This is a genomic window from Streptomyces ovatisporus (assembly GCF_042653885.1).
Taxonomy (GTDB): domain Bacteria; phylum Actinomycetota; class Actinomycetes; order Streptomycetales; family Streptomycetaceae; genus Streptomyces; species Streptomyces ovatisporus.
Window position 1 is genome coordinate 237,932 of sequence record NZ_JBHSFH010000010.1, and the last position, 56,113, is coordinate 294,044.

A 56,113-nucleotide genomic window follows, 5' to 3' on the forward strand; every position below is an offset into this window, starting at 1 on the left:
GTGCGGCGGTAGTTGAAGCCGACCATCGTCAACTGGCCGCGTGCGCGGGCCACCTGGGCTGCCGCCGCCATCGTCTCCGCCTCGGCGACGGAGTTGGCGAGCGGCTTCTCGCACAGGACGTGCTTGCCCGCCTCCAGGGCGGCGACGGCGATCTCGGCGTGGCTCTCGCCGGGGGTGCAGATGTCGACCAGGTGGATGTCGTCGCGGGCGACCAGCTTTCTCCAGTCGGTCTCGGCGGCGGCCCAGCCCAGCCGCCCCGCCGCCGTCCGTACGGCTTCCGCGTCCCGGCCGCACACCGCCCTCATGGCCGGGGCGAGCGGCAGGTCGAAGACCCGTCCGACGGTGCGCCAGCCCTGCGAGTGCGCGGCCCCCATGAAGGCGTAGCCGACCATTCCCACACCGAGCGGTGGCGCCGACCCGGGCTGTTCGGGGCGTCCGGGCGCGGGGGCGGGCACGGTCTCGTCGGACATGGGACTCCTCCCTGTCGGGATGTGCGGTGTGGGGAGCGGGGCTGCCTGGCGTGGTGCGCGGCGGCGCGCGGCAGCGCCTACTTGAAGCCGGTCGGGAGGTATTCGTCGACGTTCTCCTTGGTGACCACGGCCGAGTAGAGAGTGATGGAGGCGGGGATCTCGAACTCGGCGAGGCCGCCGACGCCCTTGCCCTGGCCGAGCGCGCGGGCGAGGTCGATCGCGGAGGCGGCCATCGTCGGCGGGTAGAGGACGGTCGCCTTGATGACGCCGTCGTCCGCCTTGATTGCGTCCATGACGCGGCGTGAGCCGGCGCCGCCCACCATCAGGAACTCGTCCCGTCCGGCCTGCTCGATGGCGCGTTCCGCGCCCACGCCCTGGTCGTCGTCGTGGTTCCACAGGGCGTCGAACTTCGGCTCGGCGCGCAGCAGTTGAGCCATCTTGGACTGGCCGGACTCGACGGTGAACTCAGCGGCCTGGCGGGCGACCTTCTCGATGTTGGGGTAGTTCTTGAGCGCGTCGTCGAAGCCCTTCGTACGCTCCCGGGTCAGCTCCAGGTTGTCGATGCCGGCGAGTTCGACGACCTTGGCGTTCTTCTTGTCCTTCAGCTTCTCGCCGATGTAGCGCCCGGCGTTGAGGCCCATGCCGTAGTTGTCGCCGCCGACCCAGCAGCGGTATGCCTGCTGGGAGTCGAAGACGCGGTCGAGGTTGACCACGGGGATGCCCGCGCGCATGGCCTTCAGGCCGACCTGGGTCAGCGCCTTGCCGTCGGAGGGGAGGATGACGAGGACGTCGACCTTCTTGTTGATCAGCGTCTCGATCTGGCCGATCTGCTGGGCGTTGTCGTTGGAGCCCTCGGTGGCCTCCAGCGTGACGTCCTTGTACTTCTTCGCCCGGGCCTTCGCCTGTTCGTTGATGGCGTTCAGCCAGCCGTGGTCGGCCTGGGGCCCGGCGAAGCCGATGGTGACCTTCTTGCCGGGCTTGTCGTCGGCGACGTCGGCCTGGCCCTGGGCGTCCGCCTCGTCGTTGCTCTTGTTGCTGGTGCAGCCCGCGCCGAACAGGGCGGCGCCGGCGGCTGCCGTGCCGAACAGCATGTTCCTGCGCGAGGTGCGTGAAGTGGGCGCCGGGGCAGGCGAGTCGGCGTTGGAGGAGGAGTTTTCACGGCGGGGTGTGTGCCGGCTGTCGGACATCTCGGTCATTGCGTCTTCCGACCCTTCTGGACCAGGACTGCGGCGACGATGATCGCCCCCTTGGCGATCTGCTGGACGTCGCTCTGGAGGTTGTTGAGAGCGAACAGGTTGGTGATCGTGGTGAAGACGAGGACTCCCAGCACGGAACCGGTGATGGTGCCCCGGCCGCCGCTGAGCAGGGTGCCGCCGATGATCGCGGCGGCGATGGCGTCGAGCTCGTAGAGGTTGCCGTTGGTGTTCTGACCGGACCCGGTGAGGACGATCAGCATGAAGGCGGCGATGCCGCAGCACAGTCCGGACAGCAGGTACAGCAGCAGCCGCTGCCGCTGCACCGCGATGCCCGCCAGCCGGGATGCCTCGGCGTTGCCGCCGACGGCCACGGTGCGGCGTCCGAACGTCGTGCGTCCCAGCACGAGCCAGCCGAGCACCGCCACGGCGGCGAACACCAGCACCAGCGGCGGGACGCCCAGCACGTAGCTGTCGGAGACCCCCAGGTCGAGGACGGAGTCCACCGTGACGACCTGCGTCTTGCCGTCGCTGATCAGCAGGGCGAGGCCGCGTGCCGAGGCGAGCATGGCGAGCGTGGCGATGAAGGGGACCATGGGGCCGTACGCGATGAGCACGCCGTTGACGAGTCCGCAGCCGAGCCCCACGCACAGCGCGCACAGCAGTACGCCGCCGAGGCCGTACTCCTGCGTGGCCACCGTCGTCGCCCACACCGAGGCGAGCGCGACGATCGCGCCGACCGACAGGTCGATGCCGCCGCCGATGATGACGAAGGTGACGCCGACGGTCACCACGCCGATGACGGAGGACTGGGTGAGGATCAGCTGGAGGTTGTCGCCGGTGAGGAACTGCTCCGGCCTGGTGACCGCGCCGACGACCACCAGCGCGGCGAGCACCCCCAGCAGGGACAGATGACGCAGTCCCATCCGCGGGGCGCTGATCCTCCGCCGCGCCGGTTGCGGCGGGGTCGGCGGCGGCGCGGACTCCTTGACCGCGTCGGAACCGGGTGAGCTCAGCACGACGGGCTCCCTTCCATGACGAGGTCGAGCACCCGGTGCTCGTCGAGCTCCCGGGCGGGTGCGGTGTGCACGACGCGGCCCTCCCGCAGGACCAGCACCCGGTCGGCGAGACCGAGGACTTCGGGCACTTCGCTGGAGACGAGGAGGATCGCGACGCCGGAGTCCGCGAGCCGGCGGATGACGGAGTACAGCTCTGCCCGTGCTCCGACGTCGACGCCGCGCGTCGGCTCGTCCAGCAGGAGCACCTTGCAGTCGCGCAGCAGCCAGCGGGCGAGGACGACTTTCTGCTGGTTGCCGCCGGAGAGCGTGCGCACAGGCCGGTCGGGGTCGTCGGGGTGGAGGGCGAGGTCGCGGGTGCGGGCGCGGGCGGCGGCCCGTTCGGCCCCGCGGTCGAGCCAGCCGCCGCGGGAGAAGCGGGGCAGCGCGGAGACGGAGACGTTGCGGGTGACGGATTCCAGCATCAACAGCGCCTGGGACTTGCGCTCTTCGGGTGCGAGACCGATGCCGGCGCGTACGGCGGCGGTGACGTTCCCGGGTCGCAGCGGCTTCCCCTCGACCAGGATGCGCCCCGCGGTCGGGCGGCGGGCCCCGGAGAGAGTCTCCAGGATCTCCGACCGGCCGGAGCCCACGAGTCCGGCGAGGCCGACGATCTCGCCGCGGCGGAGTTCGAGGTCCAGGGACGCGAACTCCCCCTTCCGCGCGAGTCCTTCGGCGCAGAGAACGGGCGGCGGCGGTGCCGCGTGCAGCACGCGGTCCTCCAACGGCTCGGTGGAGACCGGGCGTTCGGGGAAGGCGTACTGCACGTCCCGGCCCGTCATCAGCGCGACCAGGTCCTGGGTCGCAGTCGTACGCGCCGGGAGACCGCCGGCGGCGACCCTGCCGTCCTTGAGGACGGACACGCGGTCGCCGATGCGGCGGATCTCCTCCAGCCGGTGCGAGATGTAGACGACGGCGACACCGTCCGCTGTGAGGCCCTCGACGATGCGGAAGAGGTTGCCGACCTCGTCGGGGTCGAGCGCGGCCGAGGGTTCGTCCATGACGATGAGGCGCACGTCGTGGGAGAGGGCCCGCGCCATGGAGACGATCTGCTGGCCGGCGGCCGGGAGGGCGCCGACGGCGACGTCCGGGTCGATCTCGGGGTGGCCGAGCCGCCGCAGCAGTACGGCGGCCCTGCTGCGGGCGTCGCGGGCGCGGATGAAGCCGCGGACGGCGACCTCGTTGCCGAGGAAGATGTTCTCGGTGACCGACAGGTGCTCCACCAGGTCGAGTTCCTGGTAGATGGTGGCGACGCCCAGCCGCATGGCCGCGACGGGGGTGTCCAGCCGCACCGGACGGGCCCGCCAGCGGATCTCGCCCTCGTCGGGCTGGTGCGCGCCGGCGAGGACCTTGATGAGGGTCGACTTGCCCGCGCCGTTCTGCCCCAGCAGGCAGTGCACTTCACCGGCCTCGACGTCCAGGTCGACACCGTCCAGCGCCCGTACGCCGGGGAAGGTCTTGGTGATGCGGACCATGCTGAGCAGAGGGGACGGGCGGTCCGGTGACGAGGGTGGTTCCGCGGGAGCGGGGCGGACGGGTGGAGCCATGGAGGGCCTCCGTGCGTGCGGGCAGGCGGACCGAGCGGCGGTACGGCGGTTGCTGTGCGGCGGTACGGCGGTTGCTGTGCGGCGGTTCCGAGCGGGCAGTGCCTGGGCGGTGCTTCTTGACCGTGCTTCGTGGCCGTGCTTCTTGACCGGGGGTCGCGGACGAGAGCGAGGGTGCGGGACGGTGCGACGCGCTGTGCTACGGGGCCGGGCACGCCGGGTGCCACGGCCGGAGCCGGGGTGGGGACGGCCGGGCGGAGGTGTCCCGGCCGGGTCGTGTCAGGCCGGGGAGAAGAGGTGGTCGCTGATGAGGCGGGCGGCTCCCGTCACGCCGGCGGCGGGACCCAACTCGCCCAGGACGATGGGGAGGTTGCCGGTCGCGAGGGGCAGCGACTGGCGGTAGACCTGGGTGCGGATGCTGGCGAGCAGAGTGTGGCCGAGGCCCGTCACACCGCCGCCGATCACCACGAGTCCGGGGTTGAAGAAGCTGACGAGCCCCGCGATGACCTGGCCGACGCGGGTGCCGCCGTCGCGGATGAGGTCGAGTGAGGTGCCGTCGCCGGCTGATGCGGCGGCGGCGACGTCCTCGGCCGTCAGCCGTCCGGCGCTCTCCAGACGGGCGGCCAGTTCGGCCGAGAGACCGTCGCGGGCGGCGGTCTCGGCGTCCCGTGCGAGCGCGGACCCGCCGAAGTAGGCCTCCAGACAGCCGCGGTTGCCGCAGGGACACGGACGTCCCTCCGGCTCCACCTGGATGTGCCCGATGTCGCCCGCGCTGCCGGTCGTGCCCCTGTGCACCTCGCCGCCGGCGACGATGCCGCAGCCGATGCCGGTACCGATCTTCACGCAGAAGAAGTCCCGTACGGAGCGGGCGACTCCGGCCTGCATCTCCCCCATCGCGATGAGGTTCACGTCGTTGTCGACCATGACGGGGCAGCCGAGTTCCTGGCTGAGCGCCTCCCGTACGGGGAAGCCGTCCCAGCCGGGCATGATCGGCGGCGCGACCGGGACGCCCTCGGGGAAGCGCACGGGCCCGGGTACGCCGATGCCGGCGCCGTCGAAGCCCTCGGCGACACCCGAGTCGCGGAGCTTGGCGACCATGGCGAGCACCTGGTCGAAGACGGCGACGGGCCCTTCCCGTACGTCCATGGGCTGATTGAGGTGGCCGAGGATCTCCAACTCGGGGTTGGTGACGGCCACATCGATGGAGGTGGCTCCGATGTCGACGCCCAGGAAGCGGAGTTGAGGCGTGAGCCGCACGTTGTGCGAGCGGCGGCCACCGCGTGACGCGGCGAGTCCGTCGGCCACGACGAGGCCGGTCTCCAGCAGCCGGTCGATCTCGACGGCGAGCTTGGAACGGGAGAGGTCGACCTGATCGCCGAGTTCCGCGCGGGAGTTGGGGCCGCCGTCCCGCAACAGCCGGAGCAGTCGCGCCTGGTGGGCGTTCGCGGGCCTCGCCGTCATACGTCTCACCGCGGACCTCCCTCCCCTGACCGACGTCCGGCGGCATCGGCCTGGACGCGAGCTGGCTGCTCCCCCGGGGCCGCGAAGCCGCGGACACTGTCCGGGATTGACTGGGAACGTACCAGCGCTCTGCGCAACGGGGAAGAAGTTCTGCAGGAATCGCTTCGACTTTTCCCATGTAGAGGACAAAGGTCCGTGCGGGGCCTCGCCCGCGTACGGCACGCCTCGCCCCTTCACTGCACCGGCCGCGCACCGCCGTTCACCCGTCGGGCTTCTCCCGGGCCCGCGGTCCGGCGCGTACGTGCATGCGTTCGCCCTGGCGGCCGAAGAGGCTGAGGATCTCGACGGGCCCCGCCCCCGCGCTGCCGAACCAGTGCGGCAGCCGCGTGTCGAACTCGGCGGCCTCCCCGGGGCCCATGACGAGGTCCTTGCCGGCCAGAACGAGACGCAGACGCCCGGCGAGCACGTAGAACCACTCGTACCCCTCGTGCGTGCACGGATCCGGGCTCGTCCTGTCGGCGGGGACGATCAGCTTGTACGGCTGGAGCGGCCCCGGCTGCCTGGTCAGCGGAATCACGGTGCTGCCGTGCACGCGCGTCGGCTTCAGACGGATGCGGGGGTCACCCACTTCGGGCGCACCCACCAGTTCGTCCAGGGGGACCTGATGGGCCTGGGCGATGGGCAGCAGCAGCTCCAGGCCGGGACGGCGCTGCCCGGCTTCCAGGCGGGAGAGCGTGCTCCTGGAGATTCCCGTGGCCTCGGCGAGCGCGGCCAGCGTCATGCCCCGCCCGGTGCGCAGCCGCTTGAGGCGGGGGCCGACCTCGGTGAGGGCCTTGGCCACGGCAGATGACTGGTCCACGCGCTCATTCCACTGCGCCGCCCCGAAAACAGCAACAGTGATTGCCGCTTTCGCATCACCACCCGCAGCCCGACTCCGGCTGCGCCCGCATCCTCGCGGCCGGGCTGCCGGAGCCCGGGCCGCCGGGCGGATCAGCCGGGGTCGCGGTGGTGGTACGAGTTGCGCGTGTGCTCCGTGTGCTTCCGCATGACCGCCGTCGCCCGCACCTCGTCACTGTCGGCGATGGCGGCGATCAGCTCGCGGTGCTCGATCCACGACTGCGCACCGCGCTGCCGCGCCACGGGCGTGTAGTACCAGCGCACGCGGCGGTCGACCTGACTGGCCAGTTCGGCGAGGACGGGGTTGCCCGCGAGCTTCATCACCCGCGCGTGGAAGGCGGCGTTCGCCTCCACGACCGCATCGACCTCGTCACGGCCGACGGCCGCCTCACCGCGGCGGCACAGCTCCTCCAGCTCCGCGACGCCCTGGGCGTCGGCGTTGACGGCGGCGAGCCGGGCGGCCTCGGCCTCCAGCAAGGTACGTACGGTCAGCAGCTGATCGGCCTCGTCCTCGGTGGGCTCGTGCACGAAAGCACCCTGGGCGGGACGCAGATCGACCCAGCCGTCGGTGTTCAGCCGCTGCAGCGCCTCCCGCACGGGCTGACGCGAGACGCCGAGATGCTGGGCGAGCTCGCTCTCGACGAGGTGCTGGCCGGGCCTGAGCGCACGCGTGGTGATGAGCTGCAGCAACGCCTCGTAGACCCGCTCCCGGAGCGGGCCGGGCCGCTCCAGCTTGGGCATCGCGCCTTCCGGCAGTCCTGCGGACAGCATTCCGCGACTCCTGACCTTCGACCAGTCCTGGGCTATTGAATACAGTCTACGGAGTGCATTGTCCTCGGCGGAATCAGTGCCGGCTTCTCCCACTGTGTGACGCGTCACACACAGAACCCCAACAAGCCCCGCACACCTGGCAGATGATCGCGCGAGGCCCTGCACCACGGGCGTCACCCACCGGATCGCACGCCACGGGCGGGAGATTCTCCCACGCAGGGACGTCCGCGTCGTCCGGGACGGTGACCTCGGTGCACGCGGTGCACGCGGTGCGCCCGGGACCGTCCGGCCGGACCGGGCGCCGCCCGGCAGGCTGTTCACGTCACGGCCTGCGGATATTGCCGCGCGGAACCGCCGTTCGCCGTGCCACTCTCCCCTCATGGACCCCGACTGGATGCTCGACGAACTCGCCCACGCCGGCCCGGAGCACCTGGACCCGGCCTTCGTCGCGGGGTTCGACCGCAAGCAGGGGCACCCCGACCCGGGACCGGACATCGACCTGCTGCGAGCACACGGGCTGGCCGGGGACTCCGTGGTCGTCGACATCGGCGCCGGCACAGGGCAGTTCGCCGTACCGGCGGCCCGGCACTTCGGACGCGTCGTCGCCGTGGAGGTCTCGCCGGCCATGGGTGACGTCCTGCGCGAGCGCGCCGCGAGCGGAGGACTGACGTCCCTGGAATGCGCGCGGGGCGGCTTCCTCAGCTACGAGCACACCGGCGCACCCGCGGACGCGGTCTTCACCCGGCACGCGCTGCACCAACTCCCGGACTTCTGGAAGGTCGTCGCGCTGCGGCGCATCGCCGGGATGCTCAGGCCGGGCGGCGTGCTGCGACTGCACGACCTGGTCTACGACTGCACCCCGGCGGAGACCGGAACCGTCCTGGAGAGGTGGCTTTCCGGCGCGGCGCACGACCCCGCCGTCGCCTACACCCGCGCGGACCTCGCCGAGCACGTGCGCACCGAACACAGCACCTTCCGCTGGCTGTTGGAGCCGATGCTCACCGCCGCGGGTTTCGAGATCTCCGACTCGGCCTTCCGCGCCTCGGTCCACGCCTCCTACACCTGCGTACGACTGTAGGCCGGTTCCGCGGGACCCGCCCCGCCCGGCGACCGCGGCGCACACCCCGCCGCAGCGGACACCGGCATCCCCGGAACGCACGCCGTACACGCAATGTGAGCGATGCGAGAAATACAACGAATGGCACACTCCGTGCCTCTCCGGCGGCACCCTGCTCACCAGAACTCCGCGCAACTCCCGCATCACCGCCCCACCCCGGCGCATACAGTCGACAAAATCTGCCGTGCCTATGGTCATCAGCCCTTCGCCTGCCTACAGTTCCGGCCCATGACGCCCGGGTTTCTTGATCGCTCCCACACCGTCGCCCCTCCCGGCTGGAGCCGCTGGCTGATTCCCCCGGCCGCGCTCTCGGTACATCTCTCCATCGGGCAGGCCTACGCGTGGAGCGTCTTCAAACCGCCGCTGGAGTCGTCCCTGGGACTGTCCGGAACAGCGAGCGCACTCCCGTTCCAGCTGGGCATCGTCATGCTCGGGCTGTCGGCCGCCTTCGGCGGGACGCTCGTCGAGCGCAACGGTCCGCGGTGGGCGATGTCGGTCTCGCTGCTGTGCTTCTCCTCCGGGTTCCTGCTCGCCGCACTCGGCGCCGCCCTCGAGCAGTACTGGCTGGTCGTCTTCGGCTACGGATTCGTCGGCGGCATCGGACTGGGGATCGGCTACATCTCCCCCGTGTCCACGCTGATCAAGTGGTTCCCGGACCGCCCCGGCATGGCGACCGGTATCGCGATCATGGGCTTCGGCGGGGGCGCGCTCATCGCCTCGCCGTGGTCCGCGCAGATGCTGGAGAGCTTCGGCTCCGACAGCGGCGGCATCGCCACGGCGTTCCTCGTCCACGGGGTGGTCTACGCGGCGTTCATGACCCTGGGCGTGCTGCTGGTGCGCGTGCCCGCGGAGGGCTGGCAGCCCCCCGGCAGCCGGACGCCGCAGGAGAAGCAGGCCGAACGGAGTCTGGTGACCACCGCGGACGTCTCGGCCCGCAACGCCGTGCGCACACCGCAGTTCTGGTGCCTGTGGGTGGTGCTGTGCATGAACGTGACGGCGGGCATCGGCATCCTGGAGAAGGCCGCGCCGATGATCGGCGACTTCTTCGCCGACACCGCCACTCCCGTCACGGCCTCCGCCGCCGCCGGCTTCGTGGCGCTGCTCTCGCTGGCCAACATGTGCGGACGCTTCCTGTGGTCCGCGACCTCCGACCTCATCGGGCGCAAGAACATGTACCGCGTCTACCTGGGCGTCGGGGCGCTGATGTATCTGGCCATCGTGCAGCTCGGCGACTCCTCCAAGCCGCTCTTCATCACCTGCGCGCTGGTCATCCTCTCCTTCTACGGCGGAGGCTTCGCGACCGTACCGGCCTATCTGAAGGACCTGTTCGGCACGTACGAGGTGGGCGCCATCCACGGGCGCCTGCTCACGGCCTGGTCGACGGCGGGCGTACTCGGCCCGCTCATCGTCAACTGGGTCGCCGACTCCCAGGAGAGCGCGGGACGTTCGGGACCGGGCCTCTACGGCCTCTCCCTCACCATCATGATCGGGCTGCTGGCCGTCGGCTTCGCCGCCAACGAACTGGTACGCCCCGTGAACCCCAAGTACCACGAGCCGCGGGCCGCGTCCGGCCACGGGACCGGCGCAGCAGAGAAGGAGGGCGACCGGCGATGACGACCGGCGGCAGCAGCACATCCGAAGGCGGCGCCCCGGCGGGCACCCCCGCCGCCGGGGCCGGCAGCAGGCGGGTGCCGCTCAGCGTCCTGGCGTGGCTGTGGGTCGGCCTGCCGATGACATACGGACTCTACGAACTGATCCAGAAGGCCGCCCAGCTCTTCACCGGCTGACGGCCTGCCCACCCGGATCCGGCAACCGGACAATCCGGACCGAACGGAGCGGGATCAACTGACGCACACCTCTTGCCCGCCCGGAAGCGCGAATGTATACAATATTCTGTCGACCATCCAAGTTCCATCCCACGCTCGGTCCCCTCAACCGATCGGAGAGCGGATATGAAAGTCGCAGTGGTCGGTGCCGGAGCAATCGGCGCCTACGTCGGAGCAGCGCTGCACCGCGGCGGTGCGGACGTCCATCTCATCGCCCGTGGTGCCCACTTGGCCGCCATGCAGGAGAACGGCGTACAAGTCCTCAGCCCGCGCGGTGACTTCACGGCCCGGGTGCACGCCACCGACGACCCGGCCTCCATCGGGCCGGTCGATTACGTCTTCCTGGGGCTGAAGGCCAACTCCTACGCGGCGTGCGGGCCGCTGGTGCATCCGCTGCTCGGCGGGGACACGGCCGTCGTCGCCGCGCAGAACGGCATCCCCTGGTGGTACTTCCACGGTCTGGCGGGCCCGTACGAGGGCCGCCGCATCGAGAGCGTCGATCCCGGCGGATCGGTCAGCGAAGTGCTTCCGCCCGAACGCGCCGTCGGATGCGTCGTCTACGCCGCGACGCAGTTGCAGGGCCCCGGCGTCGTACAGCACCTGGAAGGCACCCGCTTCTCCATAGGCGAGCCGGACACCACCGACTCCTCACGGTGCGAGGCCTTCAGCGAGGCCATGCAGGCGGGCGGCCTCAAGTGCCCCGTCGAGGCGGACATCCGCAACGACATCTGGATCAAGCTGCTCGGCAACATCGCCTTCAACCCGCTCAGCGCGCTCTCCCGCGCGACCATGGCGCAGATCTGCCGCCACCAGGACACCAGGGCGCTGGTCGCGACGATGATGCGCGAGACCCTCGCGGTGGCCGAGGCCGTCGGCTGCCGCCCCGACATCTCCGTCGAACGACGGCTGGCCGGCGCCGAACGCGTCGGGGACCACAAGACCTCCACCCTCCAGGACCTGGAGAGCGGCAAGCCCATGGAGCTGGACGTGCTCCTGGCCGCCGTGGTCGAACTCGCCGCGCTGACCCGGACACCCGTGCCGAAGCTCTGCGCCATCCACGCCGTCACCGACTTGCTGGCACAAACCGTAAGGAGCGCAGCATGAGGCAACGCGACCGCGGGAAACCGCCGTCGACGCAGTACACGCGCCTGACCCACCCCCTCGTACGGGACGGGAAGGGCGGCCCCCTCCGCAGGGCGAGCTGGGAGGAGGCGCTGGAGAGGGCGACGGACGGCTTCCGCCGGATCCGGGACGAGCACGGTCCGGACGCCTTCGGGATGTTCTCCTGCGCGCGGGCGACGAACGAGATGAACTACGTCGCGCAGAAGTTCACCCGCGTCATCATGGGCACCCACAACGTCGACTCGTGCAACCGCACCTGTCACGCGCCCAGCGTCGCCGGTCTCTCCGCCGCCCTGGGCTCCGGCGGCGGGACGTCCTCCTACGAGGAGGTCGAGACGACCGACCTGATCGTCATGTGGGGCTCCAACGCCCGCTTCGCGCACCCCATCTTCTTCCAGCACGTGCTGCGCGGCATCCGCAACGGCGCCCGCATGTACGCCGTCGACCCGCGCCGCACGTCGACCGCCGAGTGGGCGGAGAGCTGGCTCGGACTCAACGTCGGTACGGACATCCCGCTGGCGCACGCGATCGGACGCGAGATCATCCACGCCGGGCTCGTGAACCAGGCGTTCGTCGAGCGGGCGACCAGCGGCTTCGAGGAGTACAAGGCGGAGGTGGAGCCCTGGACGCTCAGCCTGGCCGAGCAGGTCACGGGCGTGCCCGCGGACGCGATCCGCGACCTCGCACACGCCTACGCCACCGCCGAACGCGCCCAGTTGTGCTGGACCTTGGGCATCACCGAGCACCACAACGGGACCGACAACGTACGCGCCCTGATCAACCTGTCGCTGCTGACGGGCCACGTCGGCCGCTACGGATCCGGGCTGCAGCCGCTGCGCGGGCAGAACAACGTGCAGGGCGGCGGCGACATGGGGGCCATCCCCAACAAGCTGCCCGGCTTCCAGGACGTACTGGACCCGGAGACCCGGGCGAAGTTCGAAGCGGCGTGGGAGACGACTCTCGAACCCCGCCACGGACGCAACCTGACCCAGATGTTCGAGGCGATGGAGTCCGGTGAACTGCGCGCCGTCTACTGCATCGGCGAGAACCCGGCGCAGTCCGAGGCCGACAGCGGGCAGGCGGTGGAGCGCATGCAGGCGCTCGAACACCTCGTGGTGCAGGACATCTTCCTGACGAAGACCGCCGAACTCGCCGACGTGGTACTGCCCGCGACGGCGGCCTGGTGCGAGACGGACGGCACCACGACGAACAGCGAACGCCGCGTGCAGCGCGTACGCAAGGCCGTCTCACCGCCCGGTGAGGCCCGCGAGGACATCGACATCATCTGCGACATCGCCGCAAGGCTGGGCCACGACTGGAAGTTCGCGGACTCCCAGGCCGTGTGGGACGAGCTGCGCGCCGTCTCCCCCGACCACTACGGCATGACGTACGAGCGGCTCGCCGAGCACCAGGGCATCCAGTGGCCCTGCCCCAGCACCGAGCGGCTCGAACCGACCTATCTGCACGGCAGGTTGTGGGAGTCGGACCCCGAACGGCGGGGCAAACCGGCCGCGTTCGGCATCGTCAAGCACGACCCGCCGGTCGACCTCACCGACGAGGACTACCCGCTGCGGCTGACGACCGGCCGACGGCTGGACTCGTACAACACCGGTGTGCAGAGCGGGAGTTTCGCCTCTCCGCTGCGGCGCGGCGAGTACGTGGAGCTGTGCCCCGAGGACGCCGAGCACTACGGCGTCGTCACCGAGGAGGAGGTGAGGGTCACCTCGCGGCGCGGATCGGTGATCGCCCCCGTGTGGGTCGATCCGGCGCTCCGCCCCGGGCTGGCCTTCATGACGATGCACTTCCCCGACGAGGTGGACACCAACCAGCTGACCATCGAGGCCAACTGTCCCATCGCCGGGACCGCCGAGTTCAAGGCGTCAGCGATACGGATCGAGAAGCTGCCCGTCGCGGCAGCCGTGAGGAGCTGAGGGCTGCGATGGATCTGCGCTTCGGTGACAGCAAGCCGACGGACGAGGAGAAGGCCGCCGTCGACGACCTGCTCGGGCCGCCCGCGAGTGCCTGGGAGGGCGCGGACGACCGCAGTACCGGCGACCTTCGCTGGGCTCTGGGCGGGCGGGACGCGCGGGAGCGCCGCGACCTGCTGTTGCCGGGGCTGCACGCGGTCAACGACAGGGTGGGCTGGATCAGCGAGGGAGCCTTGAGCTACCTCTGCCGGAGGCTGACGGTCCCCCCTGCGGAGGCCTACGGGGTGGCGACGTTCTACTCGATGTTCTCGATGCGTCCCCGGCCGGCCACGGTCGTGCACGTCTGTACGGACATCGCGTGCGCGGCGGCACCCGGTGCGGACGCCTACAAGGCGGACGTCGAACGCCGCCTCGGTCCGCCGGGTCAGGCACGCGACGGCGTGGTCTGGGAGCCGAGCCCGTGCCTCGGGCTGTGCGAGCGCGCTCCGGCGGCGCTGGCGATACGGGCCGGGCAGGGCTGCCCGTCGGCGGCGGGACCGGGGGCGGGCGCGGCGAAGGGCGCGGCGGCAGCCGCGGCGAACGGCTCCGTGAGCGGCTCGCCGCACGGCTCTGTGCACGGCTCCCCCGGCGTGCCGCAGGAGAGCGCGTACGCCACTGCCGTCGTCGCCCCCGCCACCGCGGAGAGCGTCGAAGCGGCGGCCCGGGCTCCGCAGACGGCACCCGCGGAGCCCGGCGCGGGACTGGCCGTACCGCAGGCGGGAGACCCGTCGCTGAAACTGCTCTCCCGCATCGGTGTCGTCGACCCCGAATCCCTCGACGACTACCGCGCACACGGCGGGTACCGCGCACTGCGGCGCGCCTTCGCCATCGGCCCGGCCGCGGTGCTGCGCGAGGTCACCGATTCGGGGCTGGTGGGGCGGGGCGGTGCCGCCTTCCCGACGGGCCGCAAGTGGCAGGCCACCGCGGCCCAGCCCGACCAGCCGCACTACGTGGTCTGCAACGCGGACGAGAGCGAGCCGGGCACCTTCAAGGACCGGGTGCTGATGGAAGGCGACCCGTACGCCCTGATCGAGGCCATGACCATCGCGGGCCTCGCGACCGGCGCGCACCAGGGTTATCTCTATCTGCGTGGTGAATACCCGCGTGCGCTGCGGGTGTTGACGAACGCCATCCAGCAGGCGCGGGCCCGCGGGCTGCTCGGTCCCGATGTGCTGGGCCAGGGCTACGCCTTCGACATCGAGATCCGGCGCGGCGCCGGCGCGTACATCTGCGGCGAGGAGACGGCTCTCTTCAACTCGCTGGAGGGCAACCGCGGCGAGCCGCGTTCGAAGCCGCCCTTCCCCGTGGAGAAGGGGCTGTTCGGGAAGCCGACGGCCGCGAACAACGTCGAGACGCTGGTGAACGTGCTGACCGTCCTGGAGCTGGGCGCCGAGGCGTACGCCGCCATCGGCACCGGCAAGTCCACGGGACCCAAGCTGTTCTGCGTCTCGGGCAGCGTGGAGCGTCCCGGCATCTACGAACTGCCCTTCGGCGCCACGCTCGGCGACCTGCTCGGCCTCGCGGGAGCCTCCGGCGACCTGCGGGCGGTCCTGCTCGGCGGTGCCGCCGGCGGCTTCGTCCGGGGGGACGAGCTGGACATCCCGCTCACCTTCGAGGGCACCAGAGAGGCCGGCACGACCCTCGGTTCCGGTGTGGTCCTCGCCCTGGATTCGACGGTGCCGCTGCCGCGGATCCTGCTGCGCATCGCGGAGTTCTTCCGCGACGAGTCCTGCGGCCAGTGCGTGCCCTGCCGCATCGGCACCGTACGGCAGGAGGAGGCCCTCGGGCGTCTCGCCGAACGGGCCGGCGGGCCGGGCGCGGCCACCGACATCGCGCTGCTCCGCGAGGTGGGAGAGGCGATGCGCGACGCCTCGATCTGCGGTCTCGGCCAGACCGCGTGGAACGCCGTGGAGTCCGCCATCGACCGACTGGGAGCCTACGCATGACCGCCGTACCGCTGAATCCCCCGCGCCGCCTCGTGGAGTTCACCCTCGACGGCGAGCCCGCCCGGGTCCCCGAGGGCTCCACGATCCTCGACGCCTGCGACGCCGCGGGCAAGGACGTCCCCACGCTCTGTTACGGCGACACGCTCACGCCGAAGAACGCCTGCCGCGTCTGCGTGGTCGAGGTGGAGGGCGCCCGTACGCTCGCACCGGCCTGCTCGCGCAAGGCCGAGCCCGGCATGAACGTGCGCACCGACACCGAACGCGCCCGGCACAGCCGCAAGATCGTCCTCGAACTGCTCGCCTCCGCGACCGACCTGTCCACGACGCCGCGCGTGGCGGAGTGGATCAAGGAGTACGAGGCGAAGCCCGACCGGTTCGGCGAGGACGCCGCCACGCTCAACGACGGGCCGAAGGTCGACAACGACCTGTACGTCCGCGACCTGGACAAATGCATCCTCTGCTACAAGTGCGTCGACGCGTGCGGCGAGCAGTGGCAGAACACCTTCGCCATCTCGGTCGCGGGCCGGGGCTTCGACGCCCGCATCTCCGTCGAGCACGACGGGCCCCTCACCGAGTCCGCCTGCGTCTACTGCGGCAACTGCATCGAGGTGTGCCCGACCGGTGCGCTCAGCTTCAAGTCGGAGTTCGACATGCGGAAGGCCGGCACCTGGGACGAGGAGCGCCAGACGGAGACGACGACGGTGTGCGCGTACTGCGGTGTGGGCTGCAACCTCACCCTCCACGTGCAGGACAATGAAATCGTCAAGGTCACCTCACCGCACGACAATCCGGTGACGCACGGCAATCTCTGCATCAAGGGCCGTTTCGGCTATCAGCACGTCAACAGCGGGAACACCCGCTGACCGACCGCTGACCGGCCGGTTCCGGTCCCGCTGCACGCGGGAACGCCGGACCGGCCGGACCGGCCACTGAGGACTCACCGACGGGACTGATCGAATGGGACGGGTCACAGAGCGACGGCGTGTGCTGCGCATCCGCGACGGTGCGGTCAGCACGCGCCCCGACACCCTCGTCGCCGAGGAGCCGATGGAGATCCGGCTGAACGGCAAGCCGCTCGCCGTCACGATGCGGACGCCGGGGGACGACTTCGCGCTGGCCGCGGGCTTCCTCGTCAGCGAGGGCGTGCTCGGCGCCGCGGAGGAGCTTGCGAACATCGTCTACTGCGCCGGCGCCAAGGAGGACGGCACCAACACCTACAACGTCGTCGACGTCCGTCTCGCGCCCGGCGTCCCCGTCCCCGACATCGCCCTGGAACGCAACGTGTACACCACGTCCTCGTGCGGCCTGTGCGGCAAGGCCAGCCTCGACGCGGTCCGCACGACCGCCCGCTGGGCCGTCGAGGACCCCGCGGACGCGCCCGTCCGTCTCGAACCGTCCGTGCTCTCCCGCCTCCCCGACCGGCTGCGGGCGGCCCAGCGGGTGTTCGAGCGGACCGGGGGTCTGCACGCGGCGGCGCTCTTCACGGCGGAGGGCGAACTGCTGGACGTCCGGGAGGACGTGGGGAGGCACAACGCCGTCGACAAGCTCGTCGGACGTGCGCTGCAGCAGGGCACGCTGCCGCTGCGGGAGTCGGTACTGATGGTCTCCGGACGTGCTTCGTTCGAACTCGCGCAGAAGGCGGTGATGGCCGGGATCCCGGTGCTGGCCGCCGTCTCCGCACCGTCCTCGCTGGCGGTGGACCTGGCCGCGGAGAGCGGGCTGACGCTCGTCGGCTTCCTCCGTGGCACTTCGATGAACGTGTACGCAGGTGAGCACCGGCTTGCTCTGCGCACAACAGCCGGCTGGGCCTGACGGTCTCGCCTGCTGCACGGGAACAGGGCTCGGCCGGCGGGAGGCGCCCCCTGCGTCGGCCGGGCCCTGCCCCCTGTGCACGCCGTCCACCGGGTGCACAGGATCCGCAGGTGCGCACCCTCGCCCGCACGCCCCCGCCGGTTTCGTCCGGCTCACGGGTGCGGCCGGAGCCGCTCCGCGAACGCCCGCGCGCCGGGACGCCGTCCGGCCCGGCCGCCGGTCAGTCGAGGCAGAACTCGTTGCCCTCGGGGTCGGTCATGACGATGTGACCGGAGCCGAGCGGGGGAGCGGGCTCGTGGCGCTCGAGCCGGGTGGCGCCGAGGGAGACGAGCCGCTCGGCCTCCGACTCGAGGGCCGCCATCCGGGCCTCGTCCTCCACCCCGGGAGCGGCCCGCACATCGAGATGCATGCGGTTCTTGGCCTGCTTGCCCTCCGGCACCCGCTGGAAGAACACGCGCGGCCCGGAGCCCTCCGGGTCGAGCACCGCCGAGGCGTCGTTGCGGTTCTCGGGCGGGACGCCCATCGCGTCGAGGGCCTGCTCCCACGACTCGAAGCCCTCGGGCGGGTCCTGCAGCCGGTAGCCGAGGGCCTCGGCCCAGAACGCGGCCAGCGCGGCCGGGTCGGCGCAGTCGATGGTGATCTGTACGTCGCGGGCCATCTCAGCTCGCCTCCTGCCGGGTCGGTCGGTGGGTGGGGGTGCGGCCGTGGGTGTGGGCGTAGAGGTCGCGGAGCAGGCACACCTCCGCAAGGTGGTGGATCAGCTCGCGGTTGATGTGCAGCACCAGGGCTGCGAGCGGATGCTCGCCGTACGGTCCCTCGGCCTCCCCGCACTCGCGGGCGAGACCGGCTTCGCCGAGGGACTCGGCCCCGGCCAGCCAGGTGGCGTACTCCGCGTCGAGCTGGGCCAGCGCCGCTTCGGCGGTGTCGGCGTACTCGAACGACTGGTAGTCGGTGGGCGCACGGCCGAAGTGCGCGGCGTTGCGCACCGCGAGGACGCCGACGATGACGTGCCCGAGTCGCCAGGCGATCGTCGTGAACGGCGGCGGGTCGGGCTCCGGCATCGCGAAGTCGATGGTCATCGCGCCGGAACCGGCCTGCACGGGCGCCGTACCGGTGCCGCGCGGTCGTACGCTCCAGCAGTCGGGGGCCGGCTCCCAGAAGTACTCGCCGTCGGTGAGTCCGTCGAGGCGGGGGCGCAGGTGGTGGGTCCAGTGCCAGGTGATCTGCTCGCGGAGCAGGGGGTTCCATTTCTGGTCGGTCATGGGCTCAGCCTTCCGCACATTGCGGACAGGATCGTTCCTCGATCCGCCGGCCGGTAAGCGTGTGACCGTCGGGTGACGCCCGGCGCTCCCTCACTTCCCCGGACTGCCCGGTGCTACGGACGACCGCAGGGCCGAACGCCCGCAGCTCCGGACGACCGCACGGCCGAACGGCCGAACGGCCGCAGCGCCGTTCGACCGCACGGCCGAACAGGGCCCTACTTGCTGTACGTGAGCGACGGGCTCTCGCCGACGGTCTGCCCGGCCCCGCCCGGGGCCCGCACGTCCCGGGCCCCGGCGGCCCAGCGCCGGGAGATGAACGCGCAGACGATCAGCTGCATCTGGTGGAAGAGCATCAGCGGCAGCACCGCCGGCGCGGCGTGCGCCCCGAAGAGGACGCTCGCCATGGGCAGCCCGGCGGCCAGCGACTTGTTGGAGCCCGCGAAGACGGTCACCACGCGGTCCTCGCGGGCGAACCCCAGCTTCCCGGCCCCGTACCAGGTCAGCACCAGCATCAGCGCCAGAAGTACGGCCTCCACGCCGACGAGGGCGGTCATCCGCCACGGCGTGATCCGGCCCCAGATTCCCTCGACGACGCCCTGGCTGAAGGCCGTGTAGACGACCAGCAGCACCGATCCGCGGTCGACGGCGCCGAGGATCCGCCGGTGGCGCGTGAGGAAGCCGCCGATCCAGCGGCGCAGCAGCTGCCCCGCCAGGAACGGCGCGAGCAGCTGGCAGAGGATGCCCACCAGCGCGTCGGCGCCGATCGCGGCGTGACCGCCGATCAGCCAGGCCGCCAGCAGCGGCGTCGCGGCCATCCCGATGAGGCTGGAGTACGTCCCGGCGCAGATGGCGGCGGGCACGTTGCCGCGTGAGACGGAGGTGAAGGCGATGGAGGACTGGACGGTGGAGGGCACCAGGCACAGGAAGAGCAGCCCCGCCTGGAGCTCGGGCGTCAGGACGTGCGGCACGAGCCCGCGCGTCGCCAGCCCGAGCAGCGGGAAGGCGGCGAACGTGCAGAACACCACCGTCAGATGAAGCCGCCAGTGACGTACGCCCTCCAGCGCCTGCCGGGAGGAGAGCCGGGCACCGTAGAGGAAGAAGATGAGTCCGACGGCGGCCTTGGTGCCCCACCCGAAACCGGCGGCGACGCCGCCGCTCGCCGGCCACAGGACGGCGAGGAGCACGGTGCCGAGAAGCAGTGCGATGTACGGGTCGGCCAGTCGTGCCAGGCGGTGCAATGAACTCCCTCTGTACGTACGGCTGCGGCGTACGGACCTCCTTCGCCGTACGGGCCGTCTGCACCGACGCGACGTGGTGCACCGGCAGAATTGTATCGGCGTGGTGAGAGCCTCCGGAGCACGGAACGGGCCGCACGGGCCGGCCGGTGCGGTGTGATGCGTCACGGCGCGGACGATCGCCCTGTGGTGGGGTGCGGCATACTCGGGTGCCGGAACGCACAGCTCGGCGGAGGGTGTTTCGTCCGGTGCCGGGTGGTTTCGCGGCTTGGCGTACGCCACCGTACTGAGCGGCCGGTTTACTCGGGGAGGTTCAGTGCAGAAAAGTCGTGCGGGGTGCAACAACCTCACGACGAGCTCCCGAAATGCCCGCAAATGCCCGGGCTGTTGAAATCAGTACCCCTCCCCACCAGCCGTTTCATCGGATACGGTCGCTCGCGCTGTGCCATACAGCTGTGCACTGCACGTCGAGGAGCAGAACCATTGCGCGAGTTCACCGTCCCGGCTGTGGCGCCCACGCCCCAAGTTGGGGGGCTGGCTGACGCCGTTTTCGACTACGCCACCGAGGACCCCGACCGGGTTGCTCTGTGCCGTAAGGATTCAGCAGGCGAGTGGCAGGACGTGACCGCCGCCGAATTCCGCGATCAGGTACTGGCCATGGCCAAGGGGCTGCTGGCCGAGGGCATCCGCTTCGGGGACCGCGTCGCCGTCATGTCCCGCACGCGCTACGAGTGGACCCTCCTCGACTTCGCCCTGTGGGCCGTCGGAGCCCACGTCGTGCCCGTCTACCCCACCTCCTCCGCCGAGCAGGTCTGCTGGATGCTGCACGACGCGGAGGTGGCCGCGGCCATCGTCGAGCACGAGGACCACGCCATGACGGTCGGCTCCGTCATCGACCGGCTGCCGCGGCTGAAGAGGCTGTGGCAGCTCGACGCGCAGGCGGAGAAGGAACTCATGGCCGCCGGCACCCACCTGGACGACGACATCGTCCACCGCCACCGGCTCGCCGTCACACCGGACTCGACGGCCACGATCATCTACACGTCCGGCACGACGGGACGCCCCAAGGGGTGTGTCCTCACCCACGCCAACTTCCTCGCAGACTCCGACGCCCTGATGAGCCGCTACCAGGAAGTCTTCAGCTCCAAGCCCGGCGAACCGCCCTCCCTGCTGCTCTTCCTGCCGCTCGCCCACGTCTTCGGACGGATGGTGCAGCTGGTGTGCATCCGCGCGAAGGTCAAGCTGGCCCACCAGCCCGTCATGGCGGCGGAGGCGCTGCTCCCGGACCTGGAGTCCTTCAAGCCGACGTTCATGCTCGCCGTGCCGCACCTCTTCGAGAAGATCTTCCAGGCGTCGCGCCGCAAGGCCGAACTCGAAGGCAAGATCGGCCCCTTCGAGAAGGCGGTGGACGTGGCGGTCCGCTACGCGGAGGCGGTCGAGCACAAGGCGTTCCGCACGGGCCCCGGCCCGAGCCCGGCCCTGCGGGTGAAGCACCAGGTCTTCGACACGCTCGTCTACAGCAAGCTCCGCGAAGCCTTGGGCGGCCGGTGCCATGCGGCGATGTCGGGCGGCTCGGCGATGGAACGGCGCCTCGGGCTGTTCTTCGACGGCATCGGCATGCGCATCTACGAGGGTTACGGCCTGACGGAGACCAGCGCCGGAGCCTGCGTCAACCCGCCTGGCCGGACCAAGTTCGGCACCGTGGGCCAGCCCCTGCCCGGCACGACGGTGCACATCGCCGACGACGGGGAGATCTGGCTCCGCGGCGGCCAGGTCTTCCAGGGCTACCTCAACAACCCCAAGGGCACCGACGAAGCCCTGCACGACGGCTGGCTCGCGACGGGCGACCTCGGCTCGCTCGACGAGGACGGCTATCTGACCATCACCGGGCGCAAGAAGGAGATCCTGGTCACCTCCAACGGCAAGAGCGTCTCCCCCGGCGTGCTGGAGGAGCGCGTGCGCGCTCACCCGCTGGTCGCCCAGTGCATCGTGGTCGGCAACGACCGCCCGTACGTCTCGGCTCTCGTCACCCTCGACCCGGATGCCGTCACGCACTGGCTGGCGATGCGGGAGAAGCCGGAGATGCGGGCCCAGGAACTCGTGCGCGACCCGGATCTGGAGACCGAGGTCCGGCGTGCCGTCGTGGCCGCCAACACCCAGGTCTCCCAGGCCGAGTCGATCCGGACCTTCCGGATACTGGCCGCGCAGTTCACCGAGGAACACGGCTTCGTCACACCGTCGCTGAAGCTGAAGCGGAAGGCGATCGAGACGGCCTACGCCGTCGAGATCGAAGCGCTCTACCAGCACTGACCGCAGGTGAGGCGGGGCGAGCCGGTCGCCCTCGGAATGTCCCGCCGCGGATGACCGTTGACCAGGTGGAATGCGCACCGTCTATCCGAACGTGAGGACCGAACGCTCGTGAGCAACGTTCCCGCCATCACCCTCAACAACGGCAGCGTCATGCCGCAGCTCGGCTTCGGCGTCTGGCAGGTGCCCGACGACGAGGCGGCGCGTGCCGTGGGCACCGCGCTCGAAGCGGGTTACCGCAGCATCGACACGGCGGCCGTCTACGAGAACGAGCGCGGCACGGGTCAGGGCATCGCCGCCTCCGGTGTGCCCCGCGAGGACCTCTTCGTCACGACCAAGCTGTGGAACTCCGAGCAGGGCCACGACTCCGCCCTGCGGGCCTTCGACGCCTCGCTGGAGCGCCTCGGCCTGGACTACGTCGATCTGTACCTCATCCACTGGCCCATGCCGGACACCGGCAAGTACGTGGAGACCTGGAAGGCCTTCGAGAAGATCCACGCCGAGGGCAGGGCGAAGGCCGTCGGCGTCTCGAACTTCCACCCGCCGCACCTGCAGCGGCTGCTGGACGAGACGGGCACCGTGCCGGCCCTCAACCAGATCGAGCTCCACCCGCATCTTCAGCAGAGCGGCCCCCGCGCCTTCCACGCGGACCACGGCATCGCGACCGAGGCGTGGTCGCCGCTGGGCCAGGGCAAGGAGCTGCTGCAGGAGCCGGAGCTGAAGGCCCTCGCCGAGAAGCACGGCAAGACGTCCGCGCAGGTCGTGCTCCGCTGGCACCTCCAGGTGGGCAACGTGGTGATCCCGAAGTCCGTCACCCCCGCCCGTATCAGGGAGAACATCGACGTCTTCGACTTCGAGCTGGACGCCGGCGACCTGGACACCGTCGCCGGCCTCGACTCCGGCACCCGGCTGGGCCCCGACCCGGACTCGATGCACTTCACCGGCTGACCGTCCGGGGGGAGTTCAGCGCCGCGCAGGCGCGGCCTGCGGTCGTGCGACGGCGGACGCCGCTGCCCGGGACCACCGGGCAGCGGCGTCCGCCGTGGGGCACAGCGGCACGAACGAGCCCACCGGCGTGCGCCGCTCTCGTCCCGTCAGGTGAGGACGGAGGCACACCGTGCACGAGACCGTGCACCTCACGGCCCGGTCCCGCCCCTGACGCGACAGGCCGCGTCGTGGTCCCCCGGCCGGCGGCCGGCACGTGCGCCCATCTGGTCCACCCACCGGTGGTGCCGCTCGCAGAGCGGCCGGACGCTGAAGCATGGGCCGGTCACGCCCGTGCACCAGCGAACGAGGAGAGCGCATGCCCCGTAAGGTCCCTGTCCTCGCCGCCACGGCCATGGCCGTCGGCGCCCTCGCCATCGGCTCCCTGCCCGCCGTCGCGGAGCCCTCTCCCCCCGGGCAGGCCCCCGTCGGCGGTGCGGATCCCGCACCCGAGGTGGCTCCCGGGATGCTCAAGAGCATCAGCCGCGACCTGGGCATCACCACGTCCCAGGCCAGGACCCGGCTCGTCAACGAGCGGCGCGCGGCGGCCGTCGAGAGGTCCCTCCGCAAGAAGCTGGGGCCCCGCTACGGAGGCGCCTGGGTCACCGGATCGACCTCGAAGCTGACCGTGGCCACCACCGACCGGCGCGACACTCGCGTGATCACCGCCGCCGGTGCCACCGCCAAAGTGGTCGAACACAGCTTCGCCGAACTTGAGACGGCCAAGGAGGCTCTGGACCGTACGGCTCTGAAGCGGGCGCCTCGCGGTGCGTCCGTCTGGGCGGTGGACGTGCAGTCCAACAGCGTGCTCGTACGGGCGGGTCAGCCCGCTGCGGCGAAGGACTTCCTCACAAGGAGCGGTGCCACGCCGGGACTTGTCCGGGTGACGCAGTCAGCGGAGCGCCCCCGTCTCTACGCGGACGACCTGCGCGGCGGGGACGCGTACTACGCCAACGGTTCCACGCGCTGCTCGATCGGTTTCTCCGTCACCAAGGGCAGCAAGGAGGGCTTCCTGACGGCCGGGCACTGCGGCAGGGCGGGTGCGAAGACGACCGGTCACAACCGGGCGTCACAGGGCACCGTGCGGGCCCGCTCCTTCCCGGGCGACGACTACGGCTGGGTCGAGGCGAACAGCGGCTGGCGGGCGACGCCGTACGTGAAGGGGACGGGCGGCGCGAACGTGACGGTCTCCGGGTCGCAGCGGATGCCGGCGGGTTCGTCGGTCTGCCGCTCCGGATCGACCAGCGGGTGGCGCTGCGGCACGATCGAACAGCACGAAGCGACCATCACCTACGAGGAGGGCACGGTCGAGGGACTGACACGGAGCACCGTGTGCGCCGAACCCGGCGACTCCGGCGGGCCGTTCATCTCCAGCGACCAGGCGCAGGGGACCACGTCCGGCGGCTCGGGCGACTGCTCCGTCGGAGGCACCACCTACTACCAGCCGGTGAGCGAACCGCTGTCGGAGTACGGCCTGACCCTGAGGACCGACTGACAGCGCCGGGGAGGGGGCCCGGCGGCCGGCTGCGAACCCCGGCCGCCGGGCCCCGGCCGGTCGCGGCGGTGTCAGCTCGCGCCGTGTCCGGACGCGATCTCCTCGATGCGGCGGGCGAGTTGGACGTCCTTGTCCGTGACCTTTCCGCCGACGCTGTGGGTGTTCACCGTCACCGACAGCTTGCTGTAGCCCAGCGACATCTCCGAGTGGTGGTTCAACTCCTCCTGGATGGCGGCCACATGGACGACCATCGCGGCGGCGGGGAGATGCTTGGCGAAGGAGTACGTACGGCTGATGCTCTCGCCGTCCGTCGTCCAGCCGGTCAGGCCGGCCAGTGCTTCCTCGGTCTGCTGCCGGCTCAGAGCTTCGGGGGCCATGAGGTGGTTCTCGCTTCCTCTCGAGGTCTCCCACAAGCGTAGGATCCGGCAGCCCGGCACGCCCGGCGGGCGGCCGACGAGGCCGACTCGCGCCGTAGGCTTGGCCCATGACGAGCGCCGAGAGGGGTCCGGCCGCCGGAGACGCGCGGAACGGCGGCCACGCCGGAGGCGAACGGGGCGGCGGCGAACAGGGTGCCGGAGGCGAACGGGGCGGCGGACGCAGCGCGGTGGGCCCGATGCTGCGCGGCTGGCGGCAGCGCGCGGGACTCAGCCAGCTCGAACTCGCCCTGCGGGCCGGCTCCTCGTCCCGCCACATCAGCTTCATCGAGACCGGCCGCTCCGTGCCCGGCCGCGGCATGGTGCTGCGGCTGGCCGAGCAGCTGGACGTGCCCGTGAGGGAGCGCAACTCCCTGCTCGTGGCGGCCGGTTACGCGCCCCACTTCCCGCGGACGCCGACGGACTCCCCCGCTCTGGAGTCCCTCCGCGCCGACCTGGAGCGGACGGTCTCGGCCTACGAGCCGTACCCGGCGCTCGCCGTGGACGGTACGTACGACGTGATCGCGGCCAACCGAGGCATCGCCATGCTGCTGGAGGGCGTCTCCGTCGACCTGCTCGCTCCGCCCCTCAACGCCATGCGCATCACCCTGCATCCACGGGGTCTGGCACCGCGCATCCGGAACTTCCGCGAATGGCGCGGTCATCTGCTGCGGCAGATGGAACGGCAGTTGGCGCTGCTCCGGTCCGAGGAGCTGCGCACGCTGTACGAGGAGGTCACGGCTTTCCCGCTGCCGCCGGGCGGTGAGGAGAGCGCCGGCGGCGACAGCCCGTTCGCACTGCCGCTCGTCATCGAACACGAGGGGCACAGGCTCTCGTTCCTCTCGACGATCACCACCTTCAACACACCGGTGGACGTGACCGTCTCGGAACTCGCGGTGGAGGCGTTCCTGCCCGCCGGTCCGGAGACGGCCAGGAACCTGCGGCTGCTCGTGCCGTAGCCGCACCCCGTACCCCGCACCCGTACCCCACGGCAGGGGTCCGGAGTGCCGGCACGCGGCTCGGACCCGACGGCCGCGCAGCTCCGAGGAGTTGACGGCCCAGTGCATCACGCAGGAGACGGGCCCCGGGCCGGAGTGCGCCGGTCCGGGACCCGTCCCCTCACCGTGCCGTGCACCGCTCCCCGGGTCGATTACCTCCCCGGTAAGCGCGGCCGGCGGAGGCGCAGCCGACGGGCGGCGACACCGGCGGCGGCCCGGTGCGGCCCAGGGGCGGTGGAGAAGATTCGCCGCACACCCGTTGACACCTCGTACGGCCATCCGATTAAGTGCAGGCATTGCGCGGGAGTTAAAGCGGTTTAAACGCAACATAACGCCCGACACTGCGCACTTCGTCACCGCTCTGCGCGGTGCGCCGCGTGCGCACCCCCGCCGACGCACGCCGACCCGGCGTCGGCGCGCCCACCACCGACGTACAGACAGGCCCGTTCCATGGCAGCAAGAGACCGGCGTCCCACCATCGCGGACGTGGCGAAGCTCGCCGGCGTCTCCCCGAGCGCCGTCTCCTTCGCGCTGAACGGCCGCCCCGGTCTGGCCGAGGACACCAAGACGCGCATCCTCGCCGCCGCCGCCGAACTCGACTGGCGCCCCAGCCGCCCCGCCCAGGCCCTCTCCCACGGAAAGGCCGGGGCGTTCGGTCTCGTCCTGACGCGGGAGACCGACGCCATCGGCGCCGACCCGTTCTTCCCCGCCTTCATCGCCGGCGTCGAATCGGTGCTCTCGCCCAGGGGCGACTCGCTCGTGCTGCACGTGACCGGCCCCGGCAACGAGGCGGCGGCGTACGAGCGGCTGGCGGCCGACCGCCGCGTCGACGGCGTCCTGCTCACCGACATGCGGGTCGAGGACCCCCGTCCCGCCCTCACCGGACGGCTCCGCCTGCCCGCCGTGGTGGTGGGCGATCCGGAATGCGCGCAGGGGCTGTGCGCGGTCGGTCTGGACGACCGTCCTGCCTTCACCCACGCCGTCGGGCGCCTGGTGGAGCTGGGGCACCGGCGCATCGCCCACGTGGCCGGGCCGCAGGAGTTCAGGCACTCGCGCCGGCGGCAGGAGTCGTGGGAAGCGGCCGTTCGCGCGGCGGGGCTGACCCCCGGACCCGTGCTGCCGGGCGGGTTCACCGCCGACGGCGGCGCGGCGGCGACCCGCGAGCTGCTGGCGCTCGGCGACGAGCGGCCCACCGCCATCGTCTACGCCAACGACCTGTCCGCGACCGCCGGTCTGGCCGTCGCCCACCAACTGGGCCTGGCCGTACCGGAGGACCTCTCCGTCGTCGGCTACGACGACACCCCCCTCGCCGCCTACACGCATCCCCCTCTGGCCTCCGCGCGGGCGGACGCCCTCAGTTGGGGCGCGGCCGCAGCGCGTGCTCTGGACGAAGTCGTCTCCGCGGGCCGTGCGGACGACGTCGAACTCGCCCCGGCGGAGCTGCTGCCGCGCGCTTCGATGGGCCCCGCACCGGCTGGAGGAGCACCGGCCGGAGCTTCGCTTCCCCGCCCCGCTTCCGCCGGGGACCGCACGACTCCGGGTGCGCGCACCGCAGCCGGACCGACAGTACGGAGTGAGCCTTGCTGAGGAAGACGGCAGCGGCGCTGCTCGCACTCGCGCTGACGGGCGCGAGCGCCGGCTGTGCCCGTACGGCACCCGACAGCGCCACGGCGGCGTCCTCCCGGGGCCCGATCACCGTGTGGCTGTCGAACAACGCCCAAGAGGTGGCCTGGGGCGAGAAGATGGTCGCCGAGTGGAACGAGGCGCATCCGGGACAGCGCATCAAGGCCCAGCAGATTCCGGCCGGGAAGACCTCCGAGGAGGCGCTCAGCGCTTCGATCGTCGCGGGCAACAGCGCGTGTCTGGTCTTCAACACCTCGCCCGCGTCGGTGCCGCAGTTCCAGAAGCAGGCCGGTCTCGTCCCGCTCGACGACTTCCCGGACGGCGAGCGCTACGTCACCTCGCGTACGGGCGAACGGGCCGGCCAGTACCGCTCCGAGGACGGCAGGCTCTACCAACTGCCGTGGAAGAGCAACCCGGTGATGATCCTCTACAACAAGAAGCTGTTCAGGAAGGCGGGGCTCGATCCGGAGCACCCGAAGCTGTCGACGTACGACGACTTCCTGGACAGCTCCCGCAGGATCGTCCGCAGCGGCGCGGCGAAGGCGGCCATCTGGCCCGCGCCCAGCAGCGAGTTCTTCCAGTCCTGGTACGACTTCTACGCGTCCTTCATCGCGGAGAGCGGCGGGAAGCAGCTCGTGAAGGACGGCAAGCCCCAGTTCGACAGCCCCGCGGGCCGCAGGGTGGTGGAGTTCTGGCGGAGCGTCTACCGCGAGAAGCTCGCGCCCCAGGAGCTCTTCCCCGGCGACGCCATGGCTTCGGGCAAGGCCGCGATGACCATCGCCGGGCCGTGGGCGGTGGCGGCGTACAAGGACAGCATCGACTGGGGTGTCGTTCCCGTGCCCACCTCGCAGGGCCGTTCGCTCGACGAGACCAGCACCTTCTCCGACGAGAAGTCGGTCGCGATGTACAGCGCCTGCAAGAACCGGGCCACCGCCTGGGACGTGCTGAAGTTCGCCACGTCCGAGCGGCAGGACGGCCGGTTCCTCGATGTCACGGGCCAGATGCCCATGCGTCCGGATCTGCTGAAGACCTACGGGCCGTGGTTCGAGAAGAACCCCGCGTACAGGAGCTTCGCCGAGCAGGCGGACCGCACGGTCGAGGTGCCCAGCGTCGCCGGCTCCATCGACATGTGGCAGGCCGTGCGCGACAGGTGGACGGCTTCCGTCGTCTTCGGCCGTGAACGGCCCGCCCCGGCGCTGCGCGACGCCTCCCGCGACGTCACCAAGATCCTCGACGAGTACTGACGGATACCGAGGTCCCGATGAGTCTCCCCCTCATATCACGTGCGCCCGCCGACGGGCGCCGGCTGCGCAGGCTGCCGCTGGGTGCCCTGTTCGTCTCCCCGTACGCGCTCTTCCTGCTCGTGGTCTTCGCCGTGCCGCTCGGCTACACGGTGTGGATGTCCTTCCACCGCTTCTACTTCACCGCGCCCGGCACGGAAGTGGACGCGCCGTGGGTGGGACTCCGCAACTACCAGGACGTCTTCACCGACCCGGTCGTCCAGCGCTCCTTCTACAACATCGCCGTCTTCCTCGTCATCAACGTGCCGCTGACGGTTGTGCTGTCCCTGGTCCTCGCCTCGGCGCTCAACTCGAAGCTGCCGCTGCGCTCCTTCTTCCGGGCTGCCTACTACCTTCCGTACATCACGGCGAGCGTCGCCCTCGTCGCGGTGTGGAGCTACCTCTTCGGCACGGACGGACTGGTCAACCACGCGCTGGGCGGCCTGGCGCCCGACCCCTCGTGGCTGGTCAACTCGTCGCTGGCGATGCCCGTCGTGGCCGTCTTCGTGACGTGGAAGAACCTCGGCTTCTTCGTGATGCTCTACCTGGCCGCCCTGCAGAGCGTCCCCGGGGAGCTGTACGAGTCGGCCGCCGTGGACGGCGCGGGCCGTGTCCGCAGCTTCCTGACGGTGACGGTGCCCGGCGTACGGCCCGCCACCACCCTCGTCACCGTCTACGCCATCATCACCGGCTCCAACCTCTTCAGCGAGCCGTACCTGCTCACCGGTGGCGGCGGGCCCGATCACGCCTCGGCCTCGCCCGTGCTGGTCCTCTACCAGAAGGGCATCGAGCAGGCCCACCCGGACTTCGCCGCCGCCCTCGGCGTCGTGCTCGTGCTGTTCGTGGTGGCGCTCTCCCTCGTCGCCCGCAGGTTCACCGAGAAGAAGGAGGGCTGAGCCGTGAAGCACAGCCGCAGTTCCGGCGGTCCGCTGAAGATGGCGGTGCTCCTGCTGGGTGCCGTCGCCTTCCTCTTCCCGTTCCTGTACATGTTCGGCGAGTCGCTGCAGAAGGCGAACACGGGCGAACTCGGATCGGCGCTGCCGCGGCCGGGCAGCAGCGGCACCCAGAACTACGAGGCCGTCAACGGCGCCGTCTCGCTGGGCAGTTCGCTGGTCAACTCGGGAGTGTTCACCATCGGTGTGCTGCTGTGCACGCTGGTCCTGGGCGTACTCGCCGGATATGCCCTGGCCCGGCTGCACTTCCGCGGGCGCGGCACGCTCTTCGCGACCCTGCTGCTCGTCCAGACGGTCCCGTTCCAGCTGCTGATGCTGCCGCTGTACGTGCTGGTGGTGCGGGACTACGGACTCGGCGACAGCTATCTGGGGATGATCCTCCCCTTCGCGGTCAACTCCACGGCTGTCTTCCTCTTCCGCCAGTTCTTCCTCCAGCTCCCCGCCGAACTCTTCGAAGCGGCACGGATCGACGGCGCCGGCGAGTTCCGCGTCCTGTGGCGCGTGGCCCTCCCCCTGGCCCGTCCCGCGCTGCTGACCGGCACCCTCCTCACCTTCATCGGGCCGTGGAACGAGTTCCTCTGGCCGTTCCTGGTGACCAAGGACGCGGACATGCAGCCGCTGGCGGTCTCGCTGGCGGGCTTCATGAGCAATCTGCGCGGCACCGTCGACAACCCGACGGGCGCCGTGATGGCCGGGGCGTGCGTGCTGGCGGTCCCCGCCGTCGTGCTCTTCCTCCTCTTCCAGCGCCACTTCACCCAGACCGACATCGACTCCGCAATCAAGGGCTGATCGCACAGTGAACGACCGCACCGCACTCCCCGCCACCGACGGCATCCCCTACCGCCTCGTCCGTGCAGGCGTCGTGATGTCGCCCTCCCCGGGGGACCCGCTGGAAGCGGAAGGCGTCCTCAACCCCGCCTCGGGACGTACGGAGGACGGGACCCTGCACCTGCTGCCCCGCCTCGTGGCCGAGGGCAACGTCTCCCGCGTCGGTCTGGCCGAAGTGACCCTGACCGAGGGCGTCCCGACGGGCGTGACCCGGCGTGGCGTCGTGCTCGCACCCGACGAGGGCTGGGAGCGCGGCAAGAACAACGCGGGAGTCGAGGACCCCAGGGTGACGTGGATCCCGAGCCTCGGGCACCACGTGATGTCCTACGTCGCCTACGGGCCGCTCGGGCCCAAACCGGCGCTCGCCGTCTCGCAGGACCTGCGCGAGTGGCGGCGTCTGGGCCCGCTCCAGTTCGCCTACCAGGCCGACCTGGACACCGACCTCAACCTCTTCCCCAACAAGGACGTCGTGCACTTCCCGGCGCCGGTGCCCGGCCCCGACGGTGCGCCCGCGTACGCGATGCTGCACCGGCCCATGTGGGACCTCTCCTGGTTCCGGCCCGGTGAAGGGGTGCATCTGCCCGCGGGCGTGAGCGACGACCGTCCGGGCATCTGGATCTCCTACGTCCCGGTCGCGGAGGCCGAGAAGGACATCACCGCGCTCACCCGGCCCCGCGACCACCGTCTCGTCGCGCTGTCCGAACACCCCTGGGAGAGCCTGAAGATCGGCGCCGGGCCGGCGCCGATCCAGGTCGAGGAGGGGTGGCTGCTGATCCACCACGGCGTCTCGGGCAGCATCGAGGACCCGTTCGTGCCGAATCAGCAGGTCAGTTATGCGGCGGGGGCGATGATCCTCGACCCGGCCGACCCGGCGAAGGTCCTCGCACGCTCCTCCCGGCCGCTGATGGCCCCGGAGACGGAGGAGGAGCGCTCGGGAACGGTGCCGAACGTCGTCTTCCCCACGGCGGTCGAGGAGATCGACGGCGTGCGCTACGTCTTCTACGGCATGGCTGACGCGCACATCGGCGTCGCGCGTCTGGAACGCACGGAGTGAGCCGGCCGACGCCCGGACGCCCGGGGCGTGACGGCACCCCGCAGGCGGCCGCCACCGCAAGGAACCCCCTCGCGCGCCGCCGCAGCGGCACGGAAGGGCCGGCACGTGAGCGGTGAAGGGCACGTCGGGGGCGGCGCACGGGACGAGTGGTGGCGCGACGCCGTCTGCTACGAGATACACCCGCGCTCGTTCGCCGACTCCGACGGTGACGGGGTCGGCGACCTCGCCGGAGCGCGGGAGCGCCTGCCCCACCTGCACGGACTGGGCGTCGACGCGGTGTGGCTCACGCCGTTCTGCCCCTCGCCGCTCGTCGACGCGGGGTACGACATCAGCGACCACACCGCGGTGGCGTCCGACGTCGGTACGGTCGCCGACCTGGACGCGTTCACCTCCGAGGCGCACCGCCTGGGGCTGCGCGTCCTGGTCGACCTCGTCCCCAACCACACCTCGCACGAACACCCCTGGTTCCGCAGCGCGCTCGCGGCGCCGCCCGGCGACCCCGCCAGGGACCGCTACATCTTCCGGCCGGGGCGCGGTCCGGACGGCGCGGAGCCGCCCAACGACTGGCGGTCCGCGTTCGGCGGCCCCGCCTGGACGCGGACCGCCGACGGCGAGTGGTATCTCCACCTGCACGCTCCCGAACAGCCGGACCTCGACTGGCGCAACCCCGAGGTGCCCGCCGAGTTCGCACGCATCATGCGGTGGTGGCTGGACCACGGCGTGGACGGCTTCCGCGTGGACGTCGCCCACGCGCTGTTCAAGGCCCGCGGCCTGCCGGACGCGGGAGCCGGGCAGCACGAGGACCCGGCACGCAACCACCTCATGCCCTACTACGACCATGAGGAGCTGCACCCCCTCTACCGGCGCTGGCGCACCCTGCTGAGCAGCCATCCGGCAGGACCTCCCGGCTCCTGCGCGCCGCGGGAGAGGGTGCTCGTCGCCGAGGCGGCCGTGTTCGAACCCTCGCGCCTCGCCCGTTACGTACGCTCCGACGAAATGCAGCAGACGTTCAACTTCGCCTTTCTGGAGTGCCGTTGGGAGCAGCCCGAACTCCACCGGGTGATCGGCGACTCGGCACGCGCGATGGAGTCGGTCGGCGCCCCGGTGACCTGGGTGCTCTCCAGCCATGACTCGGTACGGCCGGTCACCCGCTTCGGCGGAGGACGCTCGGGGCGGCGGCGGGCACGTGCCGCGGCGCTGCTGATGCTCGCGCTGCCCGGGACCGCGTACGTCTACCAGGGCGAGGAGCTGGGACTCCCGCAGGCGGAGCTGCCCGACGACCGGCTCCGCGACCCCGTCTGGGAACGCTCGGGGCACACGGAGCGCGGACGGGACGGCTGCCGCGTGCCTCTTCCCTGGTCGGGGAGTCTTCCGCCGTACGGCTTCTCCGCGGCCGCAGCAGCGGACTGCTGGTTCCCGCAGCCGGACGACTGGGCGGCTCTCACGGCCGAGGCGCAGCAGGACGATCCGGACTCCATGCTGACCCTCTACCGGACGGCGCTGCGCATCCGCCGGGACCATCCCGCACGCTCGGGCGGCCCGCTGCGGCTGCTCACTCCGCCCGGCGCCTCCCACCTCGCCTTCGACCGCGGCAGCGGGCTGCGCTGCGTGGTCAACTTCGGGCCCGCCCCGCTGCGGCTTCCCGAGGGCGTCCGGACGCTGCTGGCCAGCGCCCCCGTGACGGACGGCGAGGTGCCCGCCGACACGGCAGTGTGGCTCTCGGTGCCCGCGGACGACCGGACGGGGTGAGTCCCCGCCGGCCGGTGACCGCCGGCGATCAGGCCCGCCGACGACGCGGGGAGGGGTCCGTCACGGCTTCTCGTTCCCGGTGAGGCGGTCGATCCAGGACTGCCAGGCGGCGGTGCGGGACTCGCGGTCCACCGTGACGCCGTAGAAGTAGTGGGTCGTGCTCACCATGTGGTGCAGATCGTCGGCCATGAAGCGGCTGAAACCGTGCTCGGTGCGGATGCCGAGCAGCAGCCTGTCGCGCAGGTCCACCACGCCCTCGATGGGTTCGAGGCCCTCCGGGGTGAGGCGCACCCGCTCGCCGAGCGCCGGATCCCCGCCGAGCCGGCCGGTCAGGCGGGCCCACACGGTCTCGCCGGGCAGGGTGGTGAACCCGGTGGCGACCACGTTGGTCACCGGCAGCCCGGCGAAGTACCGGAAGTACCCGGCCAGGTTGTGGAGGAACATGTCCCAGCCCTTGCCGAAGCCGTCGTACTCGTCCTCCCAGTCGTCGCCGCCGAAGAATCCACTCTGGACGAGGCGGAGCACGGTGGTACCGCCCTCCCTGCCCTCGACCAGGAACTCGATCGTCATCGGGGGTTCGCCGTCCGGGCCGGGAGCTCCGTAGACGACCCGCCTGCCCGGCTCCCGCTCCAGCACCCGGCCGGCCTGGCTGTTGCCGCCACCGAAGTCGGCCTCGATCTCCCCGTCCGTGTGCTCGTGCGGCACGAACCAGAGCGACATGCCCTCCGGGGTCGAGATCGCCTGCCACACCTGTTCCGGGGTGGCGGCGAGCTCGACCTCCTTCGCGAGACGCCGGTGCTCGTCCACCGTGATCAGTCCTGCTGGGTGAGGACGATGAGGTTGCCGCAGGTGTCGTCGAACACCGCCTGCGCGCCGAAATCGGTCTTCGTCGGCTCCTGGGTGAACCTGACCCCGTGTTCCCTCATCCGCTCGCAGTCCTTCTGCAGGTCCGTGCTGCCGAGCATGGTGAACGGAATGCCCGCGTCGTAGAGCGTCTTCTTGTACACCTGCGCGGCCGGCCTGCCGTCGATCTGGACGCCGGGGTTGCCGTCCGGCTCGAGAAGCAGCTCGACGCCGTCCGGCGCGTCGGGCGACACGACGGTCAGCCACTTGGCGTCGCCGACCGGGATGTCGGTCTTCTTCACGAAGCCCAGCGCGTCAGTGTAGAACGCCAGGGCCTTGTCCTGGTCGTCGACCAGGATGCTGGTCACGGGAACGAACATCATCAACCCTTCTCTTCTCGTCGGACTGCCGGATGCACGGCGATCACGACTCGGTGCGACCGCCCGCCGGCAGCGGACTCGTCGTGGTACTTCGAGATCAGCGACGTCGCCGCCGCTGCCAGCTCCTCGGCGAAGGCGGCACGGTCGGCCGCGGAGGCGAACCTGACCTCGCCGTCGACGGCGAACGTCGCGAGCCGCTTGCGGGTCCTTGCCGCGCCCGTGATCAGCTCACCCACGTCGCGCACCAGCCGCGCGGCCACCGCGAGCAGCCAGCGCGCGGACAGCTGGTCGGGGGACCGCTCGGGATCGGGCTCGACCGCGGCCAGGACGCTCGGCGAGATCACATACGAGGCAGCGGTCGCCCGCATCATGCGTTCGGTGCAGTTGCCCTTGCGCCGCTCCTCGACCAGCTCCACCAGCCCGTGCCGCTCCAGCGCGCGCAGGTGGTAGTTGACCTTCTGCCGGGTCAGCCCGACCCGCTGCGCCAGCGTGGTCGCCGAGCCGGGTTCGGACAGCTCGGCGAGCAGCCTGGCACGCACGGGGTCCAGCGAGACCTCGGCCGCCCCCGGATCGTCGATCACTGCCACGTCATCCATGGCCCCACCGTCACACCGACAACTTTTTTTGTCAAGGCGCCGCCCGGTGCTTGTCCCGTGCGCTCCGTGGCCCGGTTCCCCCGTCCGGCGCGCACCGCGGGCGAGGGTGGGTCACCGTGGACTGAAGCGCACGAGGACGCGGGAGGGACGCGTCACGCGGCGTCGAGGAGGCGAGCGTTGGATCCCCGGACTGCACTGGAGCGGATCGCGTTCCTGCTGGAACGCGACCAGGCACCCACGTACCGGGTGCGGGCCTTCCGCACCGCCGCGGAGGTGCTCGCGACGCTGACCCCGGATGACGTGGCCCAGCGGGCTTCCGCCGGGACGCTGGAGTCGCTCAAGGGTGTGGGGCCGAAGACCGCGCAGGTCGTACGTGAGTCGCTGCGGGGCGAGGTCCCCGGCTACCTGGCGAAGCTGGAGACCGAGGCCGGGGCCGTGGCGCGGCCTCCGGGCGAGGCGGGTGAGCTGCGCGAGGCGCTGCGCGGCGACTGCCATCTGCACTCCGACTGGTCGGACGGCGGCAGCCCGATCGAGACCATGGCACGCACCGCGGCGGCGCTCGGACACGAGTGGGCGGTGCTGACGGACCATTCACCGCGGCTGACCGTCGCGCGGGGTCTGTCGGCGGAGCGGCTGCGCGAACAGCTGCACGTGGTGGCGGAGGTCAACGAGCGGCTGGCGCCGTTCCGGCTGCTGACCGGCATCGAGTGCGACATCCTCCTGGACGGTTCGCTGGACCAGGAGGAGGAACTGCTGGCGGAGCTGGATCTGGTGGTGGCGTCCGTCCACTCCAAGCTGCGGATGCCCCGAGCGGACATGACCCGACGGATGATCGCGGCGGTGCGCAATCCGCTCGTCGACGTGCTGGGGCACTGCACGGGGAGGCTGCTCTCGGGCAGCAGGGCGCGCCCGGAATCGGAGTTCGACGCGGAGGCCGTGTTCGCCGCCTGCGCGGAGTCGGACACGGCCGTGGAGATCAACTGCCGCCCCGAACGGCTCGATCCGCCGCGCCGGCTGCTGCGCCGGGCGGTGGACGCGGGGGTCTTCTTCTCGATCGACACCGACGCGCACGCCCCGGGCCAGCTCGACTGGCAGATCAACGGCTGTACTCGGGCGGTGGAGTGCGGTGTACCGGCGGAACGCGTCATCAACACCTGGCAGGCCGGTGAGCTGCTGAGCTGGACGCACGACGGCTGACTCCCCCGACGCACCCACGCGGCCGGCGACGGCGTCGGCGGACCGGGAGAGGCGTGCGGCCACGCGCGCTGGACACCCGGCTGCGACGGCGCGCGCGGGCCGCCGGCAGCCGGCGCCGATCAGCAGTCCGCCGCCGGCCCGTCCACCAGGAGGAGACAGGTGTCCCAGCCGAACGACCACGGGGACGGCAGCCGCGGGGACGGCAGCCACACGCACATGGACAAGGACCGGTCACTGAAGCTCCGCATGGCGCGCGAAGAACTGATGCTCCGTCAGCGCTACGAGTCCGCGTCCGTCGTCAACGACATCCTCATCGCGCTGTGGTTCCTGGCGGGCAGTGTCATGTTCTTCTTCTCCGCGTGGCAGACGGCGGGCACCTGGTGCTTCGTCATCGGCAGTGTCGAGCTGCTGGTCAGGCCCGTCATCCGGCTCTCCAGACGCATCCATCTGCAACGCAGGCGGGGCGGCGGCCACTACGCGCACGAGTCTCCGCAGGACTTCTGACACCGGCCGGCAGTCCCGCGGCGGCAGCGGTCCCCGCCGTCGGAAGGGTGGACGTAGCACCACCCCCTGCCTGACGGCTGCACCCCCGGCAAGAGGCGTGCTGCGCGGCTGGCCGCCCCTCCGCCCCGCCGGGACGCTTGAAGCATGACGACAGCTACCGTGACGCCCCCGCCGCTCTCATCCCCGGAAGACGGACGGAGCCGCCGGGGAAGCGACTTCGCACGGCTCTCCCGCCGCATCGCCGAGGCCGGGCTGCTGCGGCGGCGGCCCGGCTACTACACCGTCCGTCTGACCCTCGTGGGTCTCGCCCTCGTCGCCGGCTGGACGGCGTTCTTCACGCTCGGCGAGAGCTGGTGGCAGCTGGCGGTCGCCGCGTTCATGGGCCTGGTCTTCGGGCAGCTGGCGCTGGCCGCGCACGACCTGGCCCACCGGCAGGTCTTCACCGGGCGCAGGGCGAGCGAGGTGGGCGGCCGGATCGTCGGCAACCTCGGCATCGGCATGTCGTACGGCTGGTGGATGAACAAGCACACCAGGCACCACGCCAACCCCAACCACGAGGAGCTGGATCCGGACGTCGCGCCCGACATCCTCGTCTGGTCCCAGGACCAGGCACGTGCGGCGAAGGGGCTGCCCGGATTCATCGGACGCCACCAGGCCGCGCTCTTCTTCCCGCTGCTGACGCTGGAGGGCTTCAACCTGCACGTCTCCAGCGTCCGGGCGCTGCGGGAGCCGCACATGAAGCGGCGGCTGCTGGAAGGGCTGCTGCTCTTCACGCATCTCGTGGGCTACGTGGCCGCGCTGTTCGTCGTGCTGCCGCCCGGCATGGCCGTCGCGTTCCTCTTCCTGCACCAGGCCGTCTTCGGCGTCTACCTCGGCTCGATCTTCGCCCCCAACCACAAGGGCATGCCGACGCTGACCGGCGACGACCGGCCCGACTTCCTGCGCCGGCAGGTGCTCACCTCCCGCAACGTGACGGGCGGGTGGCTGACGGACATCGCTCTCGGCGGGCTCAACTACCAGATCGAGCACCACCTTTTCCCGAACATGCCTTCGCCCCATCTGCGCCAGGCGCAGGTCATCGTCCGCGAATACTGCGCGGAGCTGGGCGTCGGCTACCACGAGACGGGGCTCGTCGCGTCATGGCGTGAGGCGCTGCGGCACCTTCACGAGGTGGGCGCGCCCCTGCGTGAGGAGCGCCGGTCCCCGGCGCCTTCCTGACCGCCGCCGCCCTCGGTGCGCGCCGCCCGTCCGCGGCGGCTGCGGGCGTCCTCGGGTCCGGGCACCCGGACCTCCCGGTCCGGGCCCGGCGCCGCGGCGGGCCCGCGCGGGCCCGCCACCGGGAACGCCTCCCGGCCCGGCCGCGACGCCGGGCCGGTGTCCTGTACGGGCTCCTCCGCCGCCTCGCCCAGCCAGCGACGCAGCACCAGATGCACCCGCTCCGCTCCGACCAGTTCCTCGTCCCCGGCCGGGGCGGACAGCTCGGCCGGGGAGAGCAGGAAGCCCTGGTTCTGCGCCCCGCCCAGCCCGCCGTGCGAGCCGATCTGCTCCTCGAAGGCGTGCACGGCGCCGGTGTCCGGCTCGACCACCGAGTTGATCATGATGTCGGGGACGTTGCGGAACCCCGCCGTGCGGCGCACCGTCTCGGCCGCCCCCGGCCCGAACGGCGCGAGCGGGTCGCCGCCCCCGACGATCTCACCGCTGTTCAGCCGGTGCGCGCGCCCGGCACCGCCCAGCACGACGGGGCCGTGCTCGTCGCTGTGCACGAGCAGGAAGCCGATGCCCGGGTGGTCTGCCAGCGTCCGGAGCAGGGCGGGGTGCCGCTTGTCCATCTGCTCCATCGACATGCGGCCCGGAACGTCCGGGAAGGAGACGAGCCCCAGGTTGCCCGAGGCCAGCACGAGCGGACCCGCTCCCCGGGGCGGCCTGCGTTCGCTCCCCGGCAGGCCGTCCTCCGGCCGGTGCAGCGCGGCGCGCGCCGCCTCGCGCGCCTCCGCGCCACTGTGCGTGCGCCCCACTCGCCGCGAGACGGAGAGCCCGCAGCCCGCCCGTACGAGATCCTCCAGGCCGAGTCCGTAAGCCGCCCGGAACGTCTCCCCCTGGCTCTGACCGTGATCGGAGAGGAACACGACGCGGTACGGACGGGGCGCGCGCTCCGCCGCCTCGGCGATCAGGGCGAGAGACCTGTCCAGACGGCGCAGCACCAGGCGGGCGTCCCGGCTGGTGGGACCCGAGTGGTGGGCGACCTCGTCGTAGGCCACGAGGTCGGCGTAGACGGCGGTGCGTCCGCTGAAGACGTCCCCCAGCACCGAGGCGACGACCACGTCACGCTGCACCACCGTGGCGAACGCACGGATGAGGGGATAGAGCCCGCCGCGGGACACCCGGGGCCGCTCCTCGCGCAGCCGAGCGCGCGTCGACTGGATCACTTCCCGCAGGACCTCCGCGACGAAGGACACAGCGGTACGGGTGGCGTTCGCGGGGTCCGAGAAATAGGCGAAGTACCCGGCGCGGGAGCGGTTCTCCCGTCCGCGCCGCGCGGCCACCGACAGCACGAGGGCGACCTGCTGGGCGCCGCCGCTGAAGAGGTTCCCGCGGCTCGCGCCGTCCTGCGCCAGCAGGCCGCGGTCGCCGGTCGCCTCCACGGCGCGGCGCTGCAGCTCGGCGGCGCCGCTGGGGCGGTTGCTGACGAGCACCTCGCCCCGCTCCTTCTCGTACCAGCGGAAGGCGGGGACGTCCCCGTTGAAGCCGTAGAAGATCCCGAGCTGGCTGGCGCCGGTCTGCGACGACCAGTCGGTGCGCCAGCGGGTGAGGCGGTGCGTGGTGTCGTGCATCGCGGCGAGCGTGGGCATCAGCGGAGGCTCGCCGGGCGCGCTGCGTACGGCCTCCCGCAGCATGCCGTGGCCGAGTCCGTCGAGCTGCACGAAGACCGTGCCCGGGGTGTGCGGCCCCTCCCGGGCGCCTTCGCGGCGGCGGCGCCGGTCGGCGAGGCGGGCGAGGCGGCGGCGGTACGCGCCGTCGTCCCGTACGGCCAGCGCCGTGCTCGTCGCGGAGGACGCCGCCGACATCACCGCCGCGACGACGACGGCGGTACCGGGGTCCGCCGCGCCGCGCCCGTAGGGCACGAGCGACAACGCCAGCCACAGCAGCGAGCCGTTGAGGAAGAACACGAGCGCGCCCAGGACCAGTGCGGGGACCAGCAGCAGGGCCCGTACCAGCACGGGCCACACCAGAGCGCTCAGCAGACCGAAGACCCCCGCCCCTATGGCGGCGGTGGTGCCGATGAACGTCGCGCTGTCGCCGCCGGGCGACTGGAGGCGGAAGTCGGGCAGGACGCCCGCGAGAACCAGCAGGGTGAGCGTGCCGACCGTCCACACCGCGAGCACCCGCAGCGCGGCGGCACCCAGGTTGCGCCAGCGCCGGGGAGCCGTCAGGGGCGGGGCCGGGGGAAACAACCACAGTCGCATGCTTCCTCCCCACTCCGCTCGCGCCGTCACGGACACGAGAACCCGCTCGACGCGCGGGATATTCTCCACTTTTTCACATTCTGAAGGACGGCAGGTCCGCGCCCTCCCCGCGCCGGAACCCGGCGCATACCCTCGCGGCAGAGCGGGAACCGGTCGTCCGGCCGCGTTCCGGCCGGTCGCACGGCAACGAGGATGAACGGGGATGAACGGGGAGGTACGAGCAGGAACGAGGAGGAACAAGGTGCCGGTGGAAGTCACGTGGTGGGGGCACGCCACCACCACGGTGCGCGACTCGGGAGTGACCGTCCTCACGGACCCGCTTCTCGTACGGCGCATGGCGCACCTGCGCAGACGGCGCGGAGACCTGCCGCCGCCCTCGGCCGCGGCGGCGGACGCCGTGCTCGTCTCCCACCTGCACGCCGACCACCTCCACCTCGGCTCGCTCGCCCGCCTCGCCCCGCACACCCGGGTGCTCGTCCCGCGCGGCGCGCTGCGCGCACTCCCCCGGCTGCGGCGGCTGGCTCCGCTCCTGCGGTTGGAGGAGGTCTCGGCCGGTGACACGGTCACGGTGAGCAGCAGCGCCGGAGGCGGGAGCGGCGCGTGCGGGCAGGTGACCGTGCACGCGGTGCCCGCCGCGCACGACGGACGGCGCATGCCGTACGGCCCGCACCACGCCTCCGCCCTGGGCTACGTGGTGGAGGGGGCCGCCCGTACGTACTTCGCCGGTGACACGGGACTCTTCGACGGCATGGCCGAGGCGGTGGGGCCCGTCGACGTGGCGCTGCTCCCCGTCGGCGGGTGGGGCCCGTGGCTGGGCGAGGGGCACCTCGACGCGGGCCGGGCGGCCGAGGCGCTGGTGCGGCTGCGTCCGCGCTGCGCGGTCCCCGTGCACTACGGCACGTACTGGCCGATCGGCATGGACGCGGTGCGGCCGCACGAATTCCACTCCCCCGGGGACGAGTTCGCGCGGAAAGCCGGACAGTCGGCGCCGGAAGTGGCGGTGCACCGGCTCGGGCACGGCGAGAGCATAAGGCTGGAGATGGCCTGATGACCGTTCAGCTGCCGCCGGAAGTCTGGGGCGTGGCCGCCGGATGGGGCGCGGCAGCAGGCAGGGAGGGCGGGGCCGGGAGCCTGGTCCCGCCGGAGCCGACCCAGCAGGCCGTCACCTATCCGGCGCTGTTCCTGCTGGTGGTGGTCGGTTCGCTGGTGCCGGTCGTTCCGACCGGCGCCCTCGTCAGCGGCGCGGCGGTGGTGGCTCTCCACCAGAGCGTCCCGGCGCTCTCCCTGACAGCGGTCTTCGCGGTCGCGACGGGCGCCGCCTTCCTCGGGGACGTGACGCTCTACTCGCTCGGCCGGCGGGGAGTCGGCTCCAGGAACGGTTCACGCTGGCTGGAGCGGCTGCGGGCGCACGCCCCGCCGGACCGGCTCGCACAGGCCCAGCACAAGCTGCGCGCACACGGGGTGGCGGTGCTCGTGCTGTCGCGCCTGATCCCCGCGGGGCGCGTACCGGTGATGCTGGCCTGCCTGCTCGCGCGGATGCCCACGCGTCAGTTCGTACACGGCAACGCCCCCGCGTGTGTGGCCTGGACGGTGACGTACGCGCTCATCGGCATCCTCGGCGGTGTGCTCTTCCCCGAACCGTGGGAGGGGGTGGCGGCGGCGGTCGCTCTGACCGCGTTGATCGGCGTGCTGCCTCCGCTGTGGCGGCGGCTGAGGAGGAGGAGAGCCGGGGAGGGGACGCCGACGGGCTGAGGGGCACGGTGAATGAGCGGCGCGGTGGCTGAGGGGGTGAATGAGGTGACTGAGGGGCGCGCGGGTCGGCGGGCACCCGCCTCCGCCCGCCCCGGCGAGCACCGCGTCGGCGTCCCGGAGCCGCCCGGTTCCGGATCCGGCGACGGGTCTGCGTCTGCGTCCGGCGAACGGGTCCGCGTCTCACGCTCTGCCGGCGTCCGGTCCGGCCCTCGATCACTCCCGGGGAGCGGTCAGTCCGTCGAGAACTGATCTCAGCGAGTCGAGCGCCCCCCTGACGTCGGGCGAAGCAAGCGGCGCCGGCGCGGGATCGCCGTCCGTCAACAGCCGGCTGGAGAGCTGCACGCGCAGCGCCTGCGGCTCGTCGCCGAGCCGGTGCCCGCCCGTCGCGTACGGGCCGAGCCGCCGCACCAGTTCGGCTTCGAGTCCGGCGGAGTCCTTGATGCCGTGGGCCTCCAGCCGGGGACGCACAGGTTCCAGATCCGCGTAGACGTGCCGCCCTGCCTGCGGCGGCCTGCACAGTGCACCGGCGGCGGTGCACACGTCGTGCAGCGCGCCGAGGAGCGCACCGTAGGAGCGGGCCGCCGTCACCCGGCGAGTGCGCGTCACCTCGGGTTCGGTGAGGGCGTCGGCGACCACGCCGTCGGCCGGGGCGTGCAGTTGCGCGCGCAGTTCCGAGAGGACGGCACGCACGGTTCCTGCGAGGCCGCGTCCGCGTCCGCTGTCGGGAAAGCGGGCGATCCCCGCCTGCGGCCCCTGTGGCAGCAGGGCTTCGCCCAGTCCCACGAGGACGACGACGGCGTCGGACTCCCGCCCGCCGTGGAGCATCTCCGCCGGGCTGACGACGACCGTGTCGTGCGGCGCGTGCGAAGTGTCGCGCCAGCTCTCGTCGCTGACGATCAGCAACCCCTCGTCGCCGGCGGCCTCGCACACCTCGTGGAGCATCTCGGGCGGTACGGCGGTACCGGTGCAGTCGTCGGCCACGGAGAGCACCACCACACGCGGCTCCTCGCCCTCCGCCCGGGCACGCCGCACCGTCTCACGCAGCGCCACCGGGTCGGGCACTCCCCCGCACTCGACGGGCACGGGCACGGTGTGCACGGGACGGCCCAGCAGCCGGGCCTGCGGGGCGTGCCATCCGGCGCTGGGACGCGGTACGAGGACGGAGCCCTCGCCCGCGGCGGCGAGAACCGCGAGCAGCAGCAGCTGAGCGCTCGGAGCGGCGGCCACCTGGCCGGGACGGGTGTGCATCCCCCGGCGCTGCCAGTAGCCGCATGCGGCGACAGCGGTGGCCGAGCCGCCCTGCCGGGCCTGGCTGTCGCCCTCCATCGCCTTCGCCTCCGACGCCATCCGTGCTCGGGCACCCCCTCAACAGGTCCACCTTCGCAGACAGGGACCGGTCCGACATGCTGACGAGCAGGCGACACAGCGGCTCGCAGACTTCGCCGGCCGCTTCCGGGCAGGACGGCGAAGTCTGCGAGCCGCTGCTCCAAGTCCCGGGGCCCGCGGCAACGTCCGGGACGCCCGCCCCGCCCCCGGCGCGGACGTCGGGGGCGGGGCAGGTCCCGGCCCCGCGGGCAGGGGCCTAGGGTGCGTCGTTTGGATCTTCGTGGGTCGGCGAGCGGCGTCCGGTGCGTCCAGATGCCAGGCGGAGGATCGCCCTCGTACTGGGCGTACTCGGGCGACTCCGACAACGCAGCAGATGGGCGGGCCGGGCGTCGCGAGCCCGCGAAGATCCAAACGACGTGCCCTAAGCCGCCTCGAGGTGCGTGGGGGCGGGGGCCGCGGGCGCGGGTGCCGCCCCGGGCTCCGTGTCTGCGTCGACCTCCCGCTGGAGACGCTCGCAGGTGCGGCTGATGAGGCGTGAGACGTGCATCTGGGAGATGCCGAGCTGCTCCGCGATCTTGCTCTGCGTCATGTCGCAGAAGAAGCGCAGGTACAGGATGTGACGTTCACGCTCGGGCAGCCGCCGCAGCCGGGGCTTGACCGACTCCCGGTAGACGATGTGCTCGAAGCCGGGCTCGGCGCGTCCCAGAGTGTCGGACAGGGAGTACCCGTCGTCCGAGCCGGGCAGCTCCGCGTCCAGCGAGAGAGTGCTGTAGCTCTCCAGCGCCTCCATTCCCACGAGCACGTCCTCCTCCGACAGGCCGCTGTGTTCGGCGACCTGCGCGACGGACGGGCTGCGTTCGCCCATCGACAGGCTCAGTTCACGCCTGCTGATGCGGACGCGGTTGCGCAGCTCCTGCACGCGCCGGGGTACGTGGACGCCCCACAGGTGGTCGCGGAAATGGCGCTTGACCTCCCCGACGATGGTGGGCACCGCGAAGCTCTCGAACGCGCTGCCGCGGTCGGGGTCGTAGCGGGTGACGGCCTTGACCAGGCCGAGAGAGGCGACCTGCTGCAAGTCCTCCAGCGATTCGCCGCGGTTGCGGAAACGCTGCGCGAGCCGGTCGGCCATCGGCATCCAGGCACGTACTACTTCCTGACGCGCCTTCTCCTTCTCCGGTCCGTCCGGGAGCGAGACGATACGGCGGAATTCGGCGGCCGTGTCGGGGGCGTCGTCGTGCGGGTGACGGGCATTCCTCGTACGAGTCCGTACGGTTGTCATCTTCTGCACTACTTCCCTCAGGTGTACTCCATGTGAGCAAACACCGCGGGAAGAGACACTTGCGGGAGGACTGAACAGTCCGGGTGGACGCAGAGGTCCCACTCCCGCGGATGTGCCTTCTTGCCGAAGCACGTAAGGGTTCGTGTGCCCGGGGCCCCGTTCCGCAAACGTCAACGGCCCCCACGCACTTGGGGAGTGGCCCACCGGAGCGGCAGGCCGCCCGCGCCGGGTTTCCTGTCGTCACGCCCGGTAACCCGACGTGGCATGGCATCCCCGAGGACGACGGCGTACGGATACTTCACGGCCTGCGGGCGTACGCCGACGCCGGGTTGGACGCCGTGCACGCCGACCGGCTGGGTCCCGGTGTGCGGGGCTTTCTCGGCTTCTGCCGCACCGAGGCGCTGCCGCAGCTGACGGGCTGAGGCGGTCGGCGGACACGGCGGACCGGCCGGAGACGTGAACAGGCGGGACGGCGCCGCGGCGCCGCACGTACCACCCGGCGGGGGCCATCGGCGGAGAACTCGAGAGGAGCACAGCGCGATGTCCGAGAAGGTTTCCGACCACGTCCTGCGCCGGCTGCGCGAGTGGGAGGTCGAGCACGTCTTCGGCTACCCCGGCGACGGCATCAACGGCCTCCTCGCCGCCTGGGAACGCGCAGGGAACGAGCCCCGCTTCGTGCAGGCCCGGCACGAGGAGATGGCCGCTTTCGAGGCGGTCGGCTACGCCAAGTTCAGCGGACGGCTCGGCGTGTGCACGGCCACTTCGGGACCCGGCGCGATCCACCTGCTCAACGGGCTCTACGACGCCAAGCTCGACCACGTGCCCGTCGTGGCGATCCTCGGACAGACGGCGCGCTCCGCGATGGGCGGCTCCTACCAGCAGGAAGTGGACCTGCACTCGCTCTTCAAGGACGTCGCCTCGGAGTTCCTGGAGACCGTCACCGTCCCCGAGCAGCTGCCCAACGTGCTCGACCGGGCGGTCCGCACGGCCTGTGCACGGCGCGTCCCGACCGCCGTCATCATCCCCTCCGACGTGCAGGACCTCGAATACGAGGCGCCGGGCCACGAGTTCAAGATGGTCCCCTCCAGCCTCGGCAGCAGCGGCTGGCAGGCCGAGCCCCCGGAAGCGGCCCTCGACCACGCCGCCGAAGTGCTCAACGCCGGGAAGAAGGTGGCGATCCTCGTCGGCCAGGGGGCGCGGGGCGCGCGTACCGAGGTGGAGAAGACGGCGGACACCCTGCAGGCCGGTGTCGCCAAGGCGCTGCTCGGCATGGACGTGCTGCCCGACACGCTGCCCTACGTCACCGGCTCCATCGGCCTGCTCGGCACCCGTCCGAGCTACGAGCTGATGCGGGACTGCGACACCCTGCTGACCATCGGGTCGAGCATGCCCTACAGCCAGTTCCTGCCGCCCTACGGCAAGGCACGCGCCGTCCAGATCGACCTGGACCCGCACATGGTGGGGATGCGCTACCCGTACGAGGTCAACCTCGTGGGCGATGCGAAGACCACCCTCCAGCGGCTGCTTCCGCGGCTCAGCCAGAACGACGAGGGCATCGAGTGGCACGAGGAGGTGATGGCGTCCGTCGACCGCTGGAAGGACGTGATGCGGCGCCGCGCCCTGGTCGGCGCCGACCCCGTCAACCCCGAGTACGTGGCGCACTGCCTCGATCCGCTGCTGCCCGACGACGCGATCGTCACCGCCGACTCCGGTTCGGCCACCAACTGGTACGCCCGTCATCTGACGATGCGCGGCACCATGCGCGGCTCGCTGTCCGGGACGCTCGCGACGATGGGCTGCGGTGTGCCCTACGCGATCGGTGCGAAGTTCGCGCACCCCGACCGGCCGGTGGTCGCCCTCGTCGGCGACGGTGCCATGCAGATGAACGGCATGGCCGAGCTGATCACTCTCGCCAAGTACCGCATGACCTGGGACGATCCCCGGCTCGTCGTCGGCGTGTGGAACAACCGGGACCTCAACCAGGTCACCTGGGAAATGCGGGCCATGAGCGGTTCACCGCAGTTCGTGCCCTCGCAGTCGCTGCCCGACGTCTCCTACGCGGCCTTCGCCCGCTCGCTCGGGATGACCGGGATCCGCGTCGAGAAGCCCGACGACGTGCAGAGTGCCTGGCAGGAGGCGCTGGCCTCCGGGGGCCCGGCCGTCGTGGAGTTCATGACGGACCCCTCCGTGCCGCCGATCCCGCCCCACGCCGACTGGGACCAGATCGAGGCGACAGCTGCGTCCATCCTCAGGGGCGACAGCGACCGCAGGGCGATGGTCAAACAGGGGATCAAGGCGAAGGTGCAGGAGTTCCTCCCGGGCGGCAAGCCGCATCCCTCGGAGCGGACCAGGAAGGCCGAGGAGGAGGGCAGCCCGGAGGTCCCCGCGGAGGAAGGGAACCGGCCGAGGAAGAAGAGCAAGGGCACCTGAGGCCGGCTGACGACGGGCGCTGACGGGCACGGGCCGTCCCCCCGGTCGCCGGGCTCCCGGATCTCCTCGCCCGCCCCGCCCTGCGGGGCGGGCGGGTGCGGGGCGGCCCGGACCGGCGTGGGCGGTCGGGGCAGGTCCGGGCCGCCGGCTCGGGGCCGTCACTCGCTGCGGGCGCGGGCTCCCTCACGGGTACGGCCGGGCGAGACCGGACGCTCCGGGTGGCGTCGCAGGTACTCCGCCTCCAGCTCCGTCATGCGGACGCTGTGCGCGGACAGTGCGTCCGCGGGCGCGTGCAGCAGCGTGTCGTGCCGGGTGCGGTGGATGGTCTCCAGCTCCCTGAGCAGGTCCGCGTCGCTCAGCTGACGTGGATCGATTCCCATGGGTCTCCCTCTCTGTACGTCCTCTGCACGCCGGTGGTGCGTACGCCGGCTGCCGCGTCCTGCGCTGTTCGTCACCGGCAGTCCCGCTGTGCGTGTGCTGCTGTGCTGCTGTGTCGGGTTGCCGCGCCCCGCTCCGGTACGGGCTCCGCGGCGGGCCGCTGTTTCCTCGTGTTGCCCGCGACGGGCCGGGTACCCGGCGTGCGCAATCCAAGGAGGGAATCAATGGAACTCGGATTCCTCGGCCCGCTCTTCGAGCGCAAGGGCCCCTGGGCGTCGGTCTACTTCGACACCACAACGGCCTCCGAGGACGCGGCGGCACGCCGGGAGCTGACTGCCCGCTCCGCCGTCGACCGCCTGAAGGAGCAGGGCGCGGACAAGAAGACCTGCCGCGCCGTGTCCGAGCGGCTCACGTCGCTGCCCGTCGGCCGGGCCCCCGGACATGCCGTCTTCGCCGCCGACGGCGAGGTGGTGCTCGACACGGAGCTGACGGTCCCGCCGCCCGAGGGCGGCCGTCCCCCGGTCTCCTGGCAGGCGCTGCCCCGTATCGGCCCCCTGGTGGAACTCGCGGACAGCGAGCCTTCCTGCCTGGTGGCGTACATCGACCGCAAGGGAGCCGAATTCGAGCTCCGCGGCTCCGTCGGCTCGCACAGCGCGGGCCGCGTCACGGGCGCCGAGTGGCCGGTGCACCGCACCCCGTCGGGCGACTGGTCGGAACGGCACTTCCAGACCGCCGTCGAGAACACGTGGGAGCAGAACGCGGCGGAGATCGCCGACGAACTGCGCAACCGCTGGGAGAGGTGCGGTGCCCAGGTGCTGGTCCTCGCGGGCGAGAGCCGCGAGCGCCACGCCGTTCGCGACCGCCTGCCGTCCGACCTGCGGGAACGCACCTTCCAGGCGGAGCACGGCGTACGCGCCGACAGCGGCCCGGAAGGGCCCGCCTCGAACACCGCCAGCGGACGGCGGCTGCTGGACAAGGAGATCGCACACGCACGCACCGCCTTCGCGCAGCGCCGCGCCGCGGCGGTCCTGGAGAGGTTCCAGGCCGGACGGGCGCCGGGCGAGCAGGGCCGCGTCGCCGCAGCCGAAGGCGTGCCCGCGCTGGTGGAGGCCGCGCGGGAGCACCGCATCGCCGTGCTGCTGGTACGTCCGGACGGCCCCGATCTGCACCGCGAGGTCTGGGTCGGCGACCACCCCGACCAGGTGGCGGCACGCCGCACGGAACCCCAGTACCTGGGCGAGACCGAACCGTCGTCCGCGCGGGCCGACGACGCGCTGCTGCGCTCCGCCGCCACGACAGGGGCCGAAGTGCTGCGCGTACGTCCGGAGGACGTGCCGGAAGGCGTCCCGGAAGGGCTGCCGGACGGGGGCCTGGGCGCGTTGCTGCGCTGGGCGTACGAAGGAGGACCGGAAGGAGGCGGAGCCGGTGGCGGACAACATGCAGCGCGGTAGCGACCACCTGAGCCCCCACCGTGACGAGGAGGCCAAGCGGGAGATGCAGGGCCGGCTGAAGTCGGGGCATCCCACGCGTGCCGAGGAGTGGGACGACGCCGAACCGGGAGCCGACGACGATCCGGAGCTCTCCGAACGTCCCGTCCCGCCGGGCGGTGCGCCGAGCCGGCAGGAGGCCGAGGACGAGGCGCTGCGCTCCGACCTCGCCCGGCATCTGGGACGGCACTCCTTCCCCGCGGACCGCGAGGCCCTCAAGCGCGAGCTGATGGACCAGTACGCGCCTGATCCGCTGGTGGAGACCGTGCGCCGGCTGCCGAAGGACGGCGGCAGGTACACGAACGTCCAGGAGGTGATGGCCGCCCTCGGGCGGAAGCCACAGGCCTGAGCGGCCGGCCAGGACGGCTGGAGGCAACAGGACGCGGCCCGGCTCTCCCGCCGGGCCGCACCCGTGTCCGGGCGCGGACACGCGGCTCCCGCCTTCACCGGCGGGAGCCGTCGGGTGCGGGCACCGGGACCGGGGCGGCGGCGGACCGTCCAGGTTTACCGGTAACCGGCTCGGAGAAGGCGAAGCTGCATGGCAAGGTTCAGCAGTCGCACATGGCGCAACGCACGCAACGGCGCAGGCCGGGGGCGGGTCTCCACCCTGCGCCGGGTACGTGCCGCCTGGAGTCGGCCTGGTCCGTCGGTCCTGGAGGCGGCGGCTTCCGCCGTGTCGGACAACCCGGACAAGGCGCGCCGCTCAGGCGCTCCCGCCTGGCGGGAGTGGCCCGGCTGGCAGGCCTGGTCCGCGGCGGACCGTTCCGTCTTCGAGCGTGTGGCGAAGCGCGACTGGCCGGGGCCGGACCGGATCCTGCCGCGGCTGAGCCGCAGCGCCAACCACGGGCGGCTGTGGTTGGCGGTGGCGGGTGCTGTCGCGGTCAGCAACACGCCGCGGGCACGCAGGTGCGCCGCTCGCGGTCTGGCGTCGCTCGCCGTCGCCTCCGCCACCGTCAACACCCTCGGCAAGCGCTCCGTACGCCGGCAGCGCCCGGTCCTGGACACGGTGCCGGTGATAAGGCAGCTGCACCGTCAGCCGGTGACGACTTCCTTCCCGTCGGGGCACGCGGCGTCCGCCGCGGCTTTCGTCACGGGTGTGGCGCTGGAGTCGCCGCGCTGGGGTGCCGTGGTGGCGCCCCTCGCGGCGGCGGTGGCGTTCTCCCGCGTCTACACCGGCGTCCACTACCCGAGCGACGTGCTGGTGGGTGCGGCGCTGGGCGTGGGATCGGCGTTCGCGGTGCGGGGCATCGCTCCGACCCGGTCCCAGCTGCCCTCCCCCGGACGACCGCTGGTCGACGCCCCCGCGATGCCGGAAGGTCTCGGGCTCGTGCTGGTGGCGAACGCCGGCTCGGGCTCGCGTGAGGAGCCCTCCTGCGCCCCGGCCGACGAGGACGCCGAGCCGGAGGAACCGCCCTCGCTGAGCGTGGTGCGCAGCATGCTGCCCAAGGCGGAGATCGTCTGCTGCGACCCGCGGTCGGGGCAGCTGGGCGAGCAGCTCGACCGGGCCGCGCAGCGGGCCGCTGAACTGGGCGGTGCCCTGGGCGTCTGCGGCGGCGACGGCACCGTGAACGCCGCCGCGACCAGCGCCCTCCGTGCCGGGGTGCCGCTGGCGGTGCTGCCCGGCGGCACGCACAACCACTTCGCGTACGACCTGGGCATCGAGGAGTTCGCCGACACCTGCCGCGCCGTCCAGACAGGCGACGCGGTCGCCGTCGACCTCGGGCGCTTCACACCGCAGCCCCCGCACACGGACGACGAGGACGTGGCACGCGGGACCGGATACTTCCTGAACACCTTCAGCCTCGGCGCGTACCCGGAACTCGTCCGCATCCGCGAACGGTGGGCCCACCGCATCGGGCCGTGGCCCGCGGGGGTCCTGGCGGCTCTTCAGGTGCTGCGCACCAGCGGTCCCGTGGAGGCCGGGCTCGGCGGCAAGGAACGCGCCCTGTGGCTGCTGTTCGCGGGCAACTGCGCCTACCGGGTCGGGATGGCGCCTGTGCGGCGGCACGACCTCGCGGACGGACAGCTGGACATCCGTCTCGTCGGTGCGGGCCGCTGGGCACGTACCCGCCTCTTCGTCGCAGCGCTCACCAGCACCGTCGGCCGCTCCCCCCTGCACAGCACGAGGCGGCTGCGGCGGCTGATGATCACCGACATCCCGTCGGGGACCCACCTCAGCTACGACGGCGAAGTGGCGAAGGCACCGCACCGGTTGCTGCTCGACAAGCAGCACGAGGCGCTGACGGTCTACCGGCCGCTGGAGCAGTGAACCCCGCCCGTGAACTCCGGTGCGCGACCCGGAGCGTGCCGACGGCCTCTTGCCAGCCGTCCGTCATGCGAGACGGATCTGTCCAATACGTGAACGTCGGTCCTAGGGTGCGTCGTTTGGATCTTCGTGGTCGGCGAGCGGCGTCCGGTGCGTCCAGATGCCAGGCGGAGGATCGCCCTCGTACTGGGCGTACTCGGGCGACTCCGACAACGCAGCAGATGGGCGGGCCGGGCGTCGCGAGCCCGCGAAGATCCAAACGACGTGCCCTAGGCTGCCGTCATGCCGAAGGAGACCGCCACCTACACGCACGGGCACCACGCGTCCGTACTGCGCTCGCACACATGGCGTACGGCCGCGAACTCGGCCGCGTACCTGGTGGGTGAACTCAGCCCGGACACGCACCTCCTGGACGTCGGGTGCGGACCCGGGACCATCACCGCGGACCTGGCCGCGCTCGTCCCGGGCGGCCGGGTCACCGGGCTGGACGCCGTGCCGGACGTGCTGGAGCAGGCGCGTGCGAACGCGGCCGCACGCGGCCTGTCGAACACCGCCTTCACGACCGGGGACGTCCACGCTCTCGGCTTCGCCGACGACAGCTTCGACGTCGTGCACGCCCACCAGGTGCTCCAGCACGTAGGCGATCCGGTGGGCGCCCTGCGGGAGATGCGCCGCGTGTGCAGGCCCGGGGGCATGGTGGCCGCCCGGGACTCCGACTACGGCGCGATGTTCTGGTACCCGCATACCGGCGGTCTCGACGAGTGGCGTGAGCTCTACCGGCGCGTCGCCCGCGGCAACGGCGGCGAGCCCGACGCCGGGCGCCGGCTGCACGCCTGGGCACGGGAGGCGGGCCTGTCACGGATCACGGCGTCGTCGGGCATGTGGTGCTTCGCCACCCCCGAGGAGCGCCGGTGGTGGAGCGACCTGTGGGCGGAACGCACGCTCGCGTCCTCCTTCGCCCGGACGGCCGTCGACGGCGGGTACGCGACGACGGCTCAGCTCCGCGCGGCGGCGCGGTCGTGGCGGGAGTGGGGTGCGCGGGAAGACGGGTGGTTCGGTGTTCCCCACGGAGAGATCCTCTGCCGGGCCTGACGAGGGGGAAGTCCCCCAACTAGGCTCGTTCCATGGACATTCTGGGGACTTCACTGCGCGTGTGCGTCGACGATCTGGATACCGCTGTGCCGGCGTACGAACGACTGGCGAGCGCCGAGGCGGTGCGCTTCGCACAAGGACCGGTCTCGGTGGCGGCCGTCGGGCCGTTCTTCCTGATGAGCGGCCCCGCGGAGCACATGGAGATCCTCCGGAAGATCGCCGCGACGCTGGCCGTGAAGGACGTGGACGAGGCCGTCGCGGATCTGAAGGCAGTGGGCGCCCAGATCATCGCGGGCCCCAAGGAGACCCCCATCGGACGGAACGTGGTGGCACGGCACCCCGACGGCAGTGTCTTCGAATACGTCGACCGTCAGGGCGCGGACCAGTAGGGCCCGTCAGGGCGCGGACCAGTAGGGGCCCGGCAGGGCGCGGACCAGTAGAGCCCGGCAGGGCACGGACCAGTAGCGGGAACTGACGGTGGTTCAGCCGGTCGGTCCGTCGTGCGGCACAAGGGAAGGACGAAGAAGGGCCGGGGGTGATCACCCCCGGCCCTTCCCGCGTCCGGCCGCCGTTCCGCGCCTGTTCTCACGGCACGACGACGATCTTCCGTCCCTTTCCTGCCGCGAACTGATCCAAGGCCTGCGGGTATGCGTCCAGCGGGAGCCTGTCGGAGATGAAGATCTCCGGGTCGAGGACACCGCCGGCGAAGAGTTCGGCCGCGCGTTCGTAGCTGTGCAGCACCGCCATGGAGCCGGTGATGGTGATCTCCTGGTTGTAGATCTTGTACGGCTCGATGGTCGCCGTCGTCGCGTAGTCGGAGACACCGAACTGCAGGAACGTTCCCGCCTTGGCGACCCGTCCGATGCCGTCCTGGATCGCTGCCGCGTTGCCCGTGGCATCGACGACCAGGTCCCAGCCCTGCGGCCGGTCCAGCTCGTCGGCCGTCGCCGCCGCCGCGGAGCAGCCCAACCGCCGTGCTGTGGCGAGCCGTTCCTCGTTGAGGTCGAGGACGTCGACGCTCGCGGCGCCCGTCCGCTTGGCCAGCTCCAGCATCATCAGGCCCATGGTTCCGGAGCCGTAGACGAGAACGTGGGAGCCGAGCTGGCTCCTGAGCACGTCGTAGCCGCGTACCGCGCAGGACAGCGGCTCGATGAGGGCGGCGTCCTGGGTGCGTATGTGCTCGGGCAGCTTCACGCAGTTGGCGACGGGCGCCACCGCGTACTCGGCGGCGCCGCCGGCCGTGGTCACGCCGATCGCGGCCCAGCGTTCGCAGAGGTTGTTGTGTCCGGTACGGCAGTAGCGGCACTCATAGCAGTACAGCGACGGGTCCACGGCGACGCGGTCGCCGACGGCCAGTTCGTCCACTTCGCTGCCGACGCCCACGACTTCTCCGGCGAACTCGTGGCCCGGGACGAGAGGCAGTGAAGGAGCGAACTCGCCCTGCAGGATGTGCAGATCGGTGCCGCACAGCCCGCATGCCGCCACCTCGACGACCACCTGACGGGGACCGGGCGCCGGGTCGGGGACGGTGGTGAGCGAGACCCTGCCCGGGGACTCGACGAGAGCTGCCTTCATTTCACTGCTCCTAGGGAAAGGCCCTGGACGAGCTTGTCCTGGGCGGCGAACCCTGCCGCGAGCACCGGCAGGGAGATCACGACCGACGCCGCGCACACCTTCGCCAGGAACAGGCCCTGGCTGGTGATGAATCCGGTCAGGAAGACCGGCGCCGTCTGGGCGACGACACCCGTGAGGACCCGGGCGAAGAGCATCTCGTTCCAGCTGAAGATGAAGCAGATGAGCGACGTCGCGGCGATGCCCGGCATGGCGATCGGGGCGACGACGCGGGTGAGGATCGCGGGCAGCCTCGCCCCGTCGATCTGTGCCGCCTCGATCAGCGCGGCCGGCACCTCGGCGAGGAAGGACTGCATCATCCAGACCGCGATCGGCAGGTTCATCGAGGTGTAGAGGATGACGAGCAGCCAGATGTTGTCCAGCAGGCCGGTGTTCTTCGCGAAGAGGTAGATCGGCAGGAGTCCCGCGACGACAGGCAGCATCTTCGTCGAGAGGAAGAAGAAGAGGACGTCGGTCCATTTGCGTACGGGCCGGATGGACAGCGCGTACGCGGCGGGCAGCGCCAGCAGCAGCACGAAGAGGGTCGAGACCACCGACGCCGTGAGGGAGTTGGCGAGCGAGAACCACGGGCTGGGTCCTCCGCCGGCGCCGAAGAACTCCCGGTAGCCGTCGAGTGTCAGGGGCGCCGCGAGTGCGGGCGGGTTCTTGGCGGCGTCGGTCTCCGAGTGCAGCGACGTCAGCCCCATCCACAGCACCGGCAGCACGAAGACGATGCCGACGAGCCAGGCGACGAGGCCCAGTGAGGCGTTCCTCCGGCGGACGCTCTTCGGCGCGGTGTCGGGAGCGGCACGCTTCGCGGTGGGCTTCGCGGTGGACGGACCGGTGCTCGTTGCGGCGCTCATGAACGGGCCTCCTCGTTGAAGAGGGACGAGACCACCCGCAGCGCGAGGGTGGCGATGACGATGGAGCCGATCACGACGAGCACACCGGCGGCGGACGCGAGTCCGTACTCGTGCCCCTGGTAGAAGGTCTGGTAGATCGTGTACGGCAGGTTGGCGGTGCCGAGCCCGCCCGAGGTGATGGTGAAGACCGCGTCGAAGTTCTGCACGATGTAGACGGTCCCGAGCAGCGCCCCCAGCTCCAGGTAGCGGCGCAGATGGGGCAGCGTGATGTAGCGGAAGACCTGCCAGGCGCCCGCGCCGTCTATCCGGGCGGCCTCGACGGCGTCGGAGGGGCGGCTCTGCAGCCCGGCCAGCAGGATCAGCATCATGAACGGCGTCCACTGCCACACCAGCGAGGCCTCGACGGCGCCGAGCGGCATCTCGGCGACCCAGTCGGGCTGGGCGGCGCCGTCGCCGGAGATCCAGTGCAGTACGCCGTTGAAGAGCCCGTACTCCGGGTTGTAGAGCACGTGCTTCCACAGCAGCGCCGCCGCGACGGGAACCAGCAGGAACGGCGCGATCAGCATCGTACGGACGGCGCCGCGGCCCTTGAACCGGCGGTCCAGGAGCAGGGCGAGCAGCATCCCCAGCACGAGGCTGACCAGCACGACGGTGACGGTGAGCAGGATGGTGGTCAGGACGGACTTGCGCAGTTCCGGATCGCCCAGCACCTCGCCGTAGTTGGCGAGCCCGGTGAAGCTGCGGGCCTCCGGGTACAGGGCGTTCCAGTCGAAGACGGAGATCACCAGGGTCGCCACCATGGGCAGCTGGGTGACGATGATCAGGAAGATCAGGGCGGGCAGCAGCGGGGCGCGGGTGACCCAGGCACGCAGCCGTGCCGACGGCGCATGCCGTGCCGGCTGCCCGGGGTGGTGTGACTGCGGTGCGCGGGCGCCGGGAGGAGTCGTCGTCGTGGTGGGCGTTGTCGGCGTGCTGCTCATCGTCCTCGTCCCTCGTACTCCTCGGAGACCTCTAGGGCCAGCTGCTGTGACTTCTTCAGGGCCGTCTCCACGGACTGGCGTCCCGCGATGGCCGCGCTGATCTCCTGGGAGACCTTGGTGCCCAGGTCGGAGAACTCGGGGATGTCGACGAACTGGATGCCGATGGTGGGGCGTTGCTGGACGCCCGGGTCGCGCGGATCGGCTTCGGTGATCGCCTTGCGGGTGGTCTCTCCGAACGCCCCGGCCGTCTTCTCGTACTCGGGTATCCCGTAGGTGGAGGCGCGCTTCCCCGCCGGCACGTTG

General features: G+C 71.6%; 52 protein-coding genes (2 of these 52 cut by a window edge). 30 read left to right on the top strand and 22 right to left on the bottom strand.

Annotation, left to right across the window (positions count from 1 at the left end; genetic code table 11):
* The 7 genes from ACFPA8_RS18770 to ACFPA8_RS18800 all read right to left on the bottom strand — a co-directional run.
* A protein-coding gene (locus ACFPA8_RS18770; RefSeq protein WP_386449962.1) for a Gfo/Idh/MocA family protein crosses the window boundary here: on the bottom strand, window positions 1–470 show its start. 736 nt of this gene lie to the left of the window's left edge; the window shows 470 of its 1,206 coding nt (coding positions 1–470); its start codon is at window positions 468–470; its stop codon lies off the left edge, out of view.
* Between the two features lie 77 nt (window positions 471–547).
* Complete coding sequence (locus tag ACFPA8_RS18775) at window positions 548–1,561, bottom strand: substrate-binding domain-containing protein (protein WP_386450452.1); 1,014 nt, start codon at window positions 1,559–1,561, stop codon at window positions 548–550.
* A gap of 101 nt (window positions 1,562–1,662) precedes the next feature.
* The gene (locus ACFPA8_RS18780) at window positions 1,663–2,682 is read right to left on the bottom strand and encodes an ABC transporter permease (RefSeq protein WP_386449964.1); all 1,020 of its coding nucleotides are present in this window, start codon (window positions 2,680–2,682) and stop codon (window positions 1,663–1,665) included.
* On the bottom strand, window positions 2,676–4,193 hold the full coding sequence (locus ACFPA8_RS18785) for a sugar ABC transporter ATP-binding protein (protein WP_386450454.1): 1,518 nt from the start codon (window positions 4,191–4,193) through the stop codon (window positions 2,676–2,678). Before ACFPA8_RS18785 ends, ACFPA8_RS18780 begins: the two co-directional genes overlap by 7 nt.
* A gap of 348 nt (window positions 4,194–4,541) precedes the next feature.
* Window positions 4,542–5,723 carry an ROK family transcriptional regulator gene (locus ACFPA8_RS18790; protein WP_386450455.1) on the bottom strand — a complete coding sequence of 394 codons (1,182 nt, stop codon included), beginning with the start codon at window positions 5,721–5,723 and terminating at the stop codon, window positions 4,542–4,544.
* A gap of 259 nt (window positions 5,724–5,982) precedes the next feature.
* Window positions 5,983–6,582 (bottom strand): helix-turn-helix domain-containing protein, encoded by a 600-nt coding sequence (locus ACFPA8_RS18795; protein ID WP_386449966.1) that lies wholly within the window; start codon window positions 6,580–6,582, stop codon window positions 5,983–5,985.
* Window positions 6,583–6,713: 131 nt separating this feature from the next.
* Complete coding sequence (locus ACFPA8_RS18800) at window positions 6,714–7,391, bottom strand: GntR family transcriptional regulator (protein ID WP_386449968.1); 678 nt, start codon at window positions 7,389–7,391, stop codon at window positions 6,714–6,716.
* A 379-nt stretch (window positions 7,392–7,770) separates the two neighbouring features.
* Here ACFPA8_RS18800 and ACFPA8_RS18805 point away from each other — a divergent pair, with 379 nt between their 5' ends.
* The 8 genes from ACFPA8_RS18805 (at window position 7,771) to fdhD (ending at window position 17,181) form a co-directional block, all read left to right on the top strand.
* Entirely contained in the window at window positions 7,771–8,469 is a 699-nt protein-coding gene (locus ACFPA8_RS18805; RefSeq protein WP_386449970.1) for a class I SAM-dependent methyltransferase, read from the top strand.
* A 267-nt stretch (window positions 8,470–8,736) separates the two neighbouring features.
* Window positions 8,737–10,122 carry an L-lactate MFS transporter gene (locus ACFPA8_RS18810; RefSeq protein ID WP_386449972.1) on the top strand — a complete coding sequence of 462 codons (1,386 nt, stop codon included), beginning with the start codon at window positions 8,737–8,739 and terminating at the stop codon, window positions 10,120–10,122.
* Window positions 10,119–10,295 carry an MFS transporter small subunit gene (locus tag ACFPA8_RS18815; protein ID WP_386449974.1) on the top strand — a complete coding sequence of 59 codons (177 nt, stop codon included), beginning with the start codon at window positions 10,119–10,121 and terminating at the stop codon, window positions 10,293–10,295. The genes ACFPA8_RS18810 and ACFPA8_RS18815 overlap by 4 nt, the downstream gene beginning before the upstream one ends.
* Before the next feature lie 165 nt (window positions 10,296–10,460).
* A complete protein-coding gene (locus tag ACFPA8_RS18820) occupies window positions 10,461–11,438 on the top strand; it encodes a 2-dehydropantoate 2-reductase (RefSeq protein WP_386449976.1) in 978 nt (325 codons plus the stop codon).
* Entirely contained in the window at window positions 11,435–13,387 is a 1,953-nt protein-coding gene (locus ACFPA8_RS18825) for a molybdopterin oxidoreductase family protein (protein ID WP_386449978.1), read from the top strand. The genes ACFPA8_RS18820 and ACFPA8_RS18825 overlap by 4 nt, the downstream gene beginning before the upstream one ends.
* A gap of 8 nt (window positions 13,388–13,395) precedes the next feature.
* Entirely contained in the window at window positions 13,396–15,369 is a 1,974-nt protein-coding gene (locus ACFPA8_RS18830; RefSeq protein WP_386449980.1) for an NAD(P)H-dependent oxidoreductase subunit E, read from the top strand.
* Window positions 15,366–16,232, top strand: coding sequence for a 2Fe-2S iron-sulfur cluster-binding protein (locus tag ACFPA8_RS18835; RefSeq protein ID WP_386449982.1), 867 nt, complete (start codon window positions 15,366–15,368; stop codon window positions 16,230–16,232). Before ACFPA8_RS18830 ends, ACFPA8_RS18835 begins: the two co-directional genes overlap by 4 nt.
* 94 nt (window positions 16,233–16,326) lie before the next feature.
* A complete protein-coding gene (gene fdhD / locus ACFPA8_RS18840) occupies window positions 16,327–17,181 on the top strand; it encodes a formate dehydrogenase accessory sulfurtransferase FdhD (protein ID WP_386449984.1) in 855 nt (284 codons plus the stop codon).
* Between the two features lie 220 nt (window positions 17,182–17,401).
* On the opposite strand, the gene ACFPA8_RS18845 is transcribed toward fdhD, so the two are convergent.
* The 3 genes from ACFPA8_RS18845 to ACFPA8_RS18855 all read right to left on the bottom strand — a co-directional run bounded on the left by ACFPA8_RS18845 (window position 17,402) and on the right by ACFPA8_RS18855 (window position 19,681).
* Window positions 17,402–17,839 carry a VOC family protein gene (locus tag ACFPA8_RS18845; protein ID WP_386449986.1) on the bottom strand — a complete coding sequence of 146 codons (438 nt, stop codon included), beginning with the start codon at window positions 17,837–17,839 and terminating at the stop codon, window positions 17,402–17,404.
* 1 nt (window position 17,840) lies between these two features.
* On the bottom strand, window positions 17,841–18,443 hold the full coding sequence (locus tag ACFPA8_RS18850) for a DinB family protein (protein WP_386449988.1): 603 nt from the start codon (window positions 18,441–18,443) through the stop codon (window positions 17,841–17,843).
* Window positions 18,444–18,658: 215 nt separating this feature from the next.
* A complete protein-coding gene (locus tag ACFPA8_RS18855; protein WP_386449990.1) occupies window positions 18,659–19,681 on the bottom strand; it encodes a bile acid:sodium symporter family protein in 1,023 nt (340 codons plus the stop codon).
* Window positions 19,682–20,161: 480 nt separating this feature from the next.
* On the opposite strand from ACFPA8_RS18855, the gene ACFPA8_RS18860 reads away from it, so the two are divergent.
* The 3 genes from ACFPA8_RS18860 to ACFPA8_RS18870 all read left to right on the top strand — a co-directional run bounded on the left by ACFPA8_RS18860 (window position 20,162) and on the right by ACFPA8_RS18870 (window position 24,464).
* The gene (locus ACFPA8_RS18860; RefSeq protein WP_386449992.1) at window positions 20,162–21,988 is read left to right on the top strand and encodes an AMP-dependent synthetase/ligase; all 1,827 of its coding nucleotides are present in this window, start codon (window positions 20,162–20,164) and stop codon (window positions 21,986–21,988) included.
* Between the two features lie 108 nt (window positions 21,989–22,096).
* On the top strand, window positions 22,097–22,933 hold the full coding sequence (locus ACFPA8_RS18865; RefSeq protein WP_386449994.1) for an aldo/keto reductase: 837 nt from the start codon (window positions 22,097–22,099) through the stop codon (window positions 22,931–22,933).
* A gap of 355 nt (window positions 22,934–23,288) precedes the next feature.
* Window positions 23,289–24,464: a S1 family peptidase gene (locus ACFPA8_RS18870; RefSeq protein WP_386449996.1), complete on the top strand. Its 1,176-nt coding sequence runs from the start codon at window positions 23,289–23,291 to the stop codon at window positions 24,462–24,464.
* A gap of 71 nt (window positions 24,465–24,535) precedes the next feature.
* On the opposite strand, the gene ACFPA8_RS18875 is transcribed toward ACFPA8_RS18870, so the two are convergent.
* On the bottom strand, window positions 24,536–24,841 hold the full coding sequence (locus ACFPA8_RS18875) for a 4a-hydroxytetrahydrobiopterin dehydratase (protein ID WP_386449998.1): 306 nt from the start codon (window positions 24,839–24,841) through the stop codon (window positions 24,536–24,538).
* Window positions 24,842–25,077: 236 nt separating this feature from the next.
* On the opposite strand from ACFPA8_RS18875, the gene ACFPA8_RS18880 reads away from it, so the two are divergent.
* The 7 genes from ACFPA8_RS18880 to ACFPA8_RS18910 all read left to right on the top strand — a co-directional run bounded on the left by ACFPA8_RS18880 (window position 25,078) and on the right by ACFPA8_RS18910 (window position 33,362).
* Window positions 25,078–25,836: a helix-turn-helix domain-containing protein gene (locus ACFPA8_RS18880; protein WP_386450457.1), complete on the top strand. Its 759-nt coding sequence runs from the start codon at window positions 25,078–25,080 to the stop codon at window positions 25,834–25,836.
* A 489-nt stretch (window positions 25,837–26,325) separates the two neighbouring features.
* Entirely contained in the window at window positions 26,326–27,462 is a 1,137-nt protein-coding gene (locus tag ACFPA8_RS18885) for a LacI family DNA-binding transcriptional regulator (protein ID WP_386450000.1), read from the top strand.
* Window positions 27,456–28,742, top strand: a complete 1,287-nt coding sequence (locus ACFPA8_RS18890) for an extracellular solute-binding protein (RefSeq protein WP_386450002.1) — start codon at window positions 27,456–27,458, stop codon at window positions 28,740–28,742. Before ACFPA8_RS18885 ends, ACFPA8_RS18890 begins: the two co-directional genes overlap by 7 nt.
* A 17-nt stretch (window positions 28,743–28,759) precedes the next feature.
* The gene (locus tag ACFPA8_RS18895) at window positions 28,760–29,674 is read left to right on the top strand and encodes a carbohydrate ABC transporter permease (RefSeq protein WP_386450004.1); all 915 of its coding nucleotides are present in this window, start codon (window positions 28,760–28,762) and stop codon (window positions 29,672–29,674) included.
* Between the two features lie 39 nt (window positions 29,675–29,713).
* A complete protein-coding gene (locus tag ACFPA8_RS18900) occupies window positions 29,714–30,520 on the top strand; it encodes a carbohydrate ABC transporter permease (RefSeq protein ID WP_386450459.1) in 807 nt (268 codons plus the stop codon).
* Window positions 30,521–30,596: 76 nt separating this feature from the next.
* Complete coding sequence (locus ACFPA8_RS18905; RefSeq protein ID WP_386450461.1) at window positions 30,597–31,613, top strand: glycoside hydrolase family 130 protein; 1,017 nt, start codon at window positions 30,597–30,599, stop codon at window positions 31,611–31,613.
* Between the two features lie 105 nt (window positions 31,614–31,718).
* Complete coding sequence (locus ACFPA8_RS18910; RefSeq protein ID WP_386450006.1) at window positions 31,719–33,362, top strand: glycoside hydrolase family 13 protein; 1,644 nt, start codon at window positions 31,719–31,721, stop codon at window positions 33,360–33,362.
* A gap of 60 nt (window positions 33,363–33,422) precedes the next feature.
* Here ACFPA8_RS18910 and ACFPA8_RS18915 read toward each other — a convergent pair whose 3' ends face one another.
* Genes ACFPA8_RS18915 through ACFPA8_RS18925 form a run of 3 tightly spaced genes read right to left on the bottom strand, consistent with a single transcriptional unit; the run spans window position 33,423 to window position 35,181 of the window.
* Complete coding sequence (locus ACFPA8_RS18915) at window positions 33,423–34,169, bottom strand: SRPBCC family protein (protein WP_386450008.1); 747 nt, start codon at window positions 34,167–34,169, stop codon at window positions 33,423–33,425.
* A 5-nt stretch (window positions 34,170–34,174) separates the two neighbouring features.
* On the bottom strand, window positions 34,175–34,573 hold the full coding sequence (locus tag ACFPA8_RS18920) for a VOC family protein (RefSeq protein WP_386450010.1): 399 nt from the start codon (window positions 34,571–34,573) through the stop codon (window positions 34,175–34,177).
* Between the two features lie 14 nt (window positions 34,574–34,587).
* Complete coding sequence (locus tag ACFPA8_RS18925) at window positions 34,588–35,181, bottom strand: ArsR/SmtB family transcription factor (protein WP_386450012.1); 594 nt, start codon at window positions 35,179–35,181, stop codon at window positions 34,588–34,590.
* Between the two features lie 177 nt (window positions 35,182–35,358).
* On the opposite strand from ACFPA8_RS18925, the gene ACFPA8_RS18930 reads away from it, so the two are divergent.
* From ACFPA8_RS18930 to ACFPA8_RS18940, 3 genes are all read left to right on the top strand, one after another.
* Window positions 35,359–36,378: a PHP domain-containing protein gene (locus tag ACFPA8_RS18930; protein ID WP_386450014.1), complete on the top strand. Its 1,020-nt coding sequence runs from the start codon at window positions 35,359–35,361 to the stop codon at window positions 36,376–36,378.
* Window positions 36,379–36,537: 159 nt separating this feature from the next.
* Entirely contained in the window at window positions 36,538–36,882 is a 345-nt protein-coding gene (locus ACFPA8_RS18935; protein WP_386450016.1) for a YrhK family protein, read from the top strand.
* Between the two features lie 144 nt (window positions 36,883–37,026).
* Window positions 37,027–38,100: a fatty acid desaturase family protein gene (locus tag ACFPA8_RS18940; protein WP_386450018.1), complete on the top strand. Its 1,074-nt coding sequence runs from the start codon at window positions 37,027–37,029 to the stop codon at window positions 38,098–38,100.
* Here ACFPA8_RS18940 and ACFPA8_RS18945 read toward each other — a convergent pair.
* Complete coding sequence (locus ACFPA8_RS18945) at window positions 38,046–40,346, bottom strand: phage holin family protein (RefSeq protein ID WP_386450020.1); 2,301 nt, start codon at window positions 40,344–40,346, stop codon at window positions 38,046–38,048. The two genes, ACFPA8_RS18940 and ACFPA8_RS18945, sit on opposite strands and share 55 nt — an antisense overlap.
* Before the next feature lie 241 nt (window positions 40,347–40,587).
* Here ACFPA8_RS18945 and ACFPA8_RS18950 point away from each other — a divergent pair, with 241 nt between their 5' ends.
* Both ACFPA8_RS18950 and ACFPA8_RS18955 read left to right on the top strand, forming a co-directional pair.
* Window positions 40,588–41,394 (top strand): MBL fold metallo-hydrolase, encoded by an 807-nt coding sequence (locus ACFPA8_RS18950; RefSeq protein ID WP_386450022.1) that lies wholly within the window; start codon window positions 40,588–40,590, stop codon window positions 41,392–41,394.
* Window positions 41,394–42,098: a DedA family protein gene (locus tag ACFPA8_RS18955; protein ID WP_386450024.1), complete on the top strand. Its 705-nt coding sequence runs from the start codon at window positions 41,394–41,396 to the stop codon at window positions 42,096–42,098. The genes ACFPA8_RS18950 and ACFPA8_RS18955 overlap by 1 nt, the downstream gene beginning before the upstream one ends.
* Window positions 42,099–42,311: 213 nt before the next feature.
* Here ACFPA8_RS18955 and ACFPA8_RS18960 read toward each other — a convergent pair whose 3' ends face one another.
* Window positions 42,312–43,445 carry an aminotransferase class I/II-fold pyridoxal phosphate-dependent enzyme gene (locus ACFPA8_RS18960; protein ID WP_386450026.1) on the bottom strand — a complete coding sequence of 378 codons (1,134 nt, stop codon included), beginning with the start codon at window positions 43,443–43,445 and terminating at the stop codon, window positions 42,312–42,314.
* A 400-nt stretch (window positions 43,446–43,845) separates the two neighbouring features.
* Complete coding sequence (locus ACFPA8_RS18965) at window positions 43,846–44,703, bottom strand: SigB/SigF/SigG family RNA polymerase sigma factor (RefSeq protein ID WP_386450028.1); 858 nt, start codon at window positions 44,701–44,703, stop codon at window positions 43,846–43,848.
* A 188-nt stretch (window positions 44,704–44,891) separates the two neighbouring features.
* On the opposite strand from ACFPA8_RS18965, the gene ACFPA8_RS18970 reads away from it, so the two are divergent.
* Both ACFPA8_RS18970 and ACFPA8_RS18975 read left to right on the top strand, forming a co-directional pair.
* Entirely contained in the window at window positions 44,892–45,125 is a 234-nt protein-coding gene (locus ACFPA8_RS18970) for a hypothetical protein (protein ID WP_386450030.1), read from the top strand.
* Between the two features lie 118 nt (window positions 45,126–45,243).
* On the top strand, window positions 45,244–47,133 hold the full coding sequence (locus ACFPA8_RS18975; RefSeq protein WP_386450032.1) for a thiamine pyrophosphate-requiring protein: 1,890 nt from the start codon (window positions 45,244–45,246) through the stop codon (window positions 47,131–47,133).
* 158 nt (window positions 47,134–47,291) lie between these two features.
* Here ACFPA8_RS18975 and ACFPA8_RS18980 read toward each other — a convergent pair whose 3' ends face one another.
* Window positions 47,292–47,513, bottom strand: coding sequence for a DUF6158 family protein (locus tag ACFPA8_RS18980; protein WP_386450034.1), 222 nt, complete (start codon window positions 47,511–47,513; stop codon window positions 47,292–47,294).
* A 222-nt stretch (window positions 47,514–47,735) separates the two neighbouring features.
* Here ACFPA8_RS18980 and ACFPA8_RS18985 point away from each other — a divergent pair, with 222 nt between their 5' ends.
* The 5 genes from ACFPA8_RS18985 (at window position 47,736) to ACFPA8_RS19005 (ending at window position 52,745) form a co-directional block, all read left to right on the top strand.
* Window positions 47,736–48,962 (top strand): baeRF2 domain-containing protein, encoded by a 1,227-nt coding sequence (locus ACFPA8_RS18985; protein WP_386450036.1) that lies wholly within the window; start codon window positions 47,736–47,738, stop codon window positions 48,960–48,962.
* Window positions 48,937–49,347, top strand: coding sequence for a DUF2795 domain-containing protein (locus tag ACFPA8_RS18990; RefSeq protein WP_386450037.1), 411 nt, complete (start codon window positions 48,937–48,939; stop codon window positions 49,345–49,347). The genes ACFPA8_RS18985 and ACFPA8_RS18990 overlap by 26 nt, the downstream gene beginning before the upstream one ends.
* Window positions 49,348–49,536: 189 nt before the next feature.
* On the top strand, window positions 49,537–51,267 hold the full coding sequence (locus ACFPA8_RS18995) for a bifunctional phosphatase PAP2/diacylglycerol kinase family protein (RefSeq protein WP_386450039.1): 1,731 nt from the start codon (window positions 49,537–49,539) through the stop codon (window positions 51,265–51,267).
* Between the two features lie 279 nt (window positions 51,268–51,546).
* Window positions 51,547–52,356 (top strand): methyltransferase domain-containing protein, encoded by an 810-nt coding sequence (locus ACFPA8_RS19000; RefSeq protein ID WP_386450041.1) that lies wholly within the window; start codon window positions 51,547–51,549, stop codon window positions 52,354–52,356.
* Window positions 52,357–52,388: 32 nt separating this feature from the next.
* Window positions 52,389–52,745 (top strand): VOC family protein, encoded by a 357-nt coding sequence (locus ACFPA8_RS19005; protein WP_386450043.1) that lies wholly within the window; start codon window positions 52,389–52,391, stop codon window positions 52,743–52,745.
* A gap of 196 nt (window positions 52,746–52,941) precedes the next feature.
* Here the strand turns inward: ACFPA8_RS19005 and ACFPA8_RS19010 are convergent, their stop codons facing one another.
* The 4 genes in view from ACFPA8_RS19010 to ACFPA8_RS19025 are tightly spaced (each overlapping or abutting the next) and all read right to left on the bottom strand, a layout consistent with a single transcriptional unit that may run on beyond the window.
* Window positions 52,942–53,931 carry a zinc-dependent alcohol dehydrogenase family protein gene (locus tag ACFPA8_RS19010; RefSeq protein WP_386450045.1) on the bottom strand — a complete coding sequence of 330 codons (990 nt, stop codon included), beginning with the start codon at window positions 53,929–53,931 and terminating at the stop codon, window positions 52,942–52,944.
* Window positions 53,928–54,830, bottom strand: coding sequence for a carbohydrate ABC transporter permease (locus tag ACFPA8_RS19015; protein ID WP_386450047.1), 903 nt, complete (start codon window positions 54,828–54,830; stop codon window positions 53,928–53,930). Before ACFPA8_RS19015 ends, ACFPA8_RS19010 begins: the two co-directional genes overlap by 4 nt.
* Window positions 54,827–55,810 carry a carbohydrate ABC transporter permease gene (locus ACFPA8_RS19020; RefSeq protein ID WP_386450049.1) on the bottom strand — a complete coding sequence of 328 codons (984 nt, stop codon included), beginning with the start codon at window positions 55,808–55,810 and terminating at the stop codon, window positions 54,827–54,829. The genes ACFPA8_RS19015 and ACFPA8_RS19020 overlap by 4 nt, the downstream gene beginning before the upstream one ends.
* Window positions 55,807–56,113 carry the end of an ABC transporter substrate-binding protein gene (locus ACFPA8_RS19025; protein ID WP_386450051.1) on the bottom strand. It continues 1,055 nt past the right edge of the window, so the window shows 307 of its 1,362 coding nt (coding positions 1,056–1,362); its start codon lies beyond the right edge, outside the window — the gene reads right to left on this strand; its stop codon occupies window positions 55,807–55,809. Before ACFPA8_RS19025 ends, ACFPA8_RS19020 begins: the two co-directional genes overlap by 4 nt.

Excerpts from the sequence above, each read along its gene's own strand:
- ACFPA8_RS19010 (WP_386450045.1), bottom strand. The coding sequence starts at position 53,931 with ATGAAGGCAGCTCTCGTCGAGTCCCCGGGCAGGGTCTCGCTCACCACC.
- ACFPA8_RS18845 (WP_386449986.1), bottom strand. The coding sequence starts at position 17,839 with ATGGCCCGCGACGTACAGATCACCATCGACTGCGCCGACCCGGCCGCG.
- ACFPA8_RS18925 (WP_386450012.1), bottom strand. The coding sequence starts at position 35,181 with ATGGATGACGTGGCAGTGATCGACGATCCGGGGGCGGCCGAGGTCTCG.
- fdhD (WP_386449984.1), top strand. The coding sequence starts at position 16,327 with ATGGGACGGGTCACAGAGCGACGGCGTGTGCTGCGCATCCGCGACGGT.
- ACFPA8_RS18895 (WP_386450004.1), top strand. The coding sequence starts at position 28,760 with ATGAGTCTCCCCCTCATATCACGTGCGCCCGCCGACGGGCGCCGGCTG.
- ACFPA8_RS18900 (WP_386450459.1), top strand. The coding sequence starts at position 29,714 with ATGGCGGTGCTCCTGCTGGGTGCCGTCGCCTTCCTCTTCCCGTTCCTG.
- ACFPA8_RS18945 (WP_386450020.1), bottom strand. The coding sequence starts at position 40,346 with ATGCGACTGTGGTTGTTTCCCCCGGCCCCGCCCCTGACGGCTCCCCGG.
- ACFPA8_RS19005 (WP_386450043.1), top strand. The coding sequence starts at position 52,389 with ATGGACATTCTGGGGACTTCACTGCGCGTGTGCGTCGACGATCTGGAT.
- ACFPA8_RS18825 (WP_386449978.1), top strand. The coding sequence starts at position 11,435 with ATGAGGCAACGCGACCGCGGGAAACCGCCGTCGACGCAGTACACGCGC.
- ACFPA8_RS18820 (WP_386449976.1), top strand. The coding sequence starts at position 10,461 with ATGAAAGTCGCAGTGGTCGGTGCCGGAGCAATCGGCGCCTACGTCGGA.
- ACFPA8_RS18905 (WP_386450461.1), top strand. The coding sequence starts at position 30,597 with ATGTCGCCCTCCCCGGGGGACCCGCTGGAAGCGGAAGGCGTCCTCAAC.
- ACFPA8_RS18870 (WP_386449996.1), top strand. The coding sequence starts at position 23,289 with ATGCCCCGTAAGGTCCCTGTCCTCGCCGCCACGGCCATGGCCGTCGGC.
- ACFPA8_RS18850 (WP_386449988.1), bottom strand. The coding sequence starts at position 18,443 with ATGACCGACCAGAAATGGAACCCCCTGCTCCGCGAGCAGATCACCTGG.
- ACFPA8_RS18800 (WP_386449968.1), bottom strand. The coding sequence starts at position 7,391 with ATGCTGTCCGCAGGACTGCCGGAAGGCGCGATGCCCAAGCTGGAGCGG.
- ACFPA8_RS19000 (WP_386450041.1), top strand. The coding sequence starts at position 51,547 with ATGCCGAAGGAGACCGCCACCTACACGCACGGGCACCACGCGTCCGTA.
- ACFPA8_RS18880 (WP_386450457.1), top strand. The coding sequence starts at position 25,078 with ATGCTGCGCGGCTGGCGGCAGCGCGCGGGACTCAGCCAGCTCGAACTC.
- ACFPA8_RS18960 (WP_386450026.1), bottom strand. The coding sequence starts at position 43,445 with ATGGCGTCGGAGGCGAAGGCGATGGAGGGCGACAGCCAGGCCCGGCAG.
- ACFPA8_RS19020 (WP_386450049.1), bottom strand. The coding sequence starts at position 55,810 with ATGAGCAGCACGCCGACAACGCCCACCACGACGACGACTCCTCCCGGC.
- ACFPA8_RS18975 (WP_386450032.1), top strand. The coding sequence starts at position 45,244 with ATGTCCGAGAAGGTTTCCGACCACGTCCTGCGCCGGCTGCGCGAGTGG.
- ACFPA8_RS18835 (WP_386449982.1), top strand. The coding sequence starts at position 15,366 with ATGACCGCCGTACCGCTGAATCCCCCGCGCCGCCTCGTGGAGTTCACC.
- ACFPA8_RS18940 (WP_386450018.1), top strand. The coding sequence starts at position 37,027 with ATGACGACAGCTACCGTGACGCCCCCGCCGCTCTCATCCCCGGAAGAC.
- ACFPA8_RS18875 (WP_386449998.1), bottom strand. The coding sequence starts at position 24,841 with ATGGCCCCCGAAGCTCTGAGCCGGCAGCAGACCGAGGAAGCACTGGCC.
- ACFPA8_RS18790 (WP_386450455.1), bottom strand. The coding sequence starts at position 5,723 with ATGACGGCGAGGCCCGCGAACGCCCACCAGGCGCGACTGCTCCGGCTG.
- ACFPA8_RS18810 (WP_386449972.1), top strand. The coding sequence starts at position 8,737 with ATGACGCCCGGGTTTCTTGATCGCTCCCACACCGTCGCCCCTCCCGGC.
- ACFPA8_RS18815 (WP_386449974.1), top strand. The coding sequence starts at position 10,119 with ATGACGACCGGCGGCAGCAGCACATCCGAAGGCGGCGCCCCGGCGGGC.
- ACFPA8_RS18985 (WP_386450036.1), top strand. The coding sequence starts at position 47,736 with ATGGAACTCGGATTCCTCGGCCCGCTCTTCGAGCGCAAGGGCCCCTGG.
- ACFPA8_RS18830 (WP_386449980.1), top strand. The coding sequence starts at position 13,396 with ATGGATCTGCGCTTCGGTGACAGCAAGCCGACGGACGAGGAGAAGGCC.
- ACFPA8_RS18775 (WP_386450452.1), bottom strand. The coding sequence starts at position 1,561 with ATGCTGTTCGGCACGGCAGCCGCCGGCGCCGCCCTGTTCGGCGCGGGC.
- ACFPA8_RS18955 (WP_386450024.1), top strand. The coding sequence starts at position 41,394 with ATGACCGTTCAGCTGCCGCCGGAAGTCTGGGGCGTGGCCGCCGGATGG.
- ACFPA8_RS18885 (WP_386450000.1), top strand. The coding sequence starts at position 26,326 with ATGGCAGCAAGAGACCGGCGTCCCACCATCGCGGACGTGGCGAAGCTC.
- ACFPA8_RS18995 (WP_386450039.1), top strand. The coding sequence starts at position 49,537 with ATGGCAAGGTTCAGCAGTCGCACATGGCGCAACGCACGCAACGGCGCA.
- ACFPA8_RS18805 (WP_386449970.1), top strand. The coding sequence starts at position 7,771 with ATGGACCCCGACTGGATGCTCGACGAACTCGCCCACGCCGGCCCGGAG.
- ACFPA8_RS18980 (WP_386450034.1), bottom strand. The coding sequence starts at position 47,513 with ATGGGAATCGATCCACGTCAGCTGAGCGACGCGGACCTGCTCAGGGAG.
- ACFPA8_RS19015 (WP_386450047.1), bottom strand. The coding sequence starts at position 54,830 with ATGAGCGCCGCAACGAGCACCGGTCCGTCCACCGCGAAGCCCACCGCG.
- ACFPA8_RS18785 (WP_386450454.1), bottom strand. The coding sequence starts at position 4,193 with ATGGTCCGCATCACCAAGACCTTCCCCGGCGTACGGGCGCTGGACGGT.
- ACFPA8_RS18965 (WP_386450028.1), bottom strand. The coding sequence starts at position 44,703 with ATGACAACCGTACGGACTCGTACGAGGAATGCCCGTCACCCGCACGAC.